The organism is Streptomyces fructofermentans (assembly GCF_014651055.1).
Lineage (GTDB): Bacteria > Actinomycetota > Actinomycetes > Streptomycetales > Streptomycetaceae > Streptomyces > Streptomyces fructofermentans.
The window spans coordinates 29,574-85,910 of the sequence record NZ_BMWD01000010.1 but is presented as its reverse complement, the minus strand read 5'-3'; the positions used below and the strand labels follow the sequence as shown (position 1 = coordinate 85,910).

Genomic DNA, 56,337 nt, shown 5'->3' with positions numbered 1-56,337 from the left:
GGTCGTGGAGCGTGCCGCCGTACGGGTCGACCCGGCCGTCGGGTGCGCGGTGGCCCGGGCGCGGATCGTCCTCGTAGACGTCTCCGCGCCAGGCGGGCTCGTCGGCGAGCTGGCCGGGTTCGTACCAGATCACGGTCGAGGCGTCGTAGCGTTCGTCGAAGGCGACTCCGTCCCCGCCGGTGTGGTCCCGGCGCAGCAGTTCCCCGATCCGGGTGCGGCGGAGCGTGGCCTCGGGGCTGAGGTCGGCGTCGTCGGGGATGCCGCCGCGCCGGATCTCCGCGAGCGTGCGCTGCGAGCGCCTGGAGCGTTCGAGGGCGTGGTCGGCGACGCGCCAGTTGTGCGGGCGGCGCTCCTGGTCGTAGGAGTCGAGCAGGGTCTGCGGGGCGTGGCCCCTGATGACCGCGGTGAGCTTCCAGCCGAGGTTGACCACGTCCCCGAACCCCTCGCCGAGGTTGCCGCCCGGGGTGCGTACGTGGGCGGCGTCGCCGGCGAGCAGGACGCGTCCGCGGCGGAACGTCTCGGCGATCCGGGTGGCGTGGTAGAAGGTCGTCGCGGAGACGAGTTCGAGGTCCAGGTCGAATCCGAACGCGGCGCGGCCGATGGCGAGCAGTTCCTCCTCGGCGGGTTCGTGGTCGAGCGGGTACGGCCCGGCGTAGACGCGCCACTCGCGGGTGCTGACGGCGGCAAGGAAGCCGGACGCGGTGTCGTTGAAGACGATGTTGCTGCCGCTGGGGGCGGCGCCCACCCGGTCGGAGATGTCCCCGGTGCGGACGATGAGCCGCAGCCGCTTCTCGCGGGCGTGCTCTCCTTCGCGCCGGATACCGGCGAGCCGGCGGGTGGTGCTGCGGCCCCCGTCGGTGCCGAGGACGTAGGCCGCGCGCACCGTGCGGCGGCGCCCGGTGCCGGTGTCGACGAGCCCCGCCGTCACACCGTCGGCGTCCTCGTCGAGCTCCCGCAGCTCCCAGCCACCGGCGACGCTCACGTCCTGTTCGCGCAGACGGTCGAGGAACACCTGCTGAAGTGCGGTCTGCGGGCGGCGCAGTGCCTCCTGGAGCGAGTGCGGGGGCTCCTCGCGACCGTTGAACGACGGCCGCGGGGTGGGCAGCAGTTCGTGTCCCGCGAGGGAGGTGACCAGTCTGGTGCCCTGGTTCCATTCGGTGGGGTACGTCCAGGCGGCGCGGATGCGCTGCAGCAGGCCCCAGCGGCGGAAGTGCTCCACCACGCGCGGGGTGTGCCCCATGGCTCCGGCCCGTACCAGCGTCGCGGTGCGGGCGCGGTCGACGACGGCGACCCGCAGGCCGCGCGCGGTCAGTTCGACCGCCGCCGACAGGCCCACCGGGCCCGCGCCGACGATCAGGACGTCCGTGGTCCCCGGGGGTGTGGCCGCCGGGAACCGGACCGTGTGGACGTCGCGTCCGCCGGTCTCCGAGTGGTCTGTCACGGTCCTCCCCCGTCAGTCGTTCACGAGCTGGGGCGCGCGGGTGTTGCGGTTGGCGGGGACGGGCAGACCGAGGTTGCCGCGCAGGGTGTCGGCCTCGTACTCGGTGCGGAACAGGCCGCGCTTCTGCAGGATCGGCACGACGCCGTCGACGAACAGGTCGAGTTCGTCGGTGGTGCGGAAGGCGAGGTTGATGCCGTCGAAGGTGCCTGCCGCGAACCAGGTCTCGATGGTGTCGGCGACCGTCCGCGGTGAGCCGACGAACGGCGAGTTGCGGAACTCGTTGACCAGCTCGGTGACCTGACGGAGCGTGAGGTTCTCGGACTTCGCCCGTTCGATGAGCTTCCCGGCGCCCGTCCGGCCGCCCTTCTCCGCGAGGTGCGCCACGTCGGGGAAGGGGGCGTCGAGGTCGTGCGCGCTGAAGTCGTACGCGCCGAAGGAGCGTCCGAGCAGGGCGAGGTTGCGGTCGAAGTCGTTGTCCTCCTCGAAGATCTCCCGCTCGCGGCGCCGGGCCGCCTCGTCGGTGGCGGCGACGACCGGTCCGCCGTGGATGAAGATCTTGATGTGCTCGGGGTCGCGGCCGTACGAGGCGGTGCGCTGCTTGATGTCGGCGTAGTACTCGCGTGCCTGCTGGAGGGTTCCGCCCGGCGCGTAGATGCCCTCGGCGACCTGGGCGGCGAGGTCGCGGCCCTCCTCGGAGACACCGGCCTGGAAGATCACCGGCTGGCCCTGCGGCGAGCGGGAGAGGTTGAGCGGTCCGGCGACCTTGAAGTGCTCGCCCTCGTGGTGGAGTTCGTGCAGCTTGGCCGGGTCGAGGAAGACGTTGCGGGCCACGTCGGCGACGAACGCGTCGTCCTCGTAGGAGTCCCACAGGCCGCGGGCCACCTTGACGAACTCCAGGGCGCGGCCGTAGCGGGTGGTGTAGTCGAGGTGCTCGTCGAGTCCGAAGTTCCGGGAGGTGCCGGTGTCGAAGCTGGTCACGACGTTCCAGCCGGCGCGGCCGCCGCTGATGTGGTCGAGGGAGGCGAAGCGGCGTGCGAGGTTGAACGGCGAGTTGTAGGTGGAACTGGCCGTGCCCACGAGGCCGATGTGCCTTGTGTGGGTGGCGACCGCCGACAGCAGCGTCAGCGGTTCGAGGCGGTTGAGGTAGTGCGCGGGGTACGTGGCGTTGATGAACTGGCTGTCGACGATGAACAGGGCGTCGAACAGGGCGTGTTCGGCGGCCTGCGCCTGGCGTATGTAGTAGTTGATGTCGATGCTGGCGTTCTTGGCGACCCGGGAGTCCTTCCAGAGGCCGTGCTGGCCGGGGCCGCCGACGCCGTAGGGGTGCAGGGCGAGGTGGATCGTGCGGGGCATGGTGCTTCCTGTCTGTGGGTGGGTCGGGCGGTCTGTGCCGGGAGCGGGACGGGCGGGGCGGCGGTGGCCCCGCGCGCCGGGCGTGCGGGAGGTGTCCGCGCGGCCGGCCCCGTGGGCGGGGTGGTGCGTGCGGTCTCGCGGTGGGGCCGTGCGGTGTGCCGCGCGGCGGGTGGGTCAGACGTGCAGCAGGGCGCGCAGGGCCGCGCGTTCGGCACGCTCGGCCGGCGCGCCGTGCAGCGTGGGCGCGGAGCTGACGAGCAGGCGGGTGTAGGGGTGCCGGGGCCGCTGGATGACGTCGCGTGCGGTGCCGGTCTCGACGAGTTCTCCCTGGTGGAGCACGGCGATGCGGTCGGCGATGCCCGCGACGGATCCGAGGTCGTGGGAGATGAAGACGAGGGCCACCCCGTCCGACCGGAGTTCCTTGAGGATCTCCAGGATCTGGACGCGGTTGGCGGAGTCCAGGGCGCTCACCGGCTCGTCGAGGATGACCAGTCGGGGTTCGGTGACCAGGGCCCGGGCGACGGCGACGCGTTGGCGCTGCCCGCCGGAGAGCTCCCCCGGCAGCCTGCCGAGGAGTTCCTCCGTGAGGCGTACGCGGTCGAGGAACGTACGGGCGCGGGCGGCGGCCTCCTGGCGCGGGACGCCCTGGACGAGGAGGGGTTCGGTCAGGGAGTCCTCGATGGTGAGGTCGGGGTCGAGGCTGCGCAGCGGGTCCTGGAAGACGTACTGGACGACTCCGCGGCGGCGCAGGGCACGCCACCGGCGCCGGTTGTGGCCGCCGACGTCCTCGCCACCGATGGCGATGGTGCCGGCGTCGGCGCGCACCAGGCCGAGGATCGCGCGGGCGAGAGTGGACTTGCCCGATCCCGTCTCGCCGATGACACCGACGGTCTCGCCGCGGGCCACGTCGAGGGACACGCCGTCGAGCGCGGTGCGCCGTCGGCGGCCGAGCCCGTACCGGACCCGCAGACCGGCGACTTGGAGGACGGGTGGCGGGGTCGTGCCCGGACCTGGGGAGTGTCCCGTCGGGCGCGCCTCCCGGAGTCGGCCGGAGTCCCCGGGCGACCGCTGCGCCCGTGTCCCGGTGGAGTCCTCGGGCGGCGACGGCTCCCGGGTGCCGGACGGGCTCCGCGGTGACGGTTCGGTGGTCACGCGTCCTCCTTCGCCAGGAACTTGTCCAGGCCGTACTGCTCGTGCTCGGCGATGAGCAGCCGTGTGTACTCGTGCCGGGGCTCGTGCAGGACCGTGCGGGTGGGTCCCCGCTCGACGACGTGGCCCTGCCGCATGACGAGGACCTCGTCGCACAGCTGGGAGACGACGGCCAGGTCGTGGGAGACGACCACGAGGGCGAGTCCGGCTCGTTCGCGCAGGTCGGCGAGGAGGTCCAGGATCTCGGCCTGGACGGTGACGTCGAGTGCCGTGGTGGCCTCGTCGGCGATGAGGATCCGCGGGTCGGCGGCGATCGCGGTGGCGATCAGGACGCGCTGGAGCATGCCGCCGGACAGCTCGTGGGTGTACTGGCCGTAGACGAGTTCCGGTTCTCGCAGGTGCACCGCGTGGAGGAGTTCGACGGCCCGGTGGCGTGCCTCTCGGCGCCCGAGGCCCTTCTTCACGCGGACGACCTCGGCGATCTGGGCGCCCACGCGGATCGAGGGGTTGAGGTAGGAGGCCGGGTCCTGGAACACGGCGCTGATCGTCGCGCCGCGCAGTGCCGTCCAGTCGGCGGCGGTCAGGGTGGCCGTGTCGGTGCCGTCGATCTCGATGGAGCCCGCGCCGATCTCGAAGTGCGGGGGCAGGATGCCCAGGGCGGCGCGGCAGGTGAGGGTCTTGCCGCTGCCGGACTCACCGACGATGCCGACCGTGCGGCCGGGGGTGAGTTCGAAGCTGACTCCGTGGACGATGTCGCGGTCCGCGACCCGGTCGCTGATCCGTACGTCGCGGACGGCGAGCAGGGGCGGGGCCGTGGTGGCGGAGCCGCCGGGGGCGGCAGCGTTCCCGGGTGCGTACGGCCGGGTGGGCCGTGCCGTGATGTTGTCGGACAGAGTGGTCATCGGGTACCTCCGGCGGGCGCGGGGTCGGCCTTGTCGGGGCGGTTGGCTCGGGCTCTGCGCTGGTTGACCAGGGCGCGGCCGGCCTCGCCCGAGACGTCTCGGATCGCGTCGGCCAGCAGGTTGCTGCCCCAGACGGTGACCATGATCAGGAGCGCGGGGGTGAGCGGTGCCCACGGGCGGTGGCTGAGGTAGCCCAGGTCCGAGGCGAGCAGTCCTCCCCAGGTCGGCGCGGGCGGTTGGACGCCGATGCCGAGGAACGTCAGGCTCGACACGATGACGAAGCCGACGCCGATGGTCTGGGCGAGGGCGACCGCGATCGGCGGGAGCACCTTGACCCACACATGGCGGCGCACGACCCAGCCGAGGGAGGCGCCGGAGATGAGCGCCGCCTCCACGTACGGGGAGCGTGCGACGGCGAGGGTCGCGGCGCGTGCCACCCGGTAGAACAGCGGGGACACGAGTACGCCGGTCACCAGCATGGCCTGGGTGATGCCGTTGCCGAGCAGTGCGATCACGGCGACCGCGAACAGCAGGAAGGGCAGGGCGACCAGGGTGTCGGCGAGGCGGAGGGTGATCCATTCGAAGCCGCGGCCGAGGTAGACCGACAGGATGCCGGGCACCGCTCCCACCAGCAGGGCGGTGAGGGCGACTTCGAGGGAGCCGAGGACGCTGACGCGGGAGCCGTCGAGGAGGCGGCTGAAGACGTCGCGGCCCAGGTAGTCCGTCCCCAGCCAGTGGTCGCCCGAGGCGGCGGCGAGCATGGTGTCGCTGGTGGCCAGCGGGTCCTGGGGGGCCAGCAGCGGACCGAGGACGGCGAGCAGGGCGACGAGGGTCAGGATCGCGACGGCGATCCGGCCGGTCGTGAGTGCGAGTACGCGGCGCACCATGGCTCAGACCCCCCGCTGGGCCGCCGGCGTCACGCGCGCCAGCAGCAGGTTGACGATCAGGTTGAAGGCGACGACCAGGACGATCGACACGACGAGGACTCCTTGGACGGCCGGTACGTCGCCGGCCTGGGCGGAGTCGTTGGCGAAGCGGCCGAAGCCCTGGAGGCCGAAGATCCATTCGGTGATGACGGAGGCGCCGACGAGCGCGGGGAACTTCAGGCCGAGTGTGGCGAGTGTGGGTCCGAGGCCGTTGCGCAGTACGTGTCCGAAGAAGATGCGCCGCGGGCTCAGTCCCCGTACCAGCGCGCCCGTCACGTAGTTCTCGCGGTAGGCGGCGATCAGACTGCTGCGCAACTGGCGGGCGACGTCGGCGATGACGTCGAAGCTCAGGGCGAGCGCCGGCAGCGTGATGTGGGCGAGCCACGGCCCGATCCCCTGCTCCGCCGGAACGTATCCGGCGGAGGGGAACAGGTGGAGGCCGACCGCGAAGACCGCCACCAGGACGATGCCGACCACGAAGGCGGGCATCACGGAGACGACGGTGACGAATCCCGTGATGGTCCGGTCGATCCAGGTGGTGCGCCGTACCGCGGCGAGGGTGCCGAGGGCGAAGCCCACCACCACGCCGATGACGAGCGCGAGCGTGGCGACCGACAGGCTGACGCCCAGGCCGAGACCGATCAGGGTGGAGATGTCGGCGCCGTTGGTCCAGCTCGCGCCGAGTTGGCCGTGCAGGACGCCGCTGAACCAGTCCCAGTACTGGACCAGGAAGGGCCGGTCGAGACCCCATTGGGCCTCGACCCGGGCGATGGCTTCGGGAGTCGCCTCCTCGCCGAGCTGGATCCGGGCGGGGCTGAGCCCGCTCAGTGACCTCAGCGCGAACGTCACGAACGTCGCGACCACGAATACGGGCACGAAGATCGCGATCGATCGGGCGAGGGCGGCCAGGACGCGGCCCAGCGCGTGCCGCGTCCTGGCCATGGCGACCCCGCGACGTCCGGCGGACACGGTGGTGATGGTGGAAGGTGCGCTCTTCGTCATGGAGTTGCCCCCTCTCTGCAGTGGATTCGGCGTGGACGGTGGTCAGTTGCCGCTGGAGATGGTCACGCCGGTCCAGTCGATGTGGGCCGGGTTCTTGGGCAGGTCCGAGATCGACTTGTTCTTGGCGATGAGGTTGGGCTGGGAGTAGGTGAAGACCAGGGCCCTGCTCTCCAGTCCGGCCCGGGTGGCCGCCTGGAGTGTCCGCGCGTAGGCGGGCGCGTCCAGCGGGGTCTGGCGGACCTTGGCGATGGCCTCCTCGAAGCCCTTCGGCTCGTAGGGCGAGCTGAGGTTCAGCGGGCCGTTGGGGCCGAAGTGGGCGGTGAGGGTCTGCGCCGCGGAGTCGCGGCCCGTGGTTCCGTACAGGGAGAAGGTCAGGTCCTTGGCGAAGAACGGGGTGGCCCAGTTCTTGTCGATCTTGATGGTGACCTTGATGCCGACCTTGGCCAACTGCGACTGGACGACCTCGGCCTGCGGGTCCTCGGCGGGGATCACCAGGTTCAGCTTGAGTTCGCCGGACTTGTAGCCCGCCTCGGCGAGGAGCTTCTTCGCCTTGGCCGGGTCGTGGGCGTAGGCGTTCTCCGACTCGGGGTCGTAGGCCACATAGCCCTTGGGGAACGGCTGGTTGGTGACCTCGCCGTAGCCGAAGGTCAGTTTGTCGACGAACTCCTGCCGGTCGACGGCGTATCGGACGGCGTCGACCACCTTGTCGTTGTCGAACGGGGCCTTGTTGACGTTGAGACTGAGGTTGGAGGCGTTGAAGCCCGGCTGCACGAAGACGTCGAGGCCGGCCTTCTTGGCGGCGTCCGCCTGGCTGGGGTCGATGTCGGCGAAGTTGTAGACGCCCGTCTGGAGACCGGAGATGACGGTGGAGGCGTCCGGCGCCGAGGTCAGTTCGACGTTGTCGATGTGGATGTTCTTCGCGTCCCAGTAGTCGGGGTTCTTCTTCAGCACCGCCTTCGTGCCCGGAATCAGCTGGGTGATGGTGAACGGACCCGCGCCGACGGGGTTCTGGTCCAGTTCTGCGGGGGCCTTGGCCGCCTTGGGGCTGGCGATCTGCAGCACGCGCTGACCGAGCAACTGGGGTATCTGGTAGTCGACCTGGTTCAGGTGGACCACAGCGTCGAGTCCGTCGGCGTCGACCGAGGTGATGGAGGTCAGGTCGCCGAACAGGGCGGAGTTCTTCTGCTTCTTGGCCCGTTCGACGGCCGCCTTGACCGCGGTGGCGTCGAGCGGCTCCCCGTCGCTGAACTTCAGCCCGGGGCGCAGGTGGAAGGTGATCTCGTCGCCCTTGTCGTTGTACTCCCAGCTCTTCGCCAGGTCCGGGACGGCCTTCCCGCTCTCGTCGGTGCGGGTCAACGAGGCGTACACGAGGGCTAGTTCACGGAACTGGGCGCCGCTGCCGCCGACGACCGGGTCCCAGTGGGTCGGGAAGTACGAGGAGGTCCACTTGAGGGTGGCGCTGCCGCCGGAGGCCGCCGCGTCGTCCCCGCCGCAGGCGGCGAGGGCCGGGGTCAGCACGGTGGCAAGGACGGTGCCCAGGGCTGCGGCACGCAGTCGGGGGGAGCGGAGGTTCGCTCCGGGGCGGCGGTTCGTGAGGCGTCCGGACATCGTTTTTCTTTCTCTGCCGGCCCCGGCACGCGCCACGGCGCGTTCGGGGAAGAAGGGTCGGCGCGCACTCGTACGGACAGGTCGACGCACCGGTGCGAGGGCATGGCCGTGCACGCTTCGGCGCGCATCGGGCAGACCGGTGCCGGGGCAGGGAGCGTCGACGGTTTCGCGAGGGCGGACCGTGAAGCGGGGAGAGGGCGGGGAGGAGCGGCGGGAGAGGCGGGCGCGCTGTCGTCGGCTGCCGCGGCTCGGGCGAGCGGCGGGCGGCCGGGGACTGACGGGTGCGTCAGGCGCCGGGGGGCCTCGGGTCGCGGTGGGTCAGCGACAGAGAGCGCTGGACGTGCGCCGCAGGTCCACGTAGCGGCACACCACACCGGGGTGCGTCGTAAGCATGGTGCACATCCTGGGGGCCGCCGAGAGCGGCTGTCAATGGACACCAATTGGTGTCTCATTGGGCGGGACGGCAGCTGACTGCAGATCAGAGGCCTGTCAGGGCGCGGAGGGAGTCCGCCGGCCGCACGCCGGGTGCCGGGCGGCCTCCTCCGGATGCAGCCACAGCGGCCCGTTGCCGGTGTCCACCCGCGACGCCCGCGGGGGCGGCCACGGGCCGTCGGCCAACACCCGGCGTTCCGGGTCGGTCAGGCTCAGATGGCGTTCCAGGGCCTCGTGCGCGGGGAGCCCTCCGACGGTCGTCGAAAGGCCGGGGCGCACCACCCGGAGGGCGGTCGCGTACTCCTCGAACGACCGCCAGCCCGGCACCGCGCGCCGCGTCTCGGGAGCGCGCACCACGAGCGTCGGAAGGGCGTAGCGGTGGCCGCCGTCGGCGGTCTCCTTGGCAGTGCCGGGGTGCGGCGACCCGTCCTGCGCGACCAGCACCTCACGCACGGGCCGGCGCGCCTCCGCGCGGTCGGCCCGCACCTCTTCGAGCACCGCCGCCGAGCGGGAGTCGGCCGACAGCCGGCGCGGGTCCAGGCCCGGCACGCCCAGCGCCGCCGACAGCGCCGACTCATGGGTGTCCGCCGGTTCGCCGAGGACGAAAAGGGTCTCCCGCAGCCGCCGCAGCACCCGTTCGGCCACCTGGCCGCCCTGCCGTTCGGCGGCCTTGGCGACCAGGGAGGACGGCCAGGAGCTGGCCGGCATCCTGCTCAGCTCCCGCGCCCGGGGTGCCCCGGTGTGCCCGGTGACGTCCGCGACGTACCGCGCGTACCAGGCGGTCTCCGCCGCCGGGTCGGGGGGCGGGTCGTCGTCGTGGTCGAAGAGGATGGCGTACACGCGGCGCCAGCGGACCTGACCCTCAAGGGCCGTTCGCAGGGCGCGGAAGACCGGCTCGGACCCCCATGCCCAGGGGCACATGGGATCGGTGTACTCCACCACCTCGACCACCGGGGGGAGTTGCCGTCCGTCCGTCACGCCACGTCCGCGCGGGACAGCCGTTCGACGGCGGGCTCGGGCACCAGCGAGGCGAGCGTGACTCCGCCCAGCACCGCCGCGACGCCCTCCTCGACCTGCCGCCACACTCCGGGCAGCCCGACGGCCGGGCCGGGGTACTCGAGGCCGCCGGGCGCGTCGCCCCGCAGGGAGAGCAACTCGCCGTCCACGGCGCGCGCGACGTCCAGGAGCGTGATGTCGCCGGCGGGTCTGCCGAGCCAGTAGCCGCCCTCGCAGCCGCGCTGGCTGCGCACCAGGCCGGCCCTGCGCAACTCGCCCACCACGGACTTCAGGAAGCGGAACGGGATTCCCTGCGAGGAGGCGATCGCCTCACAGGTCAGCGGATGGGCGGGTTCACGGGCGAGCTCCAGCAGGGCCCGCATGGCGTAGTCCGCCTTCGCGGAGATATGCATGGGCACATCATGCCCGACCGGCCGGTCGCGGCACGGGGCTTCACGTCACCTCCCCGTTCATTGCGGGAACATTGCCGCAGGTGAACGGCAAAGGACACCTCTTGACACCCTTTTCGGGACCGCCCTAGCGTCGCCTCATGAGCAAGCCGTTGACGACTCCCGGTGAAGGCTTCCACCCTCACCTCCACGACACCTCGAACTCCTCGGCGGCGCCCCTGCGGACCCGTCTGCACCACATCCGCGCGGACGCGCTGGACGGCGACACGGCGCAGACGGGTGGCATGCGCAGGTTCGCCGCCGTGAGCGGAAAGGCCGTCGGTTCCGAGAAGTTGTGGATGGGCCAGACCCATGTGGCGCCCTCGACCTCGTCGTCGGACCACCACCACGGCGAGTCCGAGACGGCCATCTACGTGGTCTCCGGGCACCCCGAGTTCGTGTTCCTGGACGCTTCCGGACAGGAGCCGCAGGAGGTGCGGCTGCGGACTTCCCCGGGCGACTACGTTTTCGTGCCGCCGTTCGTGCCGCACCGGGAGGAGAACCCGGACACCGCCGAGGAGGCCGTGGTCGTCATCGCCCGCAGTACGCAGGAGGCGGTCGTGGTGAACCTCCCCGGGCTGTACGCCCTGCCCGCGGAAGACGCCTGAGTCCGCCGTGCGCCCCCGACGCCAGTGCCGGCGCCCCTGCGGGGACCGCGTCCGCGCGGGTACGGGGCCGGCTCGGGACCGTCGGTGCGTTCGCGGCGCGCCCGCGCGGCGGGCGCCCGGACGTTGCCGCCCCGGCTCGGGGAAACGCGGGGCGGCAACCCCACCAGACTTCCCTACCGGAACCGATATGGGACGCACCTACGCGCTACGGCGCGGCTTCTTCGCTGCGGTCTTCTTGGCCGGAGCCTTCTTCGCGGCCTTCGCGGGTGCCTTCTTCGCGGTCCCGCCCGCCGTCTTGGCGGTCTTCTTGGCGGTCTTCTTCGCCGCCGTCTCCTTGGCCGCGGTCTTCTTCGCCGTTCTCCCGGCCGCGGCCTTCTTCCTGGGCATCTCGTGCACGGTGGCGTCCTCGCCCCGGGCGACCCGCGCCTTGGCCACCGACTCCTGAAGCGCGGCCATCAGGTCGACGACCTGTCCGGACTGCGCGGCGGGCTCCGCGGATTCGGGCAGCTCGCTCCCCCCGCGCTTCGCCTTGATCACCTCGGCGAGCGCGTCCGTGTACCGGTCGGTGAACTCCTCCCCCTCAAGGTCGTCCCGCGTCATCCCGTCGATGAGCGCCTGCGCCTGCTCGATCTCCTTCTCGTCGACCTCGACCGCCTGCGGAGCCAGTGAGGACGGGTCGCGGATCTCGTCGGGCCACTTCATCGCGTGCAGGACGATCACCTGGTCGATGACGCGGAGCAGGCCGAGCCGCTCGCGGCCGCTCCACGCGAACTTGGCCACGGCCACCTTCGCGGAGCGTTCCAGCGCCCGCCGCAGCAGGGTGTACGGCTTGGCCGCGATCTGGCCGTCGGGCTCCAGGTAGTAGCCCTCACCGATCTGCAACGGGTCGATGCTGTCCGCGGGGACGAACGTCTCGATCTCGATGGCCTTGGCCGTGGGCAGCGGCAGCGCCCGCAGCTCCTCGTCCAGCACGGCGACGACCTGGTCCTTGGAGACCTCGTACCCCTTGCCGATCTCGTCCTGGGCGACCTCCCGGTCCTCCAGCTCGCAGATCTTGCGCACGCGCACCCGGCTCATGTCCTTGAGGTGGTACTGGCGGAAGTGGATCGAGTGGTCCTCCACGGCCGACCGCACATGGATCGGCACCGTGACCAGGCCAAACGAGATGGCTCCGGACCAGATCGTTCGGGGCATGCGAGACCTCCGCGCTGTGGCCCCCGGGCTCCAGCGTACGAGCGGCCGACCGGAGCGGCACGCCAAAGTGCGGCCGTGCGGATGAGCGGCCCCGCCCGCCGCGGAGAACGGAGGGGGCTCCACCGGGGGCACGTGCCGCGGAGTCGTCGGGCGGGTCGGCAGAGGCGCGCCGGCCGCGCGACCGCCCCGGGCCGACCGCACCGTCACACTTGCCGAACCTATCGACTTTCGATAGATTTCCATCGTTGCCCGATCGAAGGAGATGTGATGGGAAGGCTGGCACTGCTCGCGCTGCGCACGGTGATGGTGGCGCTGCTCGCCGGGTCGGTGTTCGTCCAGGCGGTGATGGTGCCGCTGCTGGCCGCCGACATGAAGGACGCGGACGCCACCGTGCGCGTCCCGGTCGTCGTGATCACACTCCTGGGCCTCGTGACCGCCCAGGTCGTCGTGGTCTGCGTGTGGCGGCTCGTGACCATGGTCCGGCGCGGCACGGTGTTCTCCCACGCCGCCTTCCGGTACGTGGACATCGTCACCGGCGCGTTCGGGACCGCCGCACTGCTGACCTTCGCGCTCGGGGTCGTTCTGGCGCCGGGCGAGGCCGTGGCCCCTGGCGTGGTCCTGCTGATCGGCGGCGTGATGGTGGCGATCCTGGGGATCGCACTCATCGTTCTCGTACTGCGGATGCTGCTCGCGCAGGCGGTCGCCCGGGACGTCGAGGCGGCAGAGATGCGGGCAGAACTGGCCGAGGTGATCTGATGCCGATCACGGTCGACATCGATGTGCTGCTGGCCCGGCGGAAGATGTCCGTGGGCGAGCTCGCGGAGCGCGTCGGTATCACTCCCGCCAACCTGGCCGTACTCAAGAACGGCCGGGCCAAGGCGGTGCGTTTCGCCACCCTCGCCGCCCTGTGCGAGGCACTGGACTGCCAGCCGGGAGACCTGCTGCGCTGGGAGGCCGACATCCCCGCGGAAGGTGCGGTCGAACCGTCCTCGGCGACACGGGGGACCGGCGGCCCGCACGTCCCCGCATGACACCCGCCCGGCTCCCGCCGACGCACCGAGGGTGGTGCGGGCGGCGGGACACGGGCCCGATTCAACTCAGGGTGCCCCGAGCGAGTCGCGCCCCGGCCGCCGCTTCCCGGAGTGCCGACCGGCGCAAGGCGCCTCAGTGGTGCCAGGCACGCCCACCGGTGTTGTGGATGAAGCGCTGAAGCACCTTGAGGGTCGTCAGGTAGTCCTCCTCGGAAATGCCCCGGTGCCGTTCCTCCCACAGATCGGCCTGGAGCGCGGCGGCCCGCACGTAGAAGTCCGTGCCCGCCGCCGTGAGACGCAGACCGCCCTCGGCGTCCTGCGCGACCCATCCCCGGTCGACGGTCGCGTCGATCTCCGCGTCCACCCCGTCCGCGCCCGTGTCGAGGTAGTTCCCCAGGAGCCGCGACACGTCGTCCCGGTTCTTCGCGGTCCCGGCATCGGCGACCCGGGCGAGCACCCAGCACTGGGGCTGGGTGGTGCCGATCTCCGCCAGGGCGGCCCGGATGCGGTCGACCGTGGCCCTGTGAGCCGCCCAGCTCCAGTACCCGATGGGCTGACGGACGAGTTCGGCGTCGGAGTGCGAGTACTGCATGGCAACCGTCCTTCGGGTCGGTGGATCGACACGCACGACGCTAGGAACTCAACTGGACTTCAGGTCAAGGGAGCCCGGCGCCCGCCCTGCGCACGGACGGCGCCGAGGCGACGGGCGCGGGCGACAGCACTTGACTTCGAGTCCCCGTACGACGGTCGCGTACCGGACGAGTGGGCGGACCGGTGGCGTCGCCACCGGGATACTGGCGGCATGGGATTCGCCGTGCTGATGACACTGCCCGGACTGGTCATCCTCCTGACGGTGGTGGCCCTCGCCGACCAGGTGCTCCTGCGCGCAGGGCGCGCCGGTCTGCTCCCCTGGCGGAACAGCGCAAGACAGGGGCAGATATCGGCGACCGGCTTCGAGCAGTTGCACGCCACCTTCTCGGCGGGCAAGCAGAACGAGCTCAAGGAACGGCAGTCGGCCCTCGTCCTGCGCGACGACGAGGAGGACGGGGCCCCGCCGAACCGGACCACGGTGGATCTGGACGGCGGAACGGCGGTCGTGCGGGTGCCTCGGCGCTGAGGCCCGGCGCCGCCCGGCCGGCCGAGGAGCGCCTCCGCCGCAGCGCGTCGCGCACCGCAAATCCCCTTGGCCGCCTGCCGAAGCCCGCTCTACGCTGCGCGGATGAGCCACGTGAAGACCTCGTACGTCTGTCTGGCCTGCCGGGTGTCCTACAAGCAGCCCCACGACAGGGCACGACAGCGGATCTGCCCGCGCTGCGCCGGACCACTGATCCACGCGGGGTCGGCGTTCGCCGCGCCCAGGCGCCGGGACACCGCGGCGTGGCGGACGCTGACCGTGCTGCTGCACGCCGGTGTGGGCTTCCACAAGAGCTGCTGCGGCGGCCCGGGCTTCCGGCCCCGCACCATGCGCGAGGTCCGTGAACGGCTGGTGTACGCGCGCCGCAGCGGCGAGTCGGCCGCCCGGGCGCTTAGCCGGCCCGACCTGCCGTAGCCATCGGCCGTCCCTCGGCGGGCGGACGACCGGCGCACGGTCCCCCGCGGGACGGCCCCAGCGCCCTGCCGCCTGCCCGACGCGTCCGCCGTGAGGGCGTCCGCCGGGGGCCGCCGCGTCCGCCCGGGTCCGGTGCCGCCACCGGCGGCAAGGGCGCCGTCGCGCGGACCGGTCAGGATCCGAGAAGCACCGGCCCGGGTGCCGCGCCTAGCGTGGCGTGCATGGACATCACCATCCACGCGAGCTTCCTCCCGCACACCGACGCGGACGCCTCCCTCGCCTTCTACCGCGACGCGCTGGGCTTCGAGGTCCGCGGCGACGCCGGCTACGACGGGCTTCGCTGGATCACCGTCGGCCCGCCCGGCCAGCCGGACACCTCGATCGTCCTCGAACCCCCGTCGGCCGACCCCGGCGTCACCGACGACGAGCGCCGCGCCGTCGTGGAGATGATGGCCAAGGGCACATTCGCCGGCGTCCTCCTCGCCACAGCCGATCTCGACGGGACCTTCGAACGCCTTCGGGCCGGGAACGCCGAGGTCGTCCAGGAGCCCGCCGAGCAGCCGTACGGCGTGCGCGACTGCGCCGTCCGCGATCCCGCGGGCAACCTCGTCCGCATCCGGGAACTGCCCTGAGCGGTCGGGCGGCAGCGGCCGGCACGTGCGCTGACGCGACCGGCGCCCGGGGGCGCAGCCCTTCGGGAGGGAGCCTCCCGTCACCGCGACCGGCGGCACCAATTGCGACAGACGTACTGCCCGAAGCTGGTTAGATCGAGCCCGGGCGACACCGACGGAGACCGCGCAGGCGGGTCCGCCACAGAGACGGAGACACCATGAGCAAGGCCACGGGGACGAACAAGCGGTCGCCTGTGCTGCACGCTGCCGACATCCACGATCTGATCCGTGTGCACGGCGCGCGCGAGAACAACCTCAAGGACGTCAGCATCGAGATCCCGAAGAGGCGGCTGACGGTGTTCACCGGCGTCTCCGGGTCGGGCAAGAGCTCGCTCGTCTTCAACACGATCGCCGCGGAGTCCCAGCGGTTGATCAACGAGACGTACAGCGCCTTCGTGCAGGGCTTCATGCCCACGCAGGCCAGGCCCGAGGTCGACGTGCTCGAAGGGCTGACGACCGTGATCACGGTCGACCAGCAGCGAATGGGTTCGGACCCCCGCTCGACGGTCGGCACGGCCACCGACGCCAACGCGATGCTGCGCATCCTGTTCAGCCGGCTCGGCAAGCCGCACATCGGTCCGCCCAGCGCCTACTCCTTCAACACCGCCTCGGTCCGCGCGAGCGGCGCGATCACCGTGGAGCGCGGCAACAAGAAGGCGGTGAAGGCCACCTTCAACCGCACCGGCGGCATGTGCACGCGCTGCGAGGGCCGGGGCTCGGTCTCCGACATCGACCTGACGCAGCTCTACGACGACTCCAAGTCCCTGGCCGAGGGCGCGTTCACCATCCCCGGCTGGAAGTCGGACAGCTTCTGGACCGTGCGCGTGTACGCGGAGTCGGGCCTGCTCGACCCGCACAAGCCGATCCGCAAGTTCACCAAGCAGGAGATGCAGGACCTCCTGTACCGCGAGCCGACCAAGGTGAAGGTCGACGGCGTCAACCTCACCTACGAGGGGCTGATCCCGAAGATCCAGAAGTCGTTCCTGTCCAAGGACAAGGAAGCGATGCAGCCGCACATCCGCGCCTTCGTGGAGCGGGCGGTCACCTTCACCGTCTGTCCCGAGTGCGACGGCACCCGGCTCAGCGAGGGCGCGCGTTCGTCGAAGATCAAGCGGATCAGCATCGCCGACGCCTGCGGGATGGAGATCCGGGACCTGGCCGAGTGGGTGCGCGGCCTCGAGGAGCCGTCGGTGGCTCCGCTGCTCGCAGCGCTCCGGCAGACCCTCGACTCGTTCGTCGAGATCGGCCTCGGCTACCTCGCGCTGGACCGTCCGGCGGGCACGCTGTCGGGCGGCGAGGCGCAGCGCGTGAAGATGATCCGCCACCTGGGCTCGTCCCTCACCGATGTCACGTACGTCTTCGACGAGCCGACCGCGGGTCTGCACCCGCACGACATCCAGCGGATGAACGACCTGCTGCTGCGGCTGCGGGACAAGGGCAACACGGTCCTCGTCGTGGAGCACAAGCCCGAGATGATCGCGATCGCCGACCATGTCGTGGACCTCGGCCCCGGCGCCGGCACGGGAGGCGGCACCGTCTGCTTCGAGGGCACCGTCAAGGAACTGCGGGCCGGGGACACCGTCACCGGACGCCACTTCGACGACCGGGCCTCCGTCAAGGAGACGGTCCGCGAGCCGAACGGCGCGTTGGAGGTCCGTGGCGCCACCGCGAACAACCTGCGCGACGTCGACGTGGACATCCCGCTCGGGGTGCTCACGGTCGTCACCGGAGTCGCCGGCTCCGGCAAGAGTTCGCTCGTGCACCGGTCGCTCCCGGCCGACGCGGGCGTGGTGTCCGTCGACCAGAGCCCGATCCGCGGTTCGCGGCGGAGCAACCCGGCCACGTACACCGGACTGCTCGACCCGATCCGCAAGGAGTTCGCCAAGGCCAACGGTGTGAAGCCGGCGCTGTTCAGCGCCAACTCCGAGGGCGCCTGCCCCACCTGCAACGGTGTGGGCGTCATCTACACCGACCTGGCGATGATGGCCGGCGTCGCCACTCCGTGCGAGGAGTGCGAGGGCAAGCGGTTCCAGGCCTCGGTGCTGGAGTACCACCTCGGCGGCCGCGACATCAGCGAGGTCCTCGCCATGTCCGTGGCGGAGGCCCGGGAGTTCTTCGGCTCGGGCGACGCGCACACGCCTGCGGCGCACCGCATCCTCACCCGGCTCGCGGACGTCGGCCTCGGCTACCTCAGCCTCGGCCAGCCCCTCACCACGCTCTCCGGCGGCGAGCGGCAGCGCCTCAAGCTGGCCACCCACATGACGGACAAGGCCGGCGTCTACGTCCTCGACGAGCCGACCACGGGCCTGCACCTCGCCGACGTGGAGCAGTTGCTCGGCCTGCTCGACGGGCTGGTCGACTCGGGCAAGTCCGTCATCGTCGTCGAGCACCACCAGGCGGTCATGGCGCACGCCGACTGGATCATCGACCTGGGTCCCGGCGCCGGCCACGACGGCGGGCAGATCGTGTTCGAGGGAACCCCGGCCGACCTGGTCGCCGACCGCTCCACCCTCACGGGACAGCACCTCGCGGAGTACGTCGGCGCCTGAACCCGCGGCCCCGGCGCACCCGGGACCGGTGGCCCGCCACCGGTCCCGCACGGCCTCGTGTCCGCTCGGCCTCGGGTCCGCTCGGCCTCGGGTCCGCACGGCCTCCGGGTCTGCCCGGCCTCGGGGTCTGCCCGGCCTCCGGGTCCGTCGCGTCCGCGTTCAGAGCCGGGTGGCCCGGAGCAATTGGACACGCCAGCGGGCCGCGCCCTCCTCGGGCCGGTCCCGCACCCGCGCGGTGAGCCCTTCCGCGAACCGCCGCGCCACTTCCGCTCCGGCCGCCGCCGGGCCCTCGAACAGCGAGGGTCCGAAGGCGGCCATGAACGAGGCCGCCACTTCCGCCGCGTACGCGTCGAGGTCCCCATTGGCGGTGTACCGGGTCCACATGGGGTCCTCCAGGACCACGAACTCCCGCTCCTCCAGCCGGAAGCTGTCCTCGAACGGGCCCGTCAGCAGCGGTTCGGTGAACTCCGCCTCAGTCCTGTTCCAGGTCGGCACCGTCATGACCGCCAACTGCTCGTCGATCAGCGCGTGCCGGGCCACGAGGTCGCGCAACTCCTCCACCGCCAGGTCGAACAGGCCCTCGGCGCCGCTGAGTCCGTCGTCCGTGGCGGCGCCGCCGACCACGACCAACTGTCCACCCGGGACCAGTTCGGCCGCGCGGTGCCCGAGGAAGGCGGCCCAGTCCTGCGCGGACTGGCGGCGCAGCCCGGCCCGGGCCTCGCCGGTGGCCCGCGATCCGTAGATGTGTCCGCCGATCGGGAGCGGGACCCCGGACAGCCAGTGCACGGCGATCGAACTCCACGCCAGATGCAGCTCGCGCGGCGGGAACAGGGGCTCGTAGAACGAGCGCGCCTGCGCGCAGGCGAAGACCCCCGGGCTCCGGGTGTACGAGGTCCCGCCCGCCAGCGTGCTGAAGAGCGCGCCGAAGTCGTTCGTCGGGATGTTGGTGTGGGTGACCCAGACGGGTGTGCCGGCGCGGCGGGCGCGCACGGCGGCGACGGTTCGCGCCATGGGCTCCATCGCGTTGGTTCCCGAGGCGCAGCCGAGGTCCGCGACTCGGAACGCGCTCCCGTCGTCGGGCACGGGGACGTCCCGCAGCGCCCGGTCGAGCATGCCGGCGGCGGCCTGAAGTCCCTCGTGCTGGGCGGCGGAGTGACGGCCGTACCCGCTCCCCATCGCCCCTGTCCCGGTCCCGGCCATGCGACGAACCTCCTGTTCACGTCGGCCCCGCCACGCTAAGCCCCGCCGCCCGCCCCCGCCCACCGACGCCCCCACGCAGTGCGCCGGTGGGCTTTGCCGGGCTGGGGGACCGGATCCGGGCGGCCGATCCGCGGCCGGGGGCGGCCGTGAAACCGTGAGAGGGGCGCTCGACGGAAGGGTGACGGTGCGGGGTCGGCGGCTCAGCCCCGCCGGACTCGTCCGGTGGAGAGTGTCGCCGTCCATGGCCCTACTGTGCGGTCTCCCCCCGCAGGAGACTCAAGTGCCGGCATGCGCCGACGTGGGCGCTCACTCCGCGGTCCCCCGGTGGCGCCGGTAGTGGCGGGCCGCCCGCGCGCGGTTGCCGCACGACGTGGAGCACCATTCCCGGCGCGTGTGGTCCTTCAGGAAGTAGAGGACGCACCCGGGTGCCAGACAGGCCCTGATCCGCAGCCGGTCCTCCCCGCCGAACAGCGCGATCGCCTCCTCGGCGAGGGCCGAGACCGCGGCGGCCGCGGGGGTGCCGCCGGTACGGGTGCGCCGCTCGGGGGTCTTACCGGCCGTCCAGGCCAGAGCGGACCAACTCGGCACCGTGCTCGCGACGTCGTTCAACTCGGCGACCGCAGTACCCAGCCCGCCCGCCCCCGAGGCGTGCGCATCCGTCGGACGCGTGTCGCCGGTGACCTCGGCGGCCAGCCGCCGCAGGGCGTCACGCAACCCGACCAGGCGCCGGGCGGGCTCCTCGAACTCACCCGCCGACGGCACGTCCGCGTCGGAGCCGGCCATGAACCCGGTGCGGGCGGCGACGGCACGCAGCCAGGCGCGGGCACCGTCCGGGGAGTCGAGCGCGTCGTGCACTCCCTCGCGGTCGGCCCAGACGGTGTTCATCAGCTCCACGGGCAGTGGTTCCCCCAGAAGCGGCGCGCTGGTCTCCATGTCCGTCACCGTAACGCACTTCTAACGGTTGGAGCGGCATCCATCCGTTTGACAAGGGAAGGCTTCCCTGGCACTCTTCTAACGTATAAACACAACTCCAAACGTTAGAGCGGAGGGACTCCGTACGCGCACTGCCCGTACCGGGCCCTTCGCCGGGACCCGTCCCGGACCGATGCCGGGCGCCGGCGCCGACCACCACGACCCGGGCCGGCCACCGGCCCCTCCCGGAAGGACGAACCCATGACCCACGCGGGACTGCCCCGGACCGCCGGCTTCCACGACGGAGAACTCGCCGTGCAGCGGCGCGCGGGCGTCGGCGGCCTGGCTGCGCGCCTCTCCGGGATGCTGGCTCCCGGACGGCTGAGCGGTGGCGCGGCCCAGTTCCTCGCCGGGCGGACGTTCGCCGCGCTCACCGCCCGCGACCGGAACGGCCGCCTGTGGATCTCGCCGCTCACCGGACCCGCGGGCTTCCTCGCCGTCGAGGACCCCACCACACTCGGTGTGCGCACCTCCCCGGCCGAAGGCGATCCCCTGCACGGACTCGCGGCCGGGCAGCAGGTCGGGGTGATCGTGATCGAGTTCGCCACCCGCCGCCGCTTCCGGGTCAACGGCACTCTCGCCGACGCCGACACCGGGGCGCTGACGATCGACGTGGACGAGGCCTTCGGGAACTGCCCGCAGTACATCCAGCAGCGGCACTTGACCCCCGCTCCCCCGGTCGGCCCGGCCGCGGGCGGGGTACGGCACGGCACGGCTCTCTCCCCGCGGGACGTGGAGTTGATCCGGCGGTCGGACACGTTCCTGATCGGCACCACCCACGCCGAGCGTGGCGCCGACGCCTCCCACCGGGGCGGTTCCGCCGGCTTCGTACGCGTGGCGGACGGCGGTCTGTGGTGGCCCGACTACCAGGGCAACAACATGTTCAACACCCTCGGCAACCTCGCCGTCGACCCCTCGGCCGCCCTCCTGTTCGCCGACTTCACCACGGGCCGGACCCTCCAACTGTCCGGCCGGGCCGCCGTCGACTGGACCGCTCCCGGCGTCCCCGGCGACGACGACCGAACCGGGCGCCGCGTGGGATTCACCCCCGAGGCGCTGGTGGCCGGGGACTTCCTGCCGCTCCACGCGAGTGACGTCGGCCCGTCGCCGCACAATCCGGAGCTCACCGACCTCCCGGCCTGAACCGCGAGCCGACCGCCCGTTCCCGGGTCCGGCTCCGGCTCCGGCTCCGGCTCCGGGTCCGGGTCCTGAACGCCAGGATCGGACGCAGGGCCACCTTGGCGCCGACTCCTTGTACCGACGCCTGATACCGGCGCCCGATGCCGTCGGCGCCGGGACCCGGCGCCCACTCCTCGATGCACCGAAAGAATGAATCGGCCCCCGAATACCGCGTGTCCGAACGCGCGGGCCAGCACTGTGCGGTGGCGGGCCGGACGGTGCGGCCCACGGCGGTACGGGCCGGCCCGCGTGGCAGCGGTACGAGGCGAGGGGTGTGAGTGGAACGTCCGAACGACCGGCGGCCGGTGCCGTTACGGGACCGGGCGCGGTACCGGTTCGACCGCACGCTGGCCCGCAGCACCGGCTCCCTGATGGGGTGGCTGGTGATCACCTGTCTCGCCGTGGTCGTCCCGGTGAGCGCCCTGCTGGTGTGGACGGACCCCGGTTCACCGGCGTCGCTGTCGGGCCGGCTGACGGCGGTGTGGCGGACCAGCGCGGAGACGCTCAGGCTGGGCGCGCTGACGGGCACACCGCTGCGGATGCTCCTGTCGGCCTTGCTCGGCCTCGTCGCGCTGCTGTGCGTGTCGACCCTCGTCGGAGTGATCACCACGGGTCTCGCCGACCGCCTCGCGGAGTTGAGCCGCGGCCGGTCGACGGTCGTCGAGGAGGGCCACGCCGTGGTGCTCGGCTGGTCGGACCAGGTGCCCACCGTGGTGGCCGAACTGGTCGCGGCACAGGCCTCGCACCGGCCCCGCGCGGTCGTCCTGCTGGCCGACCGGGACAAGGCCGAGATGGAGCGGACCCTGGCGGCCCACGTCGGCCCGCCGGGCCGGGCGCGGATCATCTGCCGCAGCGGCCCCGCGAGCGATCCGGCCGTACTCTCGCTGGTCAGCCCCGGGACCGCGAGCACCGTACTGGTGCTGCCGTCCGGCGAGCCGACGGCGGACGCCGAGGTGCTGCGGGTCCTGCTGGCCCTGCGGGCGGTGCTAGGCGAGGGGACCGGCGGGCCGCCCGTACTGGCGGCGGTGCGCGACGACCGCTACCGGGCACCCGCCCGTCTGGCGGCGGGCCCGCACGGCACGGTCCTGGAGACGGACACGGTCACCGCGCGGCTGATCGCGCAGTGCGTCGGGCGTCCCGGGCTCTCGCTGGTCCTGCGGGACCTGCTGGACTTCGCCGGCGACGAGTTCCACCTCGCGGACGCGTCGGCGTTCGCCGGCGGCACCTTCGGCGCGGCGCTGCTGGGCCATGCCACCTCGTCCGTGGTCGGCCTGCTCACACCCCGGGGCCGTACGCTCCTCAATCCTCCCGCTGACACCGTCGTCGCCGCCGGGAGCCGTCTGGTCCTCATCACCCGCGACGACGACGCGGCCCGGCCGCGGGACTGCCGCGACCTCGTCGACCCGTCGGTGATCGCCACCGGGCCGCCGCGACCCGACACCGCCGCCCGCCTCCTGCTGATCGGCTGGAACCGGCGGGCGCCGCTCGTCGTCGACCAGCTCCGGCGTACGGCCCGGCCGGGGTCCGTGCTGGACGTGGTGACGGACGCGGCCGTACCCGCACCGGCCCGGGAGCCCGAGCCGGACCGCGAACAGGCTGAGGCACGGCTCGCCGTGCGCTTCCGTACCGCCGCGCTGTCCCGGCCCGAGACCGTGCTCGGACTCGACCTCCGCTCCTACGACACGCTGATCGTGCTCGGCCCGGACCCCGACGGCGGTCCCGAGCGACCGGACGACCGGACCCTGGTCACCCTGCTCGCGCTGCGGCTCCTGGAGGAGCGCACGGGGCACGAGATGCGCGTCGTCACCGAGCTGACCGACGACCGCAACAGGCCGCTGGCGCCGCTGAATCCCGGCTCGGACGTCGTCGTCAGCGGTGAACTGACCGGACTCCTGATGGCCCAGATCGCGCAGAACCGGCATCTCGCCGCGGTGTTCGACGAGTTGTCGTCCGCCGACGGCAGCACGATCTGCCTGCGGCCGGCGGGGCACTATGTCAGGCCCGGCAGCACCGCCACGTTCGCCACGGTCACGGCCGCCGCGCGCGAACGCGGCGAATGCGCCGTCGGCTACCGGTGCCACGACCGGTGGGCGGTTGCGCCCGACCACGGGATCCGGCTCAACCCCCACAAGGCCGAGCGCCGCGAGTGGTCCGCCGAGGACCAGGTGGTCGTCGTGGCGACCGAGCACACCCCGGCCCCCGCCGCCCCCGGTGACGCGGGGAGCACGGACCACGCCGGCGGCCCGACCGGCGCGGCCGGTCCCGCCCTTGCGGGGACCGACTCCGTCCCCCGCGTCGGGGAATCCCGTCCCGGCCGCTCGGAGAGCACCAGGTGACGCCGTCACGGACCCTCGCCCACGAGGTGCGGCGAGGGGCCCGGCCGCCACCAACACACCGGCGGTCACGCCCCGGCGGGACCCGGTCGGGCGGCGGGCCCGGCCGTTCCGGACGGATCGGCGGAGTCGACGGAGATCTCGCGCTTGAGGATCTTGCCGGTCGGCCCCTTGGGGAGTTCGGTGGTGAAGCGGACGATGCGCGGGTACTTGTAGGCCGCCACCCGCTCCTTGACGTGGTCCCGGATCTCCTCGGCCGTCGCCCGCGCGCCCGGCCTGAGCGTGACGACCGCCGCGATCTCCTCACCGTGCGTGGCGTGCGCGACGCCCACGACCGCGGCCTCGGCGACGGCCGGGTGCTCGTACAGCACCTCCTCGACCTCGCGCGGGTAGACGTTGTACCCGCCGCGGATGATCATGTCCTTCTTGCGGTCGACGATGAAGAAGAACCCGTCCTCGTCCACACGGGCCAGGTCCCCGGTGCGGAACCAGCCGTCGCGCACCGCGTCGGCGGTCGCCTCGGGGCGGCGCCAGTACCCCTTCATCACGTTCTCGCCGCGGATGGCGATCTCCCCGACGCCGCCCTGCGCGACCTCGCGGCCGTCGTCGCTGAGGAGCCGCATCTCGACGCCCCGGAGAGGTGTCCCGATCGAGCCCGCCCTGCGGGGCCGGCCGGGGTGGTTGAAGGCGGCCACCGGCGAGGTCTCCGACAGCCCGTAGCCCTCCAGCACGACGGCGCCGAAGCGGCGCTCGAAGCCGTGCAGCACCTCGACCGGGAGGGCCGCGCCGCCGGACACCGCGAGCCGCAGCCGGGAGGCGTCGAATCCCTCGGGCAACTCGGCGTGCAGCAGCGCGGCGTACATGGTCGGCACTCCGAGGAACACGGTGACGCCGTCGCGCGCCATGATCTCCAGGGCGCGTAGCGGGTCGAACCTCGGCAGGAGCGTGAGCGTGGCGCCGGCGGCCACGGCCGTGTTGAGCGCGCAGGTCTGCCCGAAGGCGTGGAACAGCGGGAGCCCGCCGAACAGCACGTCGTCGGGGCCCGCCTGGAGCAGGGTCTCGCGTGTGGTGGCCGTGTTGCGGATCAGGTTGCGGTGCGTGAGTTCGGCGCCCTTGGGAGTACCGGTGGTGCCCGAGGTGTAGAGGATGAGCGCGGTGTCCTGGTCGGCCCGCTCGACGATCCGGGGCATCGGTTCGGTGCCGCTCAGCAGTGCGTGGAACGCGGTCGGTTCGGTGACCAGGCACTCGGTGCCCGTCCCGGTGGCCGCCTCGGCGACCTCGTCCTCGAACAGCGGGTGGACCAGGGCGAACCGTGCCCCGCAGTCGCGCAGGGTGAACGCCACCTCGCGCGCCTTGAGCAGGGGGTTCATCGGCACGACCACGCCGCCCGCCCGCAGGACGCCGTAGTAGGCGACCGGGAAGAGCGGCACGTTGGGCATGGTGAGCGCGACGCGGTCCCCCGGTTCGAGGCCGCGGGCGCGCAGGAGGGCCGCGACCCGGGCGCTCGCGTCGTCGAGTTCGGCGTAGGTCAGCGTGGTGTCGTCGTGCCGTACGGCGACACGGTCGCCGTACGCGGCGGCCGAGTCCACCAGGAACGTGACGAGGTTGGTCATGGCTGTTCTCCTTGTGAGGCGGGTCGGCCCAGGGTTCGGGCGTGGCGCGCCCGCGCGGGTCGGTGACGGACCGGCCGGACGGTGAAGGACCCGCGCTGCGGCGGCGGACCCACGAGTGGGTCGGCGTGCCGGCCGGTCGGATCGGGGTGCGGGTCAGTGGGCGTGCCGGTCGGTCGGGGACGCCGGGCGCCGGGGAACGGCGACCGCGTGCCGGGGTTCCGGCACCTGGTTGCGGGGCCGGATCACGTCGCGCGGGGTGATCCCCCGGCGGGCGGCCTCCGTCGTGGTGCCGTAGCCGGTGTCCAGCCACAGCCGGAGCAGGTGCCGGGCGCGGTCGGGCTCGTGGAAGTCCTGGAACGCCGAGCGGGCGTGCATGACCGTGTGGTTGTTGAGGAGGAGCAGGTCCCCGGGTTCCGCGTCGAGGTCGAGGCGCAGCCCGGGCGAGGCGGCGAGCGCGTCGACGAGGTCGTGGAGTTCGGTGTCCGCCGGCTCCAGTCGGGGCACCTCGGGGAAGCGCTGCGCGGACTCCAGATAGCAGCGGTTGTAGCGCATGCTCAGCCCTCCGCCGGGAAGCCGGACCGCGATGGGGGCCCGCGTGCAGGGCGGTTCGCCGGGGCCGTGCTCGTCCCGCCGGTCGGTGCAGTGGGTGCGGTACAGGCGGGCGGCGAGGTCGGGGCGCCGTTCGAGCACGGCGTTGTGCACCGCGGCGGAGCTGACCAGTGACGTACGGCCGCCCGACCGGGCCGTCCGCAGGCACAGCAGCGCGAGCACGTCGGACGCGTCGTTGTGGAAGGGCACCGCCTCGCGGGTCTGGTAGCCGCGCGTCGACGGGTCGGCGAGGCTGCGGCCCGTGTCGCGCACATGGCCGAGCATGTGCCCGTCGGCGTTCTGCGACACGGGCCGTCCCAGGTGCTGCCCGATGCCCCAGAGGACGCCGCTCGCGTCGGCCTCGGTGAGGCGTTCGACGGGGATGCCCCGGACGAGCGCGAACCCCGTTCCGGTGGCCAGGGTGGTGGAGATCCGTGCGAGGTCCGCGGCGAGGGTGGGGAGCGGGAAGTCGGCGGCGGTGGTCCTCAGCAGGGTGCCGCCGCGGCCGCGGGCCGTGCGCAGGGCGGCGGCCAGTTCGCCCACCTGCCGCTCGCCGAGCCGCACGGTCCACTCGTCCGGCGTGAGCTCGGGCCCACGCCACACTGCCGGGCCGGTGCAGGGCACCGGTGTGTGCCCGTCCGGCGTCGCCGTGCCTGCCATGTCCGCCTCCGTACGATCTCGGCATCCTCGGGCCGCAGAGCGGTCCGGGGCGCCGCCGTGCTCCGTTTCCGGACCGTGGAACGGCATGCTAGGACGCACTTCTCGACTTTGCTTGACCTCACGTGACAGTGGACTTAACTTCTGGGGACATCCGTCCGAGGAGTCGCACCATGAGGCCACTGGTCCGCACCGCGGCCCTGACCGGTTACGTCGAGCTGAGCCGCTCCCTGGGGATCGACCCCCAGGCGCTGATGAAGCGGGTGGGCCTGGACACCGCCGCGCTCGCGGTGCAGGACCGGTGGATCTCCGGGACGGCCGCGGTGCAGCTCCTGGAGCTCTCGGCGGCGGCGTCGCGGCACGAGGACTTCGGACTGCTCCTCGCGGAGCTGCGCCGCTTCTCCAACCTCGGTCCGATCAGCCTGGTCGTCCGCGAGGAGCCGGACGTGCGCAGCGCCCTCGGCATGCTCCTGCGCCACGAGCACATGTACAACGAGCTGCTGCACACCCGGCTGTCCGAGGGGGACGGCCTCGCCACCCTCAAGGTGGACCTGCTGCTCGGCGAGACGATGCCCTCCCGGCAGGCGACCGAACTCGTCGTCGCCGCCTTCCACCGCATCCTGCGGGGCTTCCTCTCCCCCCGGTGGCAGCCCCTTTCCGTGTGGTTCCGGCACTCCGCGCCGGCGGACCCCGCGACCCACCGCCGCCTGTTCGGGTCCTCCGTGGAGTTCGGCCGCGAGTACGACGCCATCGTGCTGTACGCCGACGAGCTGGACGCGCCCAACGCGATGGCGGACCCGCTGCTGCGCACGTACGCCCGTCAGTACTTCGACGCGATCGCCGTCCCCCGGGACACCACGGTCGCGGACCGGGTGCGGGAGCTGATCGAGGTGCTGCTCCCCACCGGACGCTGCTCCGTAGAGCAGATCGCGCGCAGCCTCGGCGTCGACCGGCGCACGGTCCACCGGCAACTGGAGGCGTCGGGCGAGACGTTCTCCTCGCTGCTCAACACCACCCGCACCCAGCTCGCGGAACAGATGGTGGCCAATCCACGCCGTTCACTGACCGAGATCTCCGACCTGCTGGGCTTCTCCTCGCTGAGCGCGTTCTCGCGGTGGTTCGGCGGACAGTTCGGGTGCAGCGCACGGCAGTGGCGTACGCGCGCCGAACGGGCGCTGCCCGTCGACGAGGGCTGACCCCGAACGGCGGCGCGGGGCCGCCCGCACAGCGGACGGGCGGGCCCGCGGCACAGCACCGGGCGGGGCGGAACCGCGCTCGGTACCGGACGGGGGCTGCCCCTCGGCCCGCGGCACGGGACGGGGTCCTGAACCGCTTGCGGCACCGGGCCCGGGCGTGACCGCCGGGCCTCCGCCCGTAAATCGGTGCGGCCCGGCACGCGGGGCCACGCCATGTCCCTGAATGACAAGTCGGCCGTCCCGACAGGTCAAACAGCGAGCCGTTCCCAGCCCTACGGTTTCACCACCGCACCGAAGAGCGGTCGGCCTCCGGAGGCCGGGTCGGCACACTCCCCCGGCCCGGCGCCTCCTGAGCGGCCGGCCGCCACCGGGCCCGCCGGCCCGGATTCCCCGCGACCCGCTCCGATCCCCGCCCTGCCACCGTCACCGCGGCCCAGGCCGCGCACGTGCACGGACGGCGCGAAGGCGAGCGATCACCGATCCGACGAAGGAGACGGAACGTGCACTTCCACGACGACTCACTCTTCCCGGAGAACCAGGAAAAGCTGGTTGTCCAGGCCGCCCCCTACGGACCCGAGTGGCTGCCCGGCGACGCCGACGACCTGCCCCTGACGATGGACGAGCACGTCCAGGCGGCGGTCGACTGCTACAACGCCGGCGCCACGGTCCTGCACATCCACGTGCGGGAGTTGGACGGCAAGGGCTCCAAGCGGATGTCCATGTTCAACGAACTGCTGGGCCGGCTGCGTGAGGCCGTGCCCGACATGGTCCTGCAGATCGGCGGGTCGATCTCCTTCGCCCCGGAGGGCGAGGGGTCCGACGCCAAGTGGCTCGCCTACGACACCCGTCACCTGCTGGCCGATCTGACGCCGGCACCCGACCAGGTGACGATCGCGATCAACACGAGCCAGATGAACATCGTCGAGATCATGAACGACGACGACCTCGCGGGCACGTCGATCGCGAAGCCCGACTACTACCGCGCGTACCGCGACATGGTGGTCGAGGCAGGGCCGGACTTCTACCTCGAGCACCTCAAGCGGCTGCTGGCGAGCGGCATCCAGCCGCACTTCCAACTCGCCACCCTGGCACAGCTGGAGACCGTGGAGCGGCTGATCCGCTCCGGTGTCTACACGGGCCCGCTGATCCTCAACTACGTGGCCATCGGCGGCGGTTTCGCGGGCCGCCACCCCGCCGACCTCGTCGAGTTCATCCGCCGCGTCCCCGACGGCGCCGTACTCACCATCGAGAGCTCGATGCGCGCGGTGGCACCGATGAACACCATCGGCATCGCGCTCGGCCAGCACGTCAGGGTCGGCAACGAGGACAACCTGTGGGGCCGCAAGGGCGAGCGGATGACCTCCGTGCAGCAGATCGAGCAGATGGTCCGGATCGCAGAGACGCTCGGCCGTGACATCGCGAGCGGCGCGGAGGCCCGCAAGATCTACAAGATCGGCGAGTACTACGCGGACGCCGACGAGACGCTGGCGCAGCTCGGCATGGTGCCCAACCGCCGCCCCGGCGAGCGCGGTTTCATGCTGCGCGACCGCAAGCAGGCCTAGTCGGGCGGGCCGTGGGTCCCGGAGCTCCGGACAGCGGGCTCCGGACTCGCGGGTCCCGCACCAGGGCCGCCGCCCCCGCATCCCCGACACCCCTGTCCCCCGCGCGGCCGTGCCTCCCCCCACGGCCGCCCACCAGCAACGGAGTCCCACCGTGGCGCATGCCATCCGCTTCAAGGAGACCGGCGGTCCCGACGTCCTTCGCTGGGAGGAGGTCGTCGTCGGTGCCCCCGGGCCCGGCGAGGTACGCGTCCGGCACGAAGCCGTCGGGCTCAACTTCGCCGACACCTACTTCCGCACCGGCCTGTACCCCGCCCCGCTCCCCGCGGGGCTGGGCGTGGAGGGCGCGGGAGTCGTCGAGGCCGTCGGCGAGGGTGTCACCGGATTCGCGGAGGGCGACCGGGTCACGTACACCGGCAGCCCGCTCGGCGCCTACAGCACCGAACGCGTGATGCCCGCCGACTCGCTGATCGCGCTGCCGGACACGATCGGCTCCGAGACCGCCGCGGCCATGACCATGCGCGGTCTCACCTCCGCCTATCTGCTGCGCAGGATCGCCCCGTTGGCGGCAGGAGACACGATCCTGCTGACCGCCGCGGCGGGCGGCGTCGGACTGATCGTCTGCCAGTGGGCGAAGCTGCTCGGACTCCGCGTGATCGGCACGGTCTCCAGCGAGGAGAAGGCCGAACTGGCCCGCGCCCACGGCTGCGACCACGTCATCCACTACCGGCGCGAGAACGTCGCGGAACGGGTGCGGGAGCTGACCGACGGCGAAGGGGTGCCGGTCGCCCTCGACAGCGTCGGCGCCACCACCTTCGCCGGTTCCCTGGCCTCGCTGCGACGCCGCGGTCTGCTCGTGTGCTTCGGCACCGCGTCCGGGCCGGTCCCCCCGATCGACGCGATGCAACTGGCCGTGCGGGGTTCGCTGTTCGTGACCCGGCCGGCGCTCGCCGACTACATCGCCGACCCCGCCGAGCGGGCCGAACTCGCGGGCGAGCTGTTCGGCCACGTCTCCGCCGGACGGATCGCGATCGAGGTCAACCAGCGCTACGAACTCGCCGACGCCGTCCGGGCGCACCGCGAGCTGGAGGCCGGACACACCACGGGATCGTCCGTCCTCGTCCCCTGAGCACGTCGGGGCCCACCGTCCGTACGGCACGGGTCCGCGCTCCGCGGAACCCCGGCCCCGTACGGAACGGAAGTCCCCGCACCCCGGAACCCCTCCAGGAGGAAGCCCCATGGAAAAGACCCTGAGCCACCCGGAGGGCGCACCCGCTCTGGTGCGCTCCAGTTCACTCGGCTCCCTCAAGGCCGAACAGCTGACCTGCACGATCGGCGCCGAAGTGTCCGGCGTGAACCTCGGTGACGCCTCGCGCGACGCCGGCCTGTTCGCCGAACTGAGGAGCCTGCTGCTCCAGCACAAGGTCCTGTTCCTGCGCGACCAGGACATCACCCGCGCGGAACACGTCGCGTTCGCCCGGCGGTTCGGCCCGCTGGAGGACCACCCGGTGGCGGGGAGCGATCCGGAGCACCCCGGACTTGTCCGCATCTACAAGGACCTGGACAGCCCGCCGGAGCACTACGAGAACGCGCTGCACACGGACGGGACCTGGCGCGAGGCACCGGCCATGGGAGCCGTGCTGCGCTGTATCGAGTCGCCGCCCGTGGGCGGCGACACCATCTGGGTCAACATGGCCGAGGCCTACCGCAGACTGCCCGAGCACATCAAGACGCAGATCCAGGGCCTGGCCGCCCGGCACAGCATCGAGGCGTCGTTCGGCGCCGTGATGCCCGCGGAGCGCCGCCGTGAACTGAGGGAGCGCTTCCCGGACGCCGAGCACCCCGTGGTGCGCACGCATCCGGAGACCGGCGAGCAGATCCTCTTCGTCAACGCCTTCGCGACGCACTTCGTCAACTTCCACACCCCCGAGAACGTCCGCTTCGGACAGGACTACGCCCCGGGCGCCGGCCACCTGCTCGGCTACCTGATCAGCCAGGCCGCCGTCCCCGAGTACCAGGTGCGCTTCCGCTGGCAGCCGAACAGCGTCGCGATCTGGGACAACCGCTCCACCCAGCACTACGCCGTGCAGGACTACTGGCCCGCCGTCCGCAGGATGGAGCGCGCGGGGATCGTCGGCGACAGACCTTTCTAACCTTCCACCAGCAGCAGTCGAGGTGATGACAATGGGGTTCCACACCACTGCTCAGTCCGCCCCGGGGGCCACGGCCGCCACGGGATGGGCCGTGTCCCGGCGATACGCCTGGGTGATCTTCGCACTGAGTTTCGCACTCCTGCTCTCCGACTACATGTCGCGGCAGGTCCTCAACGCAGTCTTCCCGATGCTCAAGGCCGACTGGCTGCTCACGGACGCCGAACTGGGTTCGCTCAGCGGCATCGTGGCGCTGATGGTCGGCCTCCTCACCTTCCCGCTCTCCCTGCTCGCCGACCGGTGGGGCCGGGTCAGAAGCCTGGTGCTCGCGGCGACGCTGTGGAGCGTCGCGACGCTGGGCTGCGCCCTGTCGGCGAGCTACGGCCAGATGTTCGTCGGCCGGCTCTTCGTCGGCATCGGCGAGGCGGCCTACGGAAGCGTCGGCATCGCCGTCGTCCTCAGCGTCTTCCCGATCGCCATGCGGGCCACCCTGTCCGGGGCCTTCATCGCGGGCGGCGCGTTCGGCTCCGTCCTCGGCGTGTCGATCGGCGGCGCCGTCGCCCAGGAGTTCGGCTGGCGCTGGGCGTTCGGGGTGATGGGTGTCTTCGGCCTGCTCCTCGCGGCGATCTACGCCGTCGTGGTCAAGGAGAGGAAACTGAAGCCCCTGGGGCAGGACACCGGGAACCTGGGCGCCGAGGGCCACCGGGAGACCCTCCGGGTGCTCCTGCCCCGGCTGTTCTCCTCCGTCTCGGTCATCGGCGCGTACGTCGGCAGCGGTCTGCAGTTGTTCGTCGCAGGCTCCCTGATCGCCTGGCTGCCGAGCTACTTCCACCGCTACTACGACCTGCCGACGGCCAAGGCGGGTGTCACCGCGGGCCTGTTCGCCCTGCTCATCGGCATCGGCATGATCTTCGGCGGGATCGCCTCCGACCGGCTCAGCCGGCAGCGCCCGATCCGCAAGTGGGCCGTCGCCGTCGGCTGCAGCGTGGGCTCCCTCGTCCTGCTGACGGCGGCCTTCAGCCTGCCGACGGGACCGGCCCAGCTGCTCGTGCTGGGGCTCGGCGCCCTGCTGTGCGCCGGAACCGCGGGTCCCGGGGCCGCCATGGTGGCCAACCTGACCCCCGCCGCCATCGCGGCCACGGCGTTCGCCACGCTCACGCTCGCCCAGAGCCTGCTCGGGCTGGCCCCCGGCCCCGCGATCACAGGAGTCCTGGCGGACCGGTTCGGCCTGCTCGGCGCCCTGCGGATCGTTCCGCTGATCGCGATCCCGGCCACGGCGGCGTTCCTCGTCGGCCGCCACTTCTACGAGCGTGACCTCCAGCGGCTCGGTCCGCCGGCCCCGCCGCCCGACGACGAGGAGCACGGACGGCCCGGAGGACCCGGCGGGCAGGACGGCCCGGGACCCGACGGGCACGTGACCGGGACCGCCGACGGGCCCGAAGCCGCGGCCGGGAGCGAGGGCGGCAGTCACGACGAGCCCCGGGAGCGCGGGGACATGGAAGCGGAGCCCGCCGTATGAGCGCCGCACAGGCAGGCGGTCCGGGCGCCGACGGAGCCGACAGAGCCGACGTGAAGGGCCGTCCGACGGTCGTGATCGTCCCCGGGCTGCGCGGTCATGTCCCGGACCACTGGCAGACCCTGCTCGCGGACCGCCTCACGGAAGCGGGCCGTACGGTCCTCACCGTGCCCCCGCTCACGCGCGACCCGCTGAGCCTGGAGGCCCGCGTCGCCGCCCTGGACGACGTGGTCGCGCGGGCCGGCGGACCCGTCCTGCTCGTCGCCCACAGCGCGGGCGTCCTCATCACCGTGCACTGGGCCCAGCGGCACACCGCGGAGGTCGCCGGCGCGCTGCTCGCCGCTCCGCCCGACTTCGGCACGCCCCTGCCCGAGGGGTATCCGACCCCGGAGGAACTGGACAAGTACGGCTGGACACCGGTCCCCCGGGATCCGCTGCCGTTCCCCAGCATCGTCGCGGCCGGTTCGAACGACCCGCTCGCGTCGTTCGACGAAGTCGCCGCTCTCGCGGACGACTGGGGAAGCCGGCTCGTCGCCCTGGGCGAGGTCGGACATCTCAACCCCGCCTCCGGACACGGCGAATGGTCCCGTGCGGAGATCCTCGTCCGCGCGCTCGACCGCGGCTGACCGCCACCGTCCGAACGTCCGCGGGACGGCGTGCCCGGACCTGTGCCGGGCACGCGCCCACGGCGTACGGACCCCTCCCCAGTCCCCCTCCTACCTCCCCGCCTCTCCCGAAAGGGCAGCCATGGACACCGACACCGACCTGCTGTGGTCACCCGGCCGCCGCGAGCTGGAGGACTCCGACGTCGCCGTCTTCATGGAGTGGCTGGCCGAGGCCCGTGGCCTGCGCTTCGCGGACTACGCCGAGCTGTGGCGCTGGAGTTCCACGGACCTCGCCGGGTTCTGGTCGGCGGTGTGGGAGTACTACGGGCTGGACGACGTCACCACGTACGACGAGGTGCTGGCCGACGCCTCGATGCCCGGGGCCTCCTGGTTCCCGGGCGCCAGACTGAACTTCGCCGAGCGGTGCCTCTCCCGGGGTGACGGCACGCGCCCCGCGCTGGTCTTCGTGGACGAGGGCGGCGCACCCGTGGAGACGTCCTGGGACGAGCTGCGGCACCGGGTCGCGGACGTCGCCTCGGCGCTGCGGAGCATGGGCGTGGGGCCCGGCGACTGCGTGGCCGGCTATCTGCCGAATCTGCCGCAGGCGGTGATCGCCCTGCTGGCGACCGCGGCCGTCGGGGCGGTGTGGACGGTCTGTTCCCCCGACTTCGGCACGCCCAGCGTGCTCGCCCGGCTGAGCCAGGCGCGGCCTGTGGTCCTCGTGGCCGCGGACGGCTACCGCCACGGCGGCAGGACCCATGACCGCCGGCCCGTCGTCGGCGAGTTGCTCGACCACCTGCCCAGTGTCCGCCACCTCGTCACCGTGGACCACCTGTTCCCCGCCGCGGACGCCACACCGCCGGACGGACGGCGGGACGCCTGGTCCGCGCGGACCGACGTGCGGCAGTGCACCTGGTCCGAGCTGCCCGCGACCGGCCGGCCGCCCGTCTTCGCGGACGTCCCGTTCGACCACCCCCTGTGGATCCTGTGGTCCTCGGGGACGACGGGTGTGCCGAAGGGGATCGTGCAGGGGCACGGCGGCATCGTGGTGGAACTGCTCAAGGCCCTCGGCCTGGGCGCCGACCTGCGCGCGGACGACCGGTACCTGTTCGTCACCTCGACGAGCTGGATGGTCTGGAACTTCCTCGTCGGCGGACTGCTGCTGGGCAGCACGGTGGTCCTGTACGACGGCAGCCCCACGTACCCGGAGGTGGACGGCGCCTGGCGGGTGGCCGAGGCGACGGGCGCGACCGTGGTCGGTGTGGGCGCGGCCTATCTCGCGGCCCTGGAGAAGTCCGACACCGCGGCCTCCGGTCCCGGAGCGGCCCCGCGCGGGAACCCGCTTCCGGCTCTGCGCTCCGTACTCCAGACGGGGTCGGCCCTCGCCCCGAGCACCTGGCACTGGGTCCACGACAGTCTCGCGCCCGGCGTCAGGCTCCAGTCGATCTGCGGCGGCACCGACGTGTGCTCGGTCCTCGCGGGCGGCTCCCCGCTGCTGCCCGTGCGGGCCGGGCGGATACAGGCCCCCGCGCTGGGCGTCGCGCTCGCCGCCTGGGACGAGTCGGGCACGCCCTTGACCGGGACGCAGGGCGAACTGGTGGTGACCGCGCCGATGCCCTCGATGCCCCTGCGCTTCCTCGGCGACCCCGACGGGGAGCGGTACCGCTCCGCGTACTTCGACACGTATCCCGGTGTGTGGCGGCACGGCGACTGGGCCACCCTGCACGCGGACCTGTCGGTAGTCGTGGCCGGCCGCTCGGACTCCACGCTCAACCGCATGGGCGTACGGATGGGCTCCGCCGACATCTACGCCGTCGTCGAGCGGCTCCCCGAGGTCGCCGACAGCCTCGTCATCGGCGCGGAACAGCCGGACGGCGGCTACTTCATGCCGCTCTTCGTCGTGCCGGCCGACGGCCACGTCGTCGACGACGCGCTGCGCGGGCGGATCACCGCGGCCATCAGGGCACACCTCTCCCCGCGCCATGTGCCGGACGCCGTCGTGCCGGTGCCCGCCGTCCCGCGCACGCTGACCGGCAAGAAGCTCGAAGTGCCCGTGAAGCGCATCCTGCAGGGCGCGCCGGCCGACAAGGTGAGCGGCGAGGGGGCCGTGACGCACCCCGAGATGCTGAGGTGGTTCGCGCGCTTCGCGGCCGACCGCGCGGCGGTGAACGGCGGCCGCCGGACGTGACCGGCGGCGACGCCCGTCGCCGCCATACGGCCTGAACGGACCCCGTCCGTGCGGGAGATGACGCCCGGGCCCCGGACCGCTTCCGCGCCGCCCGGCACTCCGCCGACGCCGGGCCCTCGGGCCCTGTCCTGCCGCGAGCGGGACGGGAAGCGGGACACGGGCACTCCGAAGCGCCGGCCCCCAAGGCCTGGCAGCACGGCGACACGACCCCTCACACGACGGAGGGACCGGCGGTCCGGGCACCGGCGGGGATCACCGGCCCGGCGGCTCAGGTGCCGCTCGCGAGCCGGTCACGCTGGATGCGGCGGGCCAGGGCCCGCCGGACCGGGGCGGCACCGGTGGCGGTCACGTCGGCGGGGAGGTCGAGTCCGCGGCTGATCTCGTCGTACGCGGCCCGGTGCGCGGCCGGCAGTTCCGTACGGCGCAGGCGCAGGTCCTCCTCGACCAGGCGCCGCAGTTCGTCGACGTGCTGGGGGGTGAACCTCTTCCTGCCGCGGGCGAGGGCGCGTACGGCCCGCGTGCAGCGGGCCGTCCCGTCCAGGGTCTCGGCCATCTCCTCGGCGAGACCCCACAGGCGCCCTTCGAGCCACGGGATGTCGTACTGGGCGAGGGAGAGCGGAATCGGCGGCGCGGGGTCGCCTTCCCGCTGCCTGGCCACCTGCTTGGACACGGCGGGCTGACTCATCCCGGAGATCCGCGCGATGGTGTCCTGCGTCCAGCCCATGCCCACGAGGGCCCGGACCACCTCGGCGCGCAGCGCACGCGCCTCCTCGCCGGCGCGGATGACCTCGTTCATGCCGGAGAGCAGCCGTTCGGCCTGTTCCTCGGACAACGCACCGGGGTTCCGGCCCGGACTCTCTTCGCCACTCACCCCCTGGTTATACACCAGCGCACCTCCGTCATAACCTGGTTGTACAACCGGGTTATGGGTGACAGCATGGGCGTCATGCCCACCTTCACAGCCACGGACGGAACACGGCTCGCCCACCGAGTGGCCGGCCACGGCGAACCGCTCGTCTGCGTACCGGGAGGCCCCACCGACTCCGCGTACCTCGGCGATCTCGGCGGGCTGTCCGCCCATCGCCGCCTGATCCTCCTCGACCTGCGCGGAACCGGACGGTCCGCGCCGCCCGCCGACCCCGGGACCTACCGCTGCGACCGGCTGGTCGACGACATCGAGGCGCTCCGCCTGCACCTGGGGCTCGACCGCGTGGACCTGCTCGGCCACTCCGCCGGGACGAACATCGTGACGCAGTACACCGCGCGGTTCCCGGAGCGGGTCGGCAGGCTCGCGCTGATCGGTCCCAGCACCCGCGCGGTCGGGATCCACGTCACCGGCGCGACCCGGCGGGAGCTGGCGCTGCTCCGCCGCGAGGAACCCTGGTTCCCGGAGGCGTTCACCGCCCTCCAGTCGCTCATCGACGGAAGTGGCGGCGACCCGGAGGCGATCGCGCCCTTCTTCTGGGGCCGCTGGGACGAGAGCGCCCGAAAGCACCACGCGGCCGGACGGCCCGGCAATACGCAGGCCGTCTCGCACTTCGGCGCCGACGGCGCCTTCACCCCCGAGTCCACCCGGGCGGCACTCGCCGGCTGCCGGAGCCCCGTCCTGCTCCTCACGGGGCAGTACGACCTGAACAGTCCCCCGGTGTCGGCGGCCGAGTTCGCCGGCCTCTTCCCCGACGCGGCCCTCGCCGTGCAGCCGGGGGCGGGCCACTACCCCTGGCTCGACGACCCCCGGTGGTTCGTGGAGGCGACGGCCGCGTTCCTCGCCGGCTAGGCCCTACACCGTCCCCCGCAGGAAGTCCGACAGCCCTTCGAGGAGCCGGTCGACGTCCTCCGCGCTGTTGTACGGCGCCAGACCGACCCGCAGGCCGCCGGCGTCCCCGAGGCCGAGGTGCCGGGAGGCCTCCAGCGCGTAGAACGAACCGGACGGCGCGTGCACGTCCCGCTCCGCGAGGAAGCGGTACGCGTCCACCGTGCTGCGGCCCTCGACGGTGAGGAGCAGCGTCGGGGTGCGCCGCGCGGCGCGGGAGCGGACCGTGATTCCGCCGAGGGCCGCGAGGCCCTTCTCGACGCGCGTCCTGAGCGAGTCCTCGTGCTCCTCCGTGAGCGCGAACGCCGCGGCGAGCCGCTCGCGCCGGCTGCCGTCGGACCCGGGGGCCAGTCCGGCGAGGAAGTCGACGGCCGCACGGGTTCCGGCGAGGAACTCGTAGGGCAGGGTGCCGAGTTCGAAGCGCTCGGGCGCGATGTCCGTGGACGGGAGCAACTTGTCGGGGCGCAGGGTCTCCAGCAGTTCGGGACGCGCGGCGAGCACCCCGTGGTGCGGGCCGAGGAACTTGTAGGGCGAGCAGACGAAGAAGTCGGCGCCGAGCCGGGCGACGTCGACCGCCGTGTGCGCGGTGTAGTGCACACCGTCCACGTACAGGAGCGCGCCCGCGTCGTGCACGAGGCGGGCGATCTCGGCGACGGGGGGACGCGTCCCGATCAGGTTGGACGCGGCGGTCACCGCGACGAGCCGGGTGCGCGCGCCCAGCACGGCGCGGATGTCGTCCACGCCCAGCTCGCCGGTGTCCGGGTCGAAGTCCGCCCACCGGACGGTGGCGCCCACCCGCTCCGCGGCCTGGACCCAGGGGCGGATGTTGGCGTCGTGGTCGAGGCGCGTGACCACGACCTCGTCGCCCGGCCCCCAGGACGCGGCCAGCGTGCGGGAGAAGTCGTACGTGAGCTGGGTGGCACTGCGGCCGAAGACGATCCCGGCCGGTTCGGCGCCCAGCAGGTCCGCCATGGCCGCGCGGGCCCCGACGACGATCGACTCGGCGTTGCGCTCGCCCGGCAGCCCGTCGCCCCGGATGGACAGCGGGCGGCTCATGGCCGCGGCGACGGCCTCGATGACGGGCAGCGGGGTCTGTGTGCCGCCGGGCCCGTCGAAGTGCGCGGTGCCGTGGGCGAGCGCGGGGAACTGGGCGCGCAGGGCGGTGATGTCGAGGGTCACGTGGAGCTCCTGTCGGGACCGGGCCGGGAGGACGGTACGCGTCGGGCCGGTGCCCGCGTCGGCGGTTCGGGGCAGGGCATCGGCGCCGACGGCGGCGATGGCACTGCTTTCACGTGCAGAAAGGTACGCGAGCCGCCCCTCCGGCCGGTGTCCGGGCCCCGCGGTCCGGCGGACGGGCCCGCCGCGCTCCTCGGCCCGCCGGCCCATCGCAGCCGCGCGGGGCAGCTCCTCACGTTCCGGACAGATAGAGCGCCGCATCCGGGGCACCAGGTCTTCCACGTGCACACCCCGTGGAGGAACGTTGTCGAACTCGGCAGGCACTGCGGAACGGCAGGACAACGGAAGAGAGGAGACCAAGGAGGAGAGAGCCGACCGGAAGTGGGGGGAACTGATCCAGGAGATACGGATCGCCCAGACGGGCGTCCAGATCCTGTTCGGATTCCTGCTGACCGTCGTGTTCACCCCCCGTTACGCGGAGTTGGAGCAGGTCGACAGGACCATCTACATCGTCACGGTCTGCCTCGGGGCCGCCACCACCGGGGCACTGATCGGACCGGTGTCCCTGCACCGGATGGTCTCCGGCCAAAGCGTCAAGACCGAAGCCGTCCGGTGGGCGTCACGCATGGTCATCATCGGGCTGCTGCTCCTGCTCGCCACGATGACGTCCTCGCTGCTGCTGATCCTGCGGGTCGCCACCCATGACGCCCATGTGCCCTGGCTCGTCACCGGGATCGTCGTCTGGTACCTGTTCTGCTGGTTCGTGGTCCCCCTGTGGACCCGCTACCGGGACACGACCCCCTGACCCCGTCGCCACGGCCGACATCCCTACGGACGCTCGAAGAACTGCATCGCGCCCGCGACCGAGAAGCACAACGCCCCGGTCAGCGTGCCCCAGTTCGCGATGTCGACGTTGACCTCGCTGCCTGTCGCGGGGCGTGTGAAGGCGGCTAGGGCCGACGCCATGAAGAGCGCGGATCCGAGCTGGTTGACGACGACGATCCACCAGCCGAGATCGTGGGCGCGGACCGTCGGCCTGCCGTGGCACACCTCGACCAGGGCGAGATGGCCGGAGATGAGGAACAGCGTGCACCCGATCATGTCGGGTGCCCAGATGAACCGGTTCACCTGCTGGGTGGACAGGCCCTGCAGCAGCGAGCTGAGCAGGTTGACGCCGAACACGATCGTTCCGGCGAACAGCAGGACCGTGCTGAGCCAGTCGATGCGGGCGGGCTCGTAGCTCCACCACCGCCAGCGCCTGGCGGTCAGTGCGTCGGAGCCGCTGTCGCGGCGCGGGGCGTTGACGGCCTGGAGCACCGAGGCGTAGCCGCCGGTGTTGAAGAACAGGCCGCCCGCGAAGTAGATCCAGGCGCTGGTCCCGGCACCTCCGCCGGACTGGGCGAACGCGGCTCCCGCGGCGAAGAGCGCGCCGCCGACGAGGAACGCGCCCGCGGCGACGGCGTTGAGCAGGAGCAGCCGGTGGGCGGAGACGCTGTCCGCGCGCCGGGGGCGCGACTCCGCCCCGTCCTGGGCCCGTACGGCGAGTCGCCCGCGTTTGCGCGCGAGCCGTGACTCCCAGACCGCCGTCCGCCCGTCCACGAGCGACCAGGTCAGCCGGGTGGTGAACGGCCCCAGACCCTCGGCGTGCTCCTCCACGGCCTTCACGTGCCGACCTCGACCTCCCGGAGCCGCCGCTCTTCCCGCGCGCCCGGACGCGGCGTCCGGCGGTTCAGACCCGCTCGCCGGGCAGATGGCGGGGCACGGACACGAGCCCGTAGATGACGAGTACGGAGAGCACCATCGTGGCCAGCGACCACCACGGGAACGCCGAGAGGAAGATCAGCTGCCCGACCAGGCAGAAGCCGGCCAGCAGGATGCCGGCGAGCCGCGCGCCCCGCGAACCCATGAACACGCCGATGGCGGTAAGGAACTGGGCGATCCCGACGAAGATCCAGATCCAGCCCCAGGCGTCGTAGTTGAAGATCAGCAGCCGGTTGCCGTGGTCGGCCGTGGTCGAGTAGTAGCCGTCGTCGAGCAACGCCACGAAGCCGTTGATGATGTCGAAGAGGCCGCTCACCAACAGGAGGACCCCGGCGAACGCCACCCAGTGGGACCGCTCGGCCGGCGGACGGTCTGCCGTTCGCGGGGCGCCCCCGCTCGAACCGGAAGTTTCTGGCTGCATACGCACCACCAGACCCGCCGACCCGGTCGGCCGCAACGAGGAGTACGCCGGACGGGTGCAACGGTGGAACGGGTCGGGGGCGTGGCCCCACCTGGTGGTGAAGGGTGCGGCGGTGGCCCACAGGCGGCGCGGACCCTGGGGTGGCCCACCCGGCGGTGAAGGGTGCGACGGTGGTGCGACCGCCAACTCGGCCGCCGCCCGCGAGGTCATGCCGATTGCGCCGTCCAGGGCAACGCGAGCCCATCGCCCTCACGCCTCGGGACGATGTGCACGTGGAGATGGAAGACGGTCTGTGTCGCCACTAGCCCGCGCGAGGTGATGACATTGCACCACTGCTCGGCCGCCAGTTCGGCAGCGCGCCGCATCGTGGCGGCGCTGATGCGGGGGTCGTGCCCGAAGTCGACCACGTGCACCTTCGGGATGACGAGCAGATGTCCCTCGGTCACGGGGTTCAGCGGGACGATCGCGAGGACGTCGTCCCACTCGTGGACGACCTCGGCGGGCGCACGCCCCGCGATGATGTCGCAGAAGACGCACGGCGCGGGTGCGGGGACCGGGAGCGGACTATGCAACTCGGCTTCAGGCATGGCCGATCCTACTGTCCTGGCGCCCGCGACATCGAATGTCGTCGGGGGGTGGTCCACCGCGGCCACCCGGACAGTCACGCGCCGCGTCAGCCACTCCTGAAGGTCTGCCACCGCCGGTCCGTCAGTGCTCGGGTCAGTTCGGCGTCGTACTGACCAGCGTCGAAATGAAACGCCGGGAGACCCGCCCTGCCCCTTGGCACCTGCCAGTCGGACCACTCCACGATCCCGCCGTGACGCTGCACGAACGCGGACAGGTGGCCACAGCACCCGCCCGTGCACTCGGGCTCGCCCAGCACGACACGCCGCCCCTCGCCGGTCACCCAGAGGGGACCGGGACCGCGGGCGGGCAGCGCCTCCTCCGCGAACGGTCCGCGGCCTCCCTCCCCGACGGCCTCTGTCACCAGTTCCTCGCCGTCGATCCGGAATTGCAACAAGGCAGCCCATCGGGGGCCCGGTGGCAACACGCTGATCTCAAGCCGATTGAACATCCGACCACCCTACGTGTGTACTGGCAGCCACGGGCCCTCCCCTACGACCAGTTGTGGGCGCCCGGCCGACCATCAAGTCCACGTCCCCAAGGGGCGAACGAGTGGGGACAGCGGGACGGGTGGCCGAGCGCGATGAGGGCTACGGTGTCGCGTCGCGGGTGAGTCGGGCCACGTGGACGTCCACGGACTTCACGCCTCCCGGCAGCGGTTCCCGGAAGTCCCACCAGTGAATGGCCCCGATCTCCTCGGTCGCCCGGAACTCCCTGACGGCGGACGCGCGCCCCGCGAACAGCGCCGCGTACATCGGCCGCCCGTCGGGGGCCAGGGCGTAGCGCGGGTAGCCGACGAACCGCAGCTGTCCGTCGGGTACTTGGCCGGATTCTTCGAACAACTCCCGCACCGCGCCCTCGCGATGGGTCTCGCCCGGCTCGACGGTGCCACCGGGCAGTTCCCAGGACTGCCGGTACCTGTCGAAGACCAGCAGGACCCGGTCCGCGTCCCACAGTGCGACCAGTGCCGCGCGCAGGGGCGCGTCGGAGGGCGGCGAGCCTTCCGGCCCGTACTCGACGGAGATGAGGGCGTTGCCGCGATCGTCGACGGCCAGTGGCAGTTCTCGTGGTGTGGACACCTCGGAAGGTTGCCCGGCCTGCCGGCTGACGACTCCGGTGCGCATCGGTCCGGATCGGTCCGGATCGCTGCAGGGCGACGGCGCCGCGGGTCGGGAACCGGGCGCACCCGGTGCAGGAACTACGGTCTTCGAAGCCGGTGGTCGAAACTCCTCGTGAGAGTCTGACCGACATGGGGGACGCATTACTCGAAGCGGTTCGGAGCTTTCTCGCGGGGGTTCAGGCGGGCGATCTGTGCGAAGGCACGGTCGCGGAGGTTGCTCGATCAGGGATCTCGGTGTCCTTGGACGGCTGCGCCGGGGGCCCGTTGGGAGTGGTGGGGCCGTTGGACGGTCCGTGGCTGGGGCGGGCGGCCGAGGGGGTCGAGGTCGGGCAGCGGATCACGGCCGAAGTACTCTCGGTCGATGCCGAACGGGGCCGGGTCCTGCTGTCGATGGCGGCCACCGAGCACCGGGAACTGTGGCAGTTCCTCAAGGGCCTTCGCTGCGGCGACATCCTGTCCGGCACGGTCGCGGCGATCGAGAGCTTCGGCGTGTTCGTCTCGCTCGACGACGGCCCCAGGCACCCGGTCTTCCCCGGGGTCGGCTTCATCACGTTTCCCGAACTGTCCTGGCGGCGCTTCGAGGACCCCTCGGAGGTCGTCGAGGTCGGCCGGCACGTGTCGTGCGAATTCCTGCACTTCGACACGTGGAACGGAGAGGCCCGGTTGTCCTTGCGGGCGCTGCGGCCGGACCCCTTCGCCGTGTTCGCCGAGAGCACCGATGTGGGGCAGACGCTGCGCGGCCGGGTCACCAAGCTGGTCCCGTTCGGAGCCTTCGTGCAAGTCGGCGACGGGATCGAGGGGTTGGTGCATCTGGACGAACTCGCACGGGTGCCGGTGGAGGCGCCGGAGCAGGTCGTCCGGGTCGACGACGAGGTCTCGGTCGTGGTCCTGGAGATCGACACGCAGCGACGAAGGCTGCTCCTGTCCCTGCGGCGGGTCTGAGACCGTGGCGGTGGGGACGGCGCCCCGCGAGGATTCCCGCAGCTCCCGCGAGCAGCGCACGGGAGATCTCGGGCTTCATCCTCCGTGCCCTTCGACACGGGCCGGGCCGGACCTCCGTCGTGGAGGTCCGGCCCGGTTGTACGTGGTGCCGCGCCCGTGGCCCCGGGGCTACGCCTGGAGCGTGATCGAGTTGATCGGCGTCAGGTCCTTGGTGATGCCCCACTGGGCCGGCAAGTAGCCTTCACAGCCAGTGCCGTTGTAGCCCGTGCAGGTGCGCATGGTCGCGCCGCCCGTCTGGTTGTTCTCGATGCGGTGCAAGCCGTGCATGTCGGTGAGGTTGTAGGTGCCGTACTCAAAGTAGAAGTGCGACGGGGTGTCGTTGTTCCAGCCCGCGTTCTCGGGATAGATGCAGACGTATCCATCGGGACAGCCGTGGTACGTGGCGGCGTGCGCGCCCGTCGAGCCGATGGTGGTCAGGACTCCGAACGCGAGCGAGAGTGCTGCCGCGGCCTGGGCGATTCTGCGCATGTGAGGTCCCCTCATGGTTCGTTGCCTTCGCCACGCAACGTAGCCGGGTTCCAGTGGACAAGGTCCCTGACATATGTCAGGGTCAGGCGCCACGATCCGTCGTCGCCCGCTGCAAGAACCCCTGCCGGAACGTCGAACGAGGCCCGCTCGCGACTCGTGCATGATGACCCGGAACGCAGCGGGTTCGGGAGGGTGCGTGGATGAGGCCGAGGGGGTCGACCTGATCTGCCTGATTGACCCGGACAGCAGCGTCCGGCTACGCATTCTGGGGCGGAACAGGCCCGGGGACACTCCGTACAACGACTACCTTGACGCCGAACTCGTCGTCGCAAGCGCCTTCGCCTGCGGGCGCCTTGAGTTGCGCTTGTCACCCGAGGCCATGGACGATTGGTCAACGGCCCTGGACGAGCTGTCTGGCGGGAAGGGCATCCGCTGGCCGGTCATGGGCGAGACCGAGATCCGGATCGCGATCGACAGGCAGTTCTCGATGCCCCGCCCCATCGTCACCGTGGACGACAGTGCCGAGTCCGGCGTCTCGGTCCGCGCCGTCCTGGATCCGGGAGACGGTTGGGTCGACTGCCTGCGCGAGCAGCTCGGCCGAGTCCGGCAGACATGGCCGAACCAGGTCCTCACGACACCGCGGTCAAGAAACTACTGGCAATGGATTCAGGCGTCGCCGGCAGATGAGTGCGCAGCCGCGGGTGAGGAAGGCTTCGCGGATGCCGTCGCGTACCTCCCAGCGGATGCGTGGCCGCCTGGCGCTGCCGATGCGCAGGGCGGCGGCGACCGCACCACGGCGGGGCTCGGCTCACTCCCGCGCGGCGGTCACCGCGGCCAGTTGTGCCGCCGCGCTCTCCAGCAGCATGTCGAGGGCCGTCGGATACGCGGTGGCGACCATGCGGGCCGCCAGCAGCGGGGCCGCCTCGGCGATGCGCGGGTGCGTGGCGCGGGGCAGGCGCGCGTACGTGGAGTGCCAGATCTCCTCGTCCGCCGTGAGGCTCTCCCGCGGCAGGGCCATCGACGCGGCGTCGAGGGCGGCGAAGGCGAGCGTCTGGTCGATGAAGGCGTGGTAGATCCGCACCGTGTCTGCGAGCGGGAAGCCGGCCGTCCGCAGGATGTCCAGAACGGCCTCGTCCGCGGCCAGTTCGTTGGCCCGGCCCGTGACACGGCTCGCGGTCAGGACGGCCGCCTGCGGATGGTCCACGTACACGGCGTGGATGCGCAGGCCGAGCGTCCGCAGGTCCGTCCGCCACTCCCCCGTCGCCCGCCAGCCGTGCAGCGCCTGGCCGATCAGCGCGTCGCCGATGGCGAGGGTCAGCTCGTCCATCCCCCGGAAGTACCGGTACAGGGTGCTCGGGTCGGCGTCCAGCGCCAGGCCCAGGCGGCGGGCCGTGAGCCCGGCGCTGCCGTGTTCCCTGAGCATGCGCAGCGCGGTCTCGACGATGAGCGGCTCGGACAGCACGGTGCCACTCTTGGTGGGACGGCGCCGCCGCCGGTTCGCCTCGGGAACCACCTGTTTCGGCACGGCCCGCCTCCCGGTCCAGGGGTCGTGGTTCTTATGCCAACGCCATTGACCTTACGCGACCCGGCGGCGTTGGATCCCGTGGCAGAGGCGTCGGGCCGTGCGGGACGCCGCGACCGTGGAGGGCACGGGAGCGGTGTGGTGCGCGGAGAACGCGAGAGCGCGAGGAACAGGGAGTTTCCGTCATGCGTGTACTGCTTGTGGGAGCCGGCGGTGTGGGTACCGCGATCACCCGGATCGCCGCCCGGCGCGGCTTCTTCGACCGGATGGTGGTGGCCGACTACGACCGGTCGCGGGCCGAGTCCGCGGTGTCGGCTCTCGGCCCGGAGGAGGACAGGTTCCACGCGGAGCGCGTCGACGCGTCCGACGAGGACGCGGTGGCGGCCCTGCTCGCCCGGCACGAGTGCGACGTCCTGCTGAACGCCACCGACCCCCGGTTCGTCATGCCCCTCTTCCGGGCGGCACGCGCCGCCGGCGCCACCTACCTCGACATGGCGATGTCCTTGTCGCGCCCGCACGCGGAGCAGCCGTACGAGCTGCCCGGGGTCAAGCTCGGCGACGAGCAGTTCGAGCAGGCCGCCGCGTGGGAGGAGGCCGGTGCGCTGGCGCTCGTCGGCATGGGCGTGGAGCCGGGCCTGTCCGACGTCTTCGCCCGGTACGCGGCCGACGAGCTTTTCGACGAGATCGACGAGATCGGGATCCGCGACGGGGCGAACCTCACGGTCGACGGCTACGACTTCGCGCCCTCCTTCAGCATCTGGACCACGATCGAGGAATGCCTCAACCCGCCGGTCGTCTACGAGTCCGACCGCGGCTGGTTCACGACGGCTCCGTTCAGCGAGCCCGAGGTGTTCGACTTCCCGGAGGGCATCGGCCCGGTCGAATGCGTGAACGTGGAGCACGAGGAGGTGCTCCTCGTGCCGCGCTGGGTCGACGCCCGCCGCGTGACCTTCAAGTACGGCCTGGGCGAGGAGTTCATCTCCACGCTGCGCACGTTGCACCTGCTGGGCCTCGACCGCACCGAACCGGTGACCGTGCCGAGCGCCGCGGGGCCGGTCCAGGTGTCGCCCCGCGACGTCGTTGCGGCCTGCCTCCCCGATCCGGCGACGCTCGGCGACCGCATGCACGGCAAGACCTGTGCGGGCACGTGGGTGCGCGGCACGAAGGACGGCGCGCCGCGCGAGGTGTACCTGTACCACGTGGTCGACAACCAGTGGTCGATGAAGGAGTACGGCTCCCAGGCCGTGGTGTGGCAGACCGCGATCAACCCTGTCGTCGCCCTCGAACTGGTGGCCACCGGGGCCTGGACCGGCTCGGGCGTCCTGGGCCCCGAGGCGTTCCCCGCCCGCCCCTTCCTCGACCTCCTGACCTCGTACGGATCACCGTGGGGCATGCGCGAGCAGTAGCCGGACCGCTGTCCGAGCACCCCTGGGCATCGCCGCGCGGGGGTGCTCGTCCCTGCCGCCCCCTCTCTCCGCCGACCCCGTGTCGGCCCGGTGGGCCATCCACCGGAACCACGGCTACGGATTATGCGTGGAAGGTATAAAGGGGATGTTCAGCAATGAAAGAGACATACATCCGTTCCGTTCTTCCCTCCGACTGCGGTACGAGCACCGTCCGCAGTGATCTCCGCAGGCAACTGGTCGCCTGGGGCAGGAGCGAACTCGCCGACGACGCCGCTCTCGTCATCGGCGAACTCCTCTCCAACGCCATGCGCCACGGCAAACCACCCGTACGGGTCGTCGTCGCGTGCCGGCGTCCACCCGATGAGCAGAGCCTGCGGGTCGAGGTCACGGACTCCGGGCACACATTCGACGTGGCCCTGGTCCGCGCCCGCTGGCGGCACCCGTCCTTCACGGCGGACATCGGCGGCCGCGGACTGTTCCTTGTCGACGCCCTCTGCCACGGCTGGGGCGACCAGCCGGCCGGTGAGGGCCACACCGTGTGGGCCGATCTCTCCTGAGCCGCGCGGCGGCGGCGCGGACGCGCCCCGCGGGCGGGCCACCCGGATGGCCGCGTGTGTTCCGGGCGCCGCCGGGCAGCGGAGCGGGATGCGATGCCTCGTCGACCTGGAAGGCGCCATGGAGCGCTGGTCCGACTCCCTGTGGGGAAAGCTGGTCCCACGCGGGAGGAAGCAGGCCGCCGTGGTGGCGATACTCCGCCGGGAGTGCGACAGCCGCGCCCTGGTCCTCGACCGCCGGCGGGCGCTCGTACCCAACACCTTCGTGATCGAACTCCCTCCGGAGATCCGTCGCAGGCTGACGGACGACAGCGCGCTCCTCGCGGAGCACCTGGCACGGCAAGTGCGGCGGCACGCCGCCGAGCAGGGCTACACCTTCGCCGGGCCGGTGGCGGTCCGGATGGCGTCCACCGATGAGCCGGGCATCGGCCGCTTCCGGATCCGCAGCCGCATCGTCCGCGCGGAGCGGCTTCGCGGATGAGCACCCCGGGCCCCGAGCGCGCCGCACCCCCGCCTCCGCACCGGGTCACCCGGCCCTCCACCCCGTGGCCGCCCCGGCCATCCGGCCCCTCCACCGCGCGGCGGTGACCGCGAGGGCCGGTGACCACAGACGGCGCACACCCGCTCCGGGGGCCGGTGACCACAGACGGCGCACGCCCGCCCCAGGGGGCCGACCTCCACGTGGTGCGTACGCCGGCCCCCGGGGCGGCCCGAAGACCCCGCTCCCCCGGGTCAGGCGGCCAGGGCCGCCGGAGCCCCCAGGGCGGCGGGAACCGTGAGCGGTCGTCCGTCCGGTTCCGCCGGCTCCCGTCCGGGCCGGGATTCCTCCGCCTCGACGAGCAGTCCCACGAGGGTCGCCCTGGCCCGGGCGACGCGCGAGCGGACCGTCCCCACCGGGCAGCCGCTCACCGCGGCCGCCTCCGCGTACGGGAGCCCGAGCATCTGGGTGAGGGTGAAGGCCTCGCGGCGGTCGTCCGGCAGCGCCGCCAGCAGGTCCAGGAGGGCGATGCCGTCGTCGAAGCCGGGCAGACCGTGCGGCTGCGCCCGTTCGACCACCGGCCGCCAGTCCTCGACGTCGGACAGCCTGGGCCGGGCGGCGGCGTGGCGCCAACTGTCGACCACCACGCGGCGGGCGATGGACAGGAGCCAGGCCCGGGCGGAGCCCCGGCCCTCGAATCGGTGCAGGCTGCCGAGCGCGCGCAGGAACGTGTCCTGCGCCAGGTCGTCCACGGCGTGCGGATCGGCGCCGAGGTGTGCGACGTAGCGCAGTACGTCGCGGTACAGGGCACGGACGAAGAGTTCGACGGCGTCGGGGTCGCCGCCCCGGGCGGCGAGGGCCCAGGCCGTCGTCAGTTCGTCGGCCGAGGTCGTGTTCTCGCGCGAGGCGGGCAGGACAGGAGTGGTCACCTGGTGTCCTTCTCGGGTCGTCCGGGACCGGCACGCAGCGGGGCGGGCCGGTTCCGGTGAAGGGGGAGACGGTCGTACGCGCGTACGACCGAGACCCGAGGCGCACAGGGGCCGCCTCGGGTTCACGGGCTGTCGTCAGGCGACAGCGGTCCCCACGGGAGGTCCTCGCGACGTGATGGCGAGGACGATGAGAAGTCGACGGGGTGCCCGCTCCGAACGGGGGCGGACGCACAGGCGCGGACGGTGCGGCGGCGTCGGCAGCGCGGCCAGGAGTCGCAGCGGGGCGGCGAGCCGACCGGCGACGGCCCGCAGGATGCGGAAGGCCGCCCGCTCCCCGTGAGCGAGCCACAGTCCGCAGAGCAGAGCGGCCAGCAGGTGGGCGGCGAGCATGCCGAACGACGAGGTGTCGGGCGTGGAATGACCCAGGTGGTGCGTATGCGCGAGGTCCATGGACTCCAGGGACACGTGGTCCAAGGCCATGTGGTCCAGAGACATGGACCCCGTCGGCATGGTGTCCATGGACCCCATGTCGTGTGCCATGGGGTCCCTCCGCGGCAGCCCGCCCGCCCCGGAGCCCGTGCCACCGGCCGCCGCTCCTCCCGGTGCCGGGGCAGCCCCGGGCAGCGCCGACTGGGCCAGGGAGAACGCCTCGTGAAGGACCGTCTGCGCGACGACCACGACGGTCACGACGACGGCGAGTCCCCGCTCGCGGCCGGCCAGGGCCCAGCCCGCGGCCGCCGTCGCGACACCGCCGCCGGCCATCGCCCACCACGGCACCGGGACGCCCGACATGAGCACGTGGCCCAGGGCCGCGAGCAGCACGCAGACGGCCGCGAACACCGCGGCCCGCACCGTACGCACACCCCACCCGGCTGTCATGACGGCCCTCATCCTCGCATCCGTGATCCGGTCGTCAGGAGTGGGTACGGAAATCGGCGGGGGAATCGCCAACGGCGCGACCGTGACCCGGAACACGGGAACACACCCGGAGCACACGGCAGTTCGGGACGGCTGCCGCGCAGGTCAGCTCCCTCACAGCGCGCCGCCGGTGCGGTTGCCCGCCCGATCCGCGTACGGCGCCGGGTCGACCGGCGCGGATGAGGACGCAACTGCCGCTGGAGTCCGCCGCGTTCGCTCGGCCTCCCGTGGAACGAGCGGTCCCCGGGCTACGGCACGCGCGGTGCGGCTTCGTCGGCGTCCGCCGTGGGGGCCGGAGCGCTGACGGTGAAGTCGACCCTGAGGGTGTAGCGGCTGGCGACGTACGAGGTGACCGTGTGCTCCAGCGGATCGCCGTGCTGGTCCGCGATCGACCGGGTCTCGACGAGCATGGGGGTCGTGGCGGCGACACCGAGTTCACCGGCGTCGGCGTCGGCGGTGCGCGCGCTCAGCAGGGACGAGCCCAGCGTCGGGCTGAAGCCGAGACGACGCAGCGCGGCGTGCAGGGAGCCCGTCTCCAGATCCGTGTCGAGGAGGGCGCCGAGGGATGCCGGGAACGTCGCGCGTTCGACGGCGAGCGGCACGTCGTCGCTGAGGCGGACGCGGGTGATGGCGACGACGTCCGCCGACCGCGAGGGAGCGTGCGGGTGGAGGGCGGCGGCCTCCTCGGGCGAGGCCGCGCGTACGACGGCCTCCAGCACGCGGGACCCCGGCGTCCTGCCCGAGGCGAGCACCTCGTCGTGGAAGCTGAGCAGGGTGCCGACCGGGCGGGCCGACGCGGCCTTGCGCACGAAGGTCCCCCGGCCGGGCACGCGGTCCAGGCGGCCGTCGCGTTCCAGACCGGCCAGTGCGGCCCGGACGGTCATCCGGGCCACGCCGAACTCCCGCGCGAGCTGCGTCTCGGAGGGGAACGGGTCACCGTCGGCCGCCGCGTCCAGACGTGCCCGCAGTTGCCTCTCGATGCGCTCGTACAGCGGGCGGGACGGGGTCATGGGCGGCGGTTCCTCCTGGTGGGCGGTGCGTATCGGTGGCGTTCGACTTCGCCACCCCATCAGTCTAGGCTGTCTAGACAGCTCGCCGCGGGAGGAACGGGGCGCGCCCGCCCCCTGTGCCCCCGTGCCGCGGTCACCCCGACGAAAGGAAGCCTCATGTCCGTCTCCTCGCTGGAGGTCACGCGCTGGGAGGGCCCCCTGCCGTCGGTCGACGCGGTCGCGAAGATGATCGACCACTCCCTGCTGCGCCCCGAGCTGACCGCAGCCGAGGTGGCGGCGGGCCTGGCGACCGCCGCGGAGTACCGCACGGCGTCGGTCTGCGTTCGCCCCTCGGACGTCGCGCTGGCCGCCGCGGAACTGGCCGGCACGGGAGTCGCGGTCGGCTCGGTCGTCGGGTTCCCCCACGGGTCGGCGACCACGGCGGTCAAGGTCTTCGAGACCCGCGAACTGGTCTCGCTGGGCGCCGAGGAGATCGACATGGTGATCGGCATAGGCCGACTGCGCGACGGGGACGCGGAGTTCACCCGGCGGGAGATCGCCGCCGTGGTCGAGGCCGCCGCCGGGCGCCCGGTCAAGGTGATCTTCGAGAACGCGTACCTGACGGACCGGGAGAAGACGGCCGGCTGCCTCGCGGGCGAGGCGGCGGGGGCCGCCTTCGTCAAGACGAGCACCGGTTTCGCCGGCGGCGGCGCCACACGGGCCGACATCGCGCTCATGCGGAGCACCGTGTCGTCCTCGGTCGGCGTCAAGGCCGCCGGAGGCGTGCGGACCCTCGACGCCCTCCTGGACCTGCACCAGCTGGGTGCCACGCGCTTCGGGGCGACGGCCACGGCGGCGATCCTGGACGACCTCGCGCACCGATTGTCCGGCGGCTCCGCCCCGCTCCCCATTCCCGGGGACACGGCGGGGTACTAGGGACTCCCCCGACTCGGGGCCGCGACTCGGGCGCGCCGCCGCGACGCCCGCACGGCGCGGCGGCGCGTCACAGGGCGCGAAGGCCCGCGGAGGTGTTCGGTGACGCCCGGCCGATGCCCTGGGCCGTGCGCCGGACGGCGGCCCCGGATGGGAGGATCGGCTCATGCCCCTGCCTCAACCCGATGACCTGACGTCGCTGGTCCTGCGTACCGATTTCGGTGACGACGATGCCTGGGACGCGGTTCGAGCCGCACTCGACGAAGCCGGCGACCACTCCCTCGCCACGTACGCCAGCGAGCCTCGCTTCGCCGGCGTGGAGGTCCGGGTGCTGCTGGACGAGGAGGCCGCCGCGGACGAGGACCACCGGGTCATCCACCTGTTCCTGGCTGACGCGACCACGATGAAGGACCCGGCCCGCCCGCTGCTGGCCGTGGACCTCTGGGACGAACCCGGGCGCACGTTCAGGGTTCCGGCCCGGTGGTTCCCCGATGTGTCGGCCAACCTCAGCATCGCGAACATGGACTTCGCGGAGTTCGCGGACTCCGTGGACGGGTCCGGGACCTATCGCGGCTTCGACGAGGACTGACACCGGGCTGTTCCGGTGCCGTACGCGCCCGCGTGCCGGGCGTTGCGGTTCCGCGGCGGAGGGCGGAGGGTCGTCCACCGACAGCTCCCCGGCGTCCGCGGCGACCCGCTCGACCAGCCGGTTCCGTACGCCGCGGCGGCGCCCGTCCACTGCCGGGCGGAGCGGCGCACAGGACGCCCCTCCGGTGCGGACGGGCGCGGTCGACGCGGGACGATCCGGACCGGCGCCGCGCACCCTCAGCCCTCGGAAGTCCGGTCGGGTCCGGTGCTTCCCCGCCCCAGGATTTCGTCCACCTCGGAGGCGTAGAGCAGTGCCGGGTCGAGGCCCATCCCGTTGAAGTGGCCCGCGAGTTCCAGGGACAGCACCCCGTGCAGCCGGGTCCAGAAGGCGAGCGCCCGCCGCAGTACCGCCGCCGGGGCCGGATGGCCGCCCGCCCAGCGCCGGTGCTCCTGGAGGTGGGCGTCCAGGGCCGTCCCCGTACCGGGCACGGGCCGTGCGGTCCAGGCGTCGAGCAGGACCGCCATGATCTCCGTCGCGATGACGGTGACGTCGTCGGGTGCGCGGTAGCCGGGTACGGGCGTGCCGTACACCAGGAAGTACCGGTGCGGGTCCTGGAGCGCCCACTCGCGCAGGGCGTGCGCGAGTGCGGTGGGGTCCGGCTCCTGCCCGGCGGTGCGCACGAACGTGTCGGCCAGGCTGCGGTAGGCGTCCCGGACGAGTTCGGTGATGAGTTCGTCGCGACTGGAGAAGTACCGGTAGAGCGCGGGCCCGCTCATCCCCATCTGCCTCGCGATGGCGTTCAGGGACAGCGCGGACGCTCCCGCCGCGGCGATCTGCTCCCGGGCGTGCTCCTTGACCTCGGCCCGTACCTGGAGGCGGTAGCGCTCGCGCGGCGTCCTGGCGCTCCGCGAGGACGCCTCTCCGTCGCCCCGTGAGGACGCCTCTTCGCTCTCCTCCATCGTCCGGCCCGCCCTTCGTACGCCGATTCCACTACATCGTGAAGATTTAGTTAGACGCTATCACGCAGCCTGTTGACACCCTTCGCGCCAACCAGTTACAACTTATAACGAACACGAGAGCAGCTCACCAACGTTACGCAGCGGAGGCCGTCATGAACGCCGAAGAACTCGTAGAGGTCGTCCTGCCGGGCACGGTGGAGCCCGAAGGGCTCCGGATCCGGACCGGAGTCGTGCCGGCCCCCGGCCCCGGACAGGTCCTGATCCGCATGGAGGCGACCGGCGTCTCCTTCGCCGAGCAGCAGATGCGCCGGGGCCGCTACTACGACCAGCCGCCGTTCCCCTTCGTCCCCGGCTACGACCTGGTGGGCACCGTGGCGGCGACGGGCGAGGGCGTCGATCCGGGCCTGGCCGGCACCCGGGTGGCGGCACTGGTCAAGGTCGGCGGCTGGGCCAGCCACGTGCTCGTCGACGCGGCCGACGCCGTGGAGGTGCCCGACGGGGTGGGTCCCGAGGAGGCGGAGACCGTGGTCGTCAACGGCATCACGGCCTGGCAGATGCTCCACCGCAGGGCCCGGGTGCGTGCCGGACAGACCGTCGTCGTGCACGGGGCCAACGGCGGTGTCGGCTCCGTCCTGGTCCAGCTCGCCCGGGCCGCCGGCGCGACGGTCGTCGGCACCGCCTCCCCGCGGCACCACGAGGCCCTGCGGTCCCAGGGCGTCCTCCCGGTCGACTACCGCGACGGTGACGTCGCCGCCCGCATCCGCGAACTCGCGCCACGGGGCGCGGACGCCGTCTTCGACCACGTCGGCGGCCGGGGCCTGGTCGACCCCTGGCGCCTCCTCGCGCCCGGCGGCACCCTGGTCTCCTACGGCAGCGCCTCCACCAGGGACGACGAGGGCTCCAAGCAGTGGCCCGTACTCAAACTGCTCGGCCGGGTCTGGCTCTGGAACGCGCTGCCCAACGGCCGCCACGCGTACTTCTTCAACATCTGGGCCGGCCGGTCGCTCGCCAGGAACCGCTTCCGCGCCCGCCTGCGCGCCGACCTCACCCAGGTCCTCTCGGCCGTGAAGCGCGGCGAGATCACTCCCCGTGTCGCGGCCAGCCTCCCCCTCACCGACGTCGCCGCGGCACTGCGGCTCGCGGAATCGGGGACGGTCGCCGGCAAGGTCGTCCTCACCCCGTAGGGCCGTGCGCGGCCCGCGGGGCCGGGCTCTCCGGCAGCCGCGCCCCCGAAGCCCCGGCCGCCTGCGCCTCCGACGTGTCAGCCGCCTGCGCCCCGCCGGTCGACGCTCCCGCGGTACCCAGCGCTCCGACGATGCGGGCCAGGTCGCCCGGCTCCGCGGCGAGGCGGACCGGCCTGCCCCCGTCGTCGAACTCGGCGACGTGCCAGCTTCCGGACACGGTGTCGCCGTCACCGCCCCGCACCCGCCGCAGCCCCGTGAGCGCGAACCGCTCCGCCGGTATCCGCCGGGCCGCGAACCGGCCGGGCCCCGGATGCGGGACCACCGACGGCGGCCCGTCACCGAGGACGACATGCGTACCGAAGCCGTACGGGTTGTAGTCCGTGTACTCCAGGAAGCGGGCCGCGAGGAACACGTCCGTACCCCCGTCGGCCGTCCCGCCGTCCGCAGCGACCTCTCCCGGTGGAAGCACACGCGTACGGCGCCAGGCCCAGGCGAACAGCGCGAGCGTGCCCGCGGAGCCGGCGGCCGCCCAGGTGACGGCCGCGGGGGAGGTGAGCAGGGTCGTGGGGTGGAGACGGCACAGCGGCAGCAGCCACAGGCCGGTACCTGCGAGTGCCACGGCGAAGGGGAGGGCCGAGGGAAGGACCTCGTCACGAGGCAGCCGGCGCCCCCGCACACCCAGCAGCACGCGCGCGCCCGGGTACCCCGCGCCGAGCGCGAGCACCGCCGCGATCACGGCCAGCTCACCCGCGGCCGGTACGTGCTCGCGCCACACGTGGCGCTCCCCCACCACCTCCCGTACCTCGCCGTGCCAGAAGGTCAGTTCGACCCTGTCCCCCGGCACGAAGCGCTGGGCCGCCTCACGGGAGACCGCGACCCTCTCCAGCGGCCGGCCGTCGGCCAGGTACAACCAGCTCTGCCGCTTGGTGCGGGCGGCCACCGTCCGGGAGACCACGGCGGGTTCGTGGGTGAGGCAGTCGTCACGGCGCTCCTGGGGTGCCGTCACCCGGCACGGGGCGGCGGCCTTCCACGCCTGTTCGCCCGCCTCGGCGGCGGGCACGAACCACGCGGCCACGCCGGCGCCGGCGAGCAGCAGCGCGCACAGGCCGAGCGACCCGGCCCGGCCCCGCCCGGCGGCACGCGCCGAGACCACCGGGACGTGGTCGGAATCCGGCGACCCGTGGCGGCGGTGCAGGGCGCGCAGCACACCCACCCGCTCGTCGAAGTCCGAGTGGTCCGGGGCCCAACCCCGTGGCAGGGGCAGCAGCCGTGCGCGGCCTTCGCGCGGTACGAGCCCGATCCTGAACTGCGGCCCGTAGGAACTGCTCGCGTACCGCAGGCACACCTGGAGGTCGGCGATGTCGCGCCACGGGACGCTCCGGCGGCGCAGCAGTGTCCGGGTGTGCACGCCGTACTCGTCGGCCACCAGCCGCAGCGCGGCCGTGTGGAGCGACACGGCGCCCACCACCGCCGACAACAGGCCGCCGCACACCCACAGGTCGAGGGTCCCGGACAGGCCGCGGACCACGGCCGCCACCGTCCCCGCCACGCCGAGGGCGCCCAGGTACTGGAGGGCACGGCCCCGCGGCGGACGGCAGATCAGTTCCCGGGCCTCGCTCATGCGTGAACTCTGCCACCCCTCGGACCGGCCGCGCGTGTGGGACGTCCGGCAGGATCGCACCCTCCGGCACTGCCGGTACGCCACGAACGGGCCGCGCGCACACGCGAATTGGGCGGATCGCGGGGAGCGACCGGGCCCGACGCACGGACCGGGTCGAACCAGGCGGACCGGTCGCACCGGTCCTGAGGATGTGAACCCCGGCCCTGCGGCGGCAATCCGCGCACGAGGGCGGCCCACGGAAACGCCGGAGCGCC

General features: G+C 72.6%; 54 protein-coding genes and 1 pseudogene (1 of these 55 cut by a window edge). 26 read left to right on the top strand and 29 right to left on the bottom strand.

The features are described 5' to 3' along the window. The 9 genes from IE265_RS16270 to IE265_RS16230 form a co-directional block, all read right to left on the bottom strand. Nucleotides 1-1,441 carry the 5' portion of an FAD-dependent monooxygenase gene (locus tag IE265_RS16270; RefSeq protein WP_190036286.1) on the bottom strand. Its footprint begins 305 nt before the window's first position, so the window shows 1,441 of its 1,746 coding nt (coding positions 1-1,441); its start codon is at nt 1,439-1,441; its stop codon lies beyond the left edge, outside the window. Nucleotides 1,442-1,453: 12 nt separating this feature from the next. After that, on the bottom strand, nt 1,454-2,794 hold the full coding sequence (locus IE265_RS16265) for an NtaA/DmoA family FMN-dependent monooxygenase (protein WP_190036285.1): 1,341 nt from the start codon (nt 2,792-2,794) through the stop codon (nt 1,454-1,456). Nucleotides 2,795-2,968: 174 nt separating this feature from the next. Beyond that, entirely contained in the window at nt 2,969-3,763 is a 795-nt protein-coding gene (locus IE265_RS16260; protein WP_190036420.1) for an ABC transporter ATP-binding protein, read from the bottom strand. A 179-nt stretch (nt 3,764-3,942) separates the two neighbouring features. Continuing rightward, nucleotides 3,943-4,845: an ABC transporter ATP-binding protein gene (locus IE265_RS16255; protein WP_190036284.1), complete on the bottom strand. Its 903-nt coding sequence runs from the start codon at nt 4,843-4,845 to the stop codon at nt 3,943-3,945. Next, nucleotides 4,842-5,732 (bottom strand): ABC transporter permease, encoded by an 891-nt coding sequence (locus tag IE265_RS16250; protein WP_190036283.1) that lies wholly within the window; start codon nt 5,730-5,732, stop codon nt 4,842-4,844. Before IE265_RS16250 ends, IE265_RS16255 begins: the two co-directional genes overlap by 4 nt. A 3-nt stretch (nt 5,733-5,735) precedes the next feature. Then, complete coding sequence (locus IE265_RS16245; protein ID WP_373302961.1) at nt 5,736-6,773, bottom strand: ABC transporter permease; 1,038 nt, start codon at nt 6,771-6,773, stop codon at nt 5,736-5,738. Nucleotides 6,774-6,815: 42 nt separating this feature from the next. Then, a complete protein-coding gene (locus IE265_RS16240) occupies nt 6,816-8,381 on the bottom strand; it encodes an ABC transporter substrate-binding protein (protein WP_190036282.1) in 1,566 nt (521 codons plus the stop codon). 489 nt (nt 8,382-8,870) lie between these two features. Next, a complete protein-coding gene (locus IE265_RS16235; protein ID WP_190036418.1) occupies nt 8,871-9,734 on the bottom strand; it encodes a DsbA family oxidoreductase in 864 nt (287 codons plus the stop codon). 53 nt (nt 9,735-9,787) lie between these two features. Then, nucleotides 9,788-10,222, bottom strand: a complete 435-nt coding sequence (locus IE265_RS16230; RefSeq protein WP_190036281.1) for an RrF2 family transcriptional regulator — start codon at nt 10,220-10,222, stop codon at nt 9,788-9,790. A 137-nt stretch (nt 10,223-10,359) separates the two neighbouring features. Between IE265_RS16230 and IE265_RS16225 the strand changes: the two genes are divergently transcribed. Further along, nucleotides 10,360-10,866, top strand: coding sequence for a cupin domain-containing protein (locus tag IE265_RS16225; RefSeq protein WP_190036280.1), 507 nt, complete (start codon nt 10,360-10,362; stop codon nt 10,864-10,866). Between the two features lie 198 nt (nt 10,867-11,064). Here the strand turns inward: IE265_RS16225 and ku are convergent, their stop codons facing one another. Continuing rightward, nucleotides 11,065-12,060: a non-homologous end joining protein Ku gene (ku, locus tag IE265_RS16220; protein ID WP_190036279.1), complete on the bottom strand. Its 996-nt coding sequence runs from the start codon at nt 12,058-12,060 to the stop codon at nt 11,065-11,067. Nucleotides 12,061-12,327: 267 nt separating this feature from the next. Here ku and IE265_RS16215 point away from each other — a divergent pair, with 267 nt between their 5' ends. Together IE265_RS16215 and IE265_RS16210 are read left to right on the top strand one after the other, a co-directional pair. Further along, entirely contained in the window at nt 12,328-12,816 is a 489-nt protein-coding gene (locus IE265_RS16215; protein WP_190036278.1) for a DUF2975 domain-containing protein, read from the top strand. Continuing rightward, complete coding sequence (locus tag IE265_RS16210) at nt 12,816-13,091, top strand: helix-turn-helix domain-containing protein (RefSeq protein WP_190036277.1); 276 nt, start codon at nt 12,816-12,818, stop codon at nt 13,089-13,091. Before IE265_RS16215 ends, IE265_RS16210 begins: the two co-directional genes overlap by 1 nt. 133 nt (nt 13,092-13,224) lie before the next feature. Here the strand turns inward: IE265_RS16210 and IE265_RS16205 are convergent, their stop codons facing one another. Next, nucleotides 13,225-13,683: a MarR family winged helix-turn-helix transcriptional regulator gene (locus IE265_RS16205; protein ID WP_190036276.1), complete on the bottom strand. Its 459-nt coding sequence runs from the start codon at nt 13,681-13,683 to the stop codon at nt 13,225-13,227. 210 nt (nt 13,684-13,893) lie between these two features. On the opposite strand from IE265_RS16205, the gene IE265_RS16200 reads away from it, so the two are divergent. The 4 genes from IE265_RS16200 (at nt 13,894) to IE265_RS16185 (ending at nt 17,860) form a co-directional block, all read left to right on the top strand. Beyond that, nucleotides 13,894-14,208, top strand: coding sequence for a DUF6191 domain-containing protein (locus IE265_RS16200; protein ID WP_190036275.1), 315 nt, complete (start codon nt 13,894-13,896; stop codon nt 14,206-14,208). Between the two features lie 102 nt (nt 14,209-14,310). Next, nucleotides 14,311-14,640 carry a deoxyxylulose-5-phosphate synthase gene (locus IE265_RS16195; protein WP_190036274.1) on the top strand — a complete coding sequence of 110 codons (330 nt, stop codon included), beginning with the start codon at nt 14,311-14,313 and terminating at the stop codon, nt 14,638-14,640. 221 nt (nt 14,641-14,861) lie between these two features. Further along, nucleotides 14,862-15,272, top strand: a complete 411-nt coding sequence (locus IE265_RS16190) for a VOC family protein (protein WP_190036273.1) — start codon at nt 14,862-14,864, stop codon at nt 15,270-15,272. Nucleotides 15,273-15,469: 197 nt separating this feature from the next. After that, nucleotides 15,470-17,860, top strand: coding sequence for an ATP-binding cassette domain-containing protein (locus tag IE265_RS16185; protein WP_190036272.1), 2,391 nt, complete (start codon nt 15,470-15,472; stop codon nt 17,858-17,860). 159 nt (nt 17,861-18,019) lie between these two features. Here the strand turns inward: IE265_RS16185 and IE265_RS16180 are convergent, their stop codons facing one another. Both IE265_RS16180 and IE265_RS16175 read right to left on the bottom strand, forming a co-directional pair. Further along, nucleotides 18,020-19,060: a class I SAM-dependent methyltransferase gene (locus IE265_RS16180; RefSeq protein WP_190036271.1), complete on the bottom strand. Its 1,041-nt coding sequence runs from the start codon at nt 19,058-19,060 to the stop codon at nt 18,020-18,022. Between the two features lie 306 nt (nt 19,061-19,366). Next, entirely contained in the window at nt 19,367-19,993 is a 627-nt protein-coding gene (locus IE265_RS16175) for a CGNR zinc finger domain-containing protein (RefSeq protein ID WP_190036270.1), read from the bottom strand. A gap of 240 nt (nt 19,994-20,233) precedes the next feature. Between IE265_RS16175 and IE265_RS16170 the strand changes: the two genes are divergently transcribed. Together IE265_RS16170 and IE265_RS16165 are read left to right on the top strand one after the other, a co-directional pair. Continuing rightward, complete coding sequence (locus IE265_RS16170) at nt 20,234-21,175, top strand: pyridoxamine 5'-phosphate oxidase family protein (protein ID WP_190036269.1); 942 nt, start codon at nt 20,234-20,236, stop codon at nt 21,173-21,175. A 314-nt stretch (nt 21,176-21,489) separates the two neighbouring features. Further along, a complete protein-coding gene (locus IE265_RS16165) occupies nt 21,490-23,547 on the top strand; it encodes a CASTOR/POLLUX-related putative ion channel (protein ID WP_373302959.1) in 2,058 nt (685 codons plus the stop codon). A 65-nt stretch (nt 23,548-23,612) separates the two neighbouring features. Here the strand turns inward: IE265_RS16165 and IE265_RS16160 are convergent, their stop codons facing one another. Together IE265_RS16160 and IE265_RS16155 are read right to left on the bottom strand one after the other, a co-directional pair. After that, a complete protein-coding gene (locus tag IE265_RS16160; RefSeq protein WP_190036268.1) occupies nt 23,613-25,157 on the bottom strand; it encodes a long-chain-fatty-acid--CoA ligase in 1,545 nt (514 codons plus the stop codon). 153 nt (nt 25,158-25,310) lie between these two features. Next, complete coding sequence (locus IE265_RS16155; protein WP_190036267.1) at nt 25,311-26,405, bottom strand: TauD/TfdA family dioxygenase; 1,095 nt, start codon at nt 26,403-26,405, stop codon at nt 25,311-25,313. 170 nt (nt 26,406-26,575) lie between these two features. Here IE265_RS16155 and IE265_RS16150 point away from each other — a divergent pair, with 170 nt between their 5' ends. From IE265_RS16150 to IE265_RS16120, 7 genes are all read left to right on the top strand, one after another. Continuing rightward, nucleotides 26,576-27,598 carry an AraC family transcriptional regulator gene (locus tag IE265_RS16150; protein WP_190036266.1) on the top strand — a complete coding sequence of 341 codons (1,023 nt, stop codon included), beginning with the start codon at nt 26,576-26,578 and terminating at the stop codon, nt 27,596-27,598. A 500-nt stretch (nt 27,599-28,098) separates the two neighbouring features. Then, on the top strand, nt 28,099-29,160 hold the full coding sequence (locus tag IE265_RS16145; RefSeq protein ID WP_190036265.1) for a beta-keto acid cleavage family enzyme: 1,062 nt from the start codon (nt 28,099-28,101) through the stop codon (nt 29,158-29,160). A 151-nt stretch (nt 29,161-29,311) separates the two neighbouring features. Next, a complete protein-coding gene (locus tag IE265_RS16140; protein WP_190036264.1) occupies nt 29,312-30,286 on the top strand; it encodes a quinone oxidoreductase family protein in 975 nt (324 codons plus the stop codon). A gap of 109 nt (nt 30,287-30,395) precedes the next feature. After that, nucleotides 30,396-31,310, top strand: a complete 915-nt coding sequence (locus IE265_RS16135) for a TauD/TfdA dioxygenase family protein (protein ID WP_190036263.1) — start codon at nt 30,396-30,398, stop codon at nt 31,308-31,310. A 91-nt stretch (nt 31,311-31,401) separates the two neighbouring features. Continuing rightward, nucleotides 31,402-32,826, top strand: coding sequence for an MFS transporter (locus tag IE265_RS16130; RefSeq protein ID WP_229916217.1), 1,425 nt, complete (start codon nt 31,402-31,404; stop codon nt 32,824-32,826). Next, nucleotides 32,823-33,449, top strand: coding sequence for an RBBP9/YdeN family alpha/beta hydrolase (locus tag IE265_RS16125; protein ID WP_190036261.1), 627 nt, complete (start codon nt 32,823-32,825; stop codon nt 33,447-33,449). The genes IE265_RS16130 and IE265_RS16125 overlap by 4 nt, the downstream gene beginning before the upstream one ends. A gap of 121 nt (nt 33,450-33,570) precedes the next feature. Continuing rightward, a complete protein-coding gene (locus IE265_RS16120; RefSeq protein WP_190036260.1) occupies nt 33,571-35,616 on the top strand; it encodes an acetoacetate--CoA ligase in 2,046 nt (681 codons plus the stop codon). 268 nt (nt 35,617-35,884) lie between these two features. Here the strand turns inward: IE265_RS16120 and IE265_RS16115 are convergent, their stop codons facing one another. Further along, entirely contained in the window at nt 35,885-36,487 is a 603-nt protein-coding gene (locus IE265_RS16115; RefSeq protein ID WP_190036259.1) for a sigma-70 family RNA polymerase sigma factor, read from the bottom strand. Nucleotides 36,488-36,562: 75 nt separating this feature from the next. Between IE265_RS16115 and IE265_RS16110 the strand changes: the two genes are divergently transcribed. Beyond that, nucleotides 36,563-37,393: an alpha/beta fold hydrolase gene (locus IE265_RS16110; RefSeq protein ID WP_190036258.1), complete on the top strand. Its 831-nt coding sequence runs from the start codon at nt 36,563-36,565 to the stop codon at nt 37,391-37,393. 3 nt (nt 37,394-37,396) lie between these two features. Here IE265_RS16110 and IE265_RS16105 read toward each other — a convergent pair whose 3' ends face one another. Continuing rightward, nucleotides 37,397-38,608, bottom strand: a complete 1,212-nt coding sequence (locus tag IE265_RS16105) for a cysteine desulfurase-like protein (protein ID WP_190036257.1) — start codon at nt 38,606-38,608, stop codon at nt 37,397-37,399. 301 nt (nt 38,609-38,909) lie between these two features. Between IE265_RS16105 and IE265_RS16100 the strand changes: the two genes are divergently transcribed. Continuing rightward, nucleotides 38,910-39,410, top strand: a complete 501-nt coding sequence (locus IE265_RS16100) for a DUF6328 family protein (RefSeq protein WP_190036256.1) — start codon at nt 38,910-38,912, stop codon at nt 39,408-39,410. A gap of 23 nt (nt 39,411-39,433) precedes the next feature. Here IE265_RS16100 and IE265_RS16095 read toward each other — a convergent pair whose 3' ends face one another. From IE265_RS16095 to IE265_RS16075, 5 genes are all read right to left on the bottom strand, one after another. Next, entirely contained in the window at nt 39,434-40,270 is an 837-nt protein-coding gene (locus tag IE265_RS16095; protein WP_190036255.1) for a hypothetical protein, read from the bottom strand. 64 nt (nt 40,271-40,334) lie between these two features. Next, a complete protein-coding gene (locus tag IE265_RS16090) occupies nt 40,335-40,787 on the bottom strand; it encodes a DUF7144 family membrane protein (protein WP_190036254.1) in 453 nt (150 codons plus the stop codon). 206 nt (nt 40,788-40,993) lie between these two features. Then, nucleotides 40,994-41,374 carry an HIT family protein gene (locus tag IE265_RS16085; protein ID WP_190036253.1) on the bottom strand — a complete coding sequence of 127 codons (381 nt, stop codon included), beginning with the start codon at nt 41,372-41,374 and terminating at the stop codon, nt 40,994-40,996. An 86-nt stretch (nt 41,375-41,460) separates the two neighbouring features. Beyond that, nucleotides 41,461-41,805 (bottom strand): hypothetical protein, encoded by a 345-nt coding sequence (locus IE265_RS16080; RefSeq protein ID WP_308434790.1) that lies wholly within the window; start codon nt 41,803-41,805, stop codon nt 41,461-41,463. Nucleotides 41,806-42,001: 196 nt separating this feature from the next. Then, nucleotides 42,002-42,490, bottom strand: coding sequence for an NUDIX hydrolase (locus IE265_RS16075; protein ID WP_229916216.1), 489 nt, complete (start codon nt 42,488-42,490; stop codon nt 42,002-42,004). 314 nt (nt 42,491-42,804) lie between these two features. Here IE265_RS16075 and IE265_RS16070 point away from each other — a divergent pair, with 314 nt between their 5' ends. Next, entirely contained in the window at nt 42,805-43,473 is a 669-nt protein-coding gene (locus tag IE265_RS16070; RefSeq protein ID WP_308434791.1) for a S1 RNA-binding domain-containing protein, read from the top strand. A gap of 168 nt (nt 43,474-43,641) precedes the next feature. Here the strand turns inward: IE265_RS16070 and IE265_RS16065 are convergent, their stop codons facing one another. Further along, nucleotides 43,642-44,016: a hypothetical protein gene (locus IE265_RS16065; RefSeq protein ID WP_229916215.1), complete on the bottom strand. Its 375-nt coding sequence runs from the start codon at nt 44,014-44,016 to the stop codon at nt 43,642-43,644. 58 nt (nt 44,017-44,074) lie between these two features. On the opposite strand from IE265_RS16065, the pseudogene IE265_RS39300 reads away from it, so the two are divergent. After that, a pseudogene (locus IE265_RS39300) lies at nt 44,075-44,608 on the top strand (DUF5959 family protein); the annotation flags it as partial. Between the two features lie 201 nt (nt 44,609-44,809). Here IE265_RS39300 and IE265_RS16060 read toward each other — a convergent pair. Continuing rightward, nucleotides 44,810-45,526: a TetR/AcrR family transcriptional regulator gene (locus IE265_RS16060; RefSeq protein WP_190036249.1), complete on the bottom strand. Its 717-nt coding sequence runs from the start codon at nt 45,524-45,526 to the stop codon at nt 44,810-44,812. Between the two features lie 182 nt (nt 45,527-45,708). Here IE265_RS16060 and IE265_RS16055 point away from each other — a divergent pair, with 182 nt between their 5' ends. The 3 genes from IE265_RS16055 (at nt 45,709) to IE265_RS16045 (ending at nt 47,964) form a co-directional block, all read left to right on the top strand. Beyond that, entirely contained in the window at nt 45,709-46,929 is a 1,221-nt protein-coding gene (locus IE265_RS16055) for a saccharopine dehydrogenase family protein (RefSeq protein ID WP_190036248.1), read from the top strand. A gap of 155 nt (nt 46,930-47,084) precedes the next feature. Further along, nucleotides 47,085-47,486: an ATP-binding protein gene (locus IE265_RS16050; protein WP_190036247.1), complete on the top strand. Its 402-nt coding sequence runs from the start codon at nt 47,085-47,087 to the stop codon at nt 47,484-47,486. Nucleotides 47,487-47,574: 88 nt separating this feature from the next. Continuing rightward, nucleotides 47,575-47,964, top strand: coding sequence for a DUF3662 domain-containing protein (locus IE265_RS16045; RefSeq protein WP_190036246.1), 390 nt, complete (start codon nt 47,575-47,577; stop codon nt 47,962-47,964). Nucleotides 47,965-48,215: 251 nt separating this feature from the next. On the opposite strand, the gene IE265_RS16040 is transcribed toward IE265_RS16045, so the two are convergent. The 3 genes from IE265_RS16040 to IE265_RS16030 all read right to left on the bottom strand — a co-directional run bounded on the left by IE265_RS16040 (nt 48,216) and on the right by IE265_RS16030 (nt 50,818). After that, nucleotides 48,216-48,890, bottom strand: a complete 675-nt coding sequence (locus IE265_RS16040; protein WP_190036245.1) for a sigma-70 family RNA polymerase sigma factor — start codon at nt 48,888-48,890, stop codon at nt 48,216-48,218. Nucleotides 48,891-49,025: 135 nt separating this feature from the next. Beyond that, entirely contained in the window at nt 49,026-49,769 is a 744-nt protein-coding gene (locus IE265_RS16035) for a hypothetical protein (RefSeq protein ID WP_190036244.1), read from the bottom strand. A gap of 287 nt (nt 49,770-50,056) precedes the next feature. Beyond that, nucleotides 50,057-50,818: a GntR family transcriptional regulator gene (locus tag IE265_RS16030; RefSeq protein WP_190036243.1), complete on the bottom strand. Its 762-nt coding sequence runs from the start codon at nt 50,816-50,818 to the stop codon at nt 50,057-50,059. A 156-nt stretch (nt 50,819-50,974) separates the two neighbouring features. Here IE265_RS16030 and deoC point away from each other — a divergent pair, with 156 nt between their 5' ends. After that, nucleotides 50,975-51,733 (top strand): deoxyribose-phosphate aldolase, encoded by a 759-nt coding sequence (gene deoC / locus IE265_RS16025; protein WP_190036242.1) that lies wholly within the window; start codon nt 50,975-50,977, stop codon nt 51,731-51,733. Nucleotides 51,734-51,896: 163 nt separating this feature from the next. Continuing rightward, a complete protein-coding gene (locus IE265_RS16020) occupies nt 51,897-52,319 on the top strand; it encodes a DUF6924 domain-containing protein (protein WP_190036241.1) in 423 nt (140 codons plus the stop codon). A gap of 236 nt (nt 52,320-52,555) precedes the next feature. Here the strand turns inward: IE265_RS16020 and IE265_RS16015 are convergent, their stop codons facing one another. Then, nucleotides 52,556-53,278, bottom strand: a complete 723-nt coding sequence (locus IE265_RS16015) for a TetR/AcrR family transcriptional regulator (protein ID WP_190036240.1) — start codon at nt 53,276-53,278, stop codon at nt 52,556-52,558. 152 nt (nt 53,279-53,430) lie between these two features. On the opposite strand from IE265_RS16015, the gene IE265_RS16010 reads away from it, so the two are divergent. Next, nucleotides 53,431-54,462, top strand: a complete 1,032-nt coding sequence (locus tag IE265_RS16010; protein WP_190036239.1) for a medium chain dehydrogenase/reductase family protein — start codon at nt 53,431-53,433, stop codon at nt 54,460-54,462. On the opposite strand, the gene IE265_RS16005 is transcribed toward IE265_RS16010, so the two are convergent. Continuing rightward, entirely contained in the window at nt 54,452-56,083 is a 1,632-nt protein-coding gene (locus IE265_RS16005) for a PH domain-containing protein (protein ID WP_190036238.1), read from the bottom strand. The genes IE265_RS16010 and IE265_RS16005 overlap by 11 nt on opposite strands. Nucleotides 56,084-56,337 lie beyond the last annotated feature (254 nt).

Coding starts and splice junctions, on each gene's coding strand:
- IE265_RS16265 (WP_190036285.1), bottom strand. CDS start 2,794: ATGCCCCGCACGATCCACCTCGCCCTGCACCCCTACGGCGTCGGCGGC.
- IE265_RS16255 (WP_190036284.1), bottom strand. CDS start 4,845: ATGACCACTCTGTCCGACAACATCACGGCACGGCCCACCCGGCCGTAC.
- IE265_RS16250 (WP_190036283.1), bottom strand. CDS start 5,732: ATGGTGCGCCGCGTACTCGCACTCACGACCGGCCGGATCGCCGTCGCG.
- IE265_RS16245 (WP_373302961.1), bottom strand. CDS start 6,773: ATGACGAAGAGCGCACCTTCCACCATCACCACCGTGTCCGCCGGACGT.
- IE265_RS16240 (WP_190036282.1), bottom strand. CDS start 8,381: ATGTCCGGACGCCTCACGAACCGCCGCCCCGGAGCGAACCTCCGCTCC.
- IE265_RS16235 (WP_190036418.1), bottom strand. CDS start 9,734: ATGTGCCCCTGGGCATGGGGGTCCGAGCCGGTCTTCCGCGCCCTGCGA.
- IE265_RS16230 (WP_190036281.1), bottom strand. CDS start 10,222: ATGCATATCTCCGCGAAGGCGGACTACGCCATGCGGGCCCTGCTGGAG.
- IE265_RS16225 (WP_190036280.1), top strand. CDS start 10,360: ATGAGCAAGCCGTTGACGACTCCCGGTGAAGGCTTCCACCCTCACCTC.
- ku (WP_190036279.1), bottom strand. CDS start 12,060: ATGCCCCGAACGATCTGGTCCGGAGCCATCTCGTTTGGCCTGGTCACG.
- IE265_RS16215 (WP_190036278.1), top strand. CDS start 12,328: ATGGGAAGGCTGGCACTGCTCGCGCTGCGCACGGTGATGGTGGCGCTG.
- IE265_RS16210 (WP_190036277.1), top strand. CDS start 12,816: ATGCCGATCACGGTCGACATCGATGTGCTGCTGGCCCGGCGGAAGATG.
- IE265_RS16205 (WP_190036276.1), bottom strand. CDS start 13,683: ATGCAGTACTCGCACTCCGACGCCGAACTCGTCCGTCAGCCCATCGGG.
- IE265_RS16200 (WP_190036275.1), top strand. CDS start 13,894: ATGGGATTCGCCGTGCTGATGACACTGCCCGGACTGGTCATCCTCCTG.
- IE265_RS16195 (WP_190036274.1), top strand. CDS start 14,311: ATGAGCCACGTGAAGACCTCGTACGTCTGTCTGGCCTGCCGGGTGTCC.
- IE265_RS16190 (WP_190036273.1), top strand. CDS start 14,862: ATGGACATCACCATCCACGCGAGCTTCCTCCCGCACACCGACGCGGAC.
- IE265_RS16185 (WP_190036272.1), top strand. CDS start 15,470: ATGAGCAAGGCCACGGGGACGAACAAGCGGTCGCCTGTGCTGCACGCT.
- IE265_RS16180 (WP_190036271.1), bottom strand. CDS start 19,060: ATGGCCGGGACCGGGACAGGGGCGATGGGGAGCGGGTACGGCCGTCAC.
- IE265_RS16175 (WP_190036270.1), bottom strand. CDS start 19,993: ATGGAGACCAGCGCGCCGCTTCTGGGGGAACCACTGCCCGTGGAGCTG.
- IE265_RS16170 (WP_190036269.1), top strand. CDS start 20,234: ATGACCCACGCGGGACTGCCCCGGACCGCCGGCTTCCACGACGGAGAA.
- IE265_RS16160 (WP_190036268.1), bottom strand. CDS start 25,157: ATGACCAACCTCGTCACGTTCCTGGTGGACTCGGCCGCCGCGTACGGC.
- IE265_RS16155 (WP_190036267.1), bottom strand. CDS start 26,405: ATGGCAGGCACGGCGACGCCGGACGGGCACACACCGGTGCCCTGCACC.
- IE265_RS16150 (WP_190036266.1), top strand. CDS start 26,576: ATGAGGCCACTGGTCCGCACCGCGGCCCTGACCGGTTACGTCGAGCTG.
- IE265_RS16135 (WP_190036263.1), top strand. CDS start 30,396: ATGGAAAAGACCCTGAGCCACCCGGAGGGCGCACCCGCTCTGGTGCGC.
- IE265_RS16125 (WP_190036261.1), top strand. CDS start 32,823: ATGAGCGCCGCACAGGCAGGCGGTCCGGGCGCCGACGGAGCCGACAGA.
- IE265_RS16120 (WP_190036260.1), top strand. CDS start 33,571: ATGGACACCGACACCGACCTGCTGTGGTCACCCGGCCGCCGCGAGCTG.
- IE265_RS16110 (WP_190036258.1), top strand. CDS start 36,563: ATGCCCACCTTCACAGCCACGGACGGAACACGGCTCGCCCACCGAGTG.
- IE265_RS16090 (WP_190036254.1), bottom strand. CDS start 40,787: ATGCAGCCAGAAACTTCCGGTTCGAGCGGGGGCGCCCCGCGAACGGCA.
- IE265_RS16085 (WP_190036253.1), bottom strand. CDS start 41,374: ATGCCTGAAGCCGAGTTGCATAGTCCGCTCCCGGTCCCCGCACCCGCG.
- IE265_RS16065 (WP_229916215.1), bottom strand. CDS start 44,016: ATGAGGGGACCTCACATGCGCAGAATCGCCCAGGCCGCGGCAGCACTC.
- IE265_RS16055 (WP_190036248.1), top strand. CDS start 45,709: ATGCGTGTACTGCTTGTGGGAGCCGGCGGTGTGGGTACCGCGATCACC.
- IE265_RS16050 (WP_190036247.1), top strand. CDS start 47,085: ATGAAAGAGACATACATCCGTTCCGTTCTTCCCTCCGACTGCGGTACG.
- IE265_RS16045 (WP_190036246.1), top strand. CDS start 47,575: ATGCGATGCCTCGTCGACCTGGAAGGCGCCATGGAGCGCTGGTCCGAC.
- IE265_RS16035 (WP_190036244.1), bottom strand. CDS start 49,769: ATGACAGCCGGGTGGGGTGTGCGTACGGTGCGGGCCGCGGTGTTCGCG.
- IE265_RS16030 (WP_190036243.1), bottom strand. CDS start 50,818: ATGACCCCGTCCCGCCCGCTGTACGAGCGCATCGAGAGGCAACTGCGG.
- deoC (WP_190036242.1), top strand. CDS start 50,975: ATGTCCGTCTCCTCGCTGGAGGTCACGCGCTGGGAGGGCCCCCTGCCG.
- IE265_RS16020 (WP_190036241.1), top strand. CDS start 51,897: ATGCCCCTGCCTCAACCCGATGACCTGACGTCGCTGGTCCTGCGTACC.
- IE265_RS16015 (WP_190036240.1), bottom strand. CDS start 53,278: ATGGAGGAGAGCGAAGAGGCGTCCTCACGGGGCGACGGAGAGGCGTCC.
- IE265_RS16010 (WP_190036239.1), top strand. CDS start 53,431: ATGAACGCCGAAGAACTCGTAGAGGTCGTCCTGCCGGGCACGGTGGAG.
- IE265_RS16005 (WP_190036238.1), bottom strand. CDS start 56,083: ATGAGCGAGGCCCGGGAACTGATCTGCCGTCCGCCGCGGGGCCGTGCC.